General features: G+C 69.1%; 57 protein-coding genes (2 of these 57 cut by a window edge). 31 read left to right on the top strand and 26 right to left on the bottom strand.

The genetic code is table 11. From position 1 onward, the window contains the following. On the bottom strand, positions 1 to 1,094 hold the 5' portion of the coding sequence (gene dnaA / locus ABZ444_RS12985; protein ID WP_357995194.1) for a chromosomal replication initiator protein DnaA. The gene continues 487 nt to the left of window position 1, outside the view; only the first 1,094 of its 1,581 coding nucleotides appear in the window; the start codon lies at positions 1,092 to 1,094; the stop codon falls past the left edge of the window. Positions 1,095 to 1,542: 448 nt separating this feature from the next. Between dnaA and rpmH the strand changes: the two genes are divergently transcribed. The 8 genes from rpmH (at position 1,543) to ABZ444_RS12945 (ending at position 7,357) form a co-directional block, all read left to right on the top strand. Then, a complete protein-coding gene (rpmH, locus tag ABZ444_RS12980) occupies positions 1,543 to 1,680 on the top strand; it encodes a 50S ribosomal protein L34 (RefSeq protein WP_043614899.1) in 138 nt (45 codons plus the stop codon). A 62-nt stretch (positions 1,681 to 1,742) separates the two neighbouring features. Further along, positions 1,743 to 2,105: a ribonuclease P protein component gene (gene rnpA, locus ABZ444_RS12975; protein ID WP_357693308.1), complete on the top strand. Its 363-nt coding sequence runs from the start codon at positions 1,743 to 1,745 to the stop codon at positions 2,103 to 2,105. Between the two features lie 17 nt (positions 2,106 to 2,122). Next, on the top strand, positions 2,123 to 2,380 hold the full coding sequence (yidD, locus tag ABZ444_RS12970; protein WP_352322972.1) for a membrane protein insertion efficiency factor YidD: 258 nt from the start codon (positions 2,123 to 2,125) through the stop codon (positions 2,378 to 2,380). Positions 2,381 to 2,384: 4 nt separating this feature from the next. Then, on the top strand, positions 2,385 to 3,308 hold the full coding sequence (gene yidC / locus ABZ444_RS12965; RefSeq protein ID WP_357974047.1) for a membrane protein insertase YidC: 924 nt from the start codon (positions 2,385 to 2,387) through the stop codon (positions 3,306 to 3,308). 20 nt (positions 3,309 to 3,328) lie between these two features. Then, positions 3,329 to 3,817, top strand: coding sequence for a R3H domain-containing nucleic acid-binding protein (locus tag ABZ444_RS12960; protein ID WP_357974044.1), 489 nt, complete (start codon positions 3,329 to 3,331; stop codon positions 3,815 to 3,817). Between the two features lie 545 nt (positions 3,818 to 4,362). Further along, entirely contained in the window at positions 4,363 to 5,034 is a 672-nt protein-coding gene (gene rsmG / locus ABZ444_RS12955) for a 16S rRNA (guanine(527)-N(7))-methyltransferase RsmG (RefSeq protein ID WP_352322967.1), read from the top strand. A gap of 206 nt (positions 5,035 to 5,240) precedes the next feature. Further along, entirely contained in the window at positions 5,241 to 6,140 is a 900-nt protein-coding gene (locus ABZ444_RS12950) for a ParA family protein (protein WP_357995192.1), read from the top strand. A gap of 254 nt (positions 6,141 to 6,394) precedes the next feature. Then, complete coding sequence (locus tag ABZ444_RS12945) at positions 6,395 to 7,357, top strand: ParB/RepB/Spo0J family partition protein (protein ID WP_357995190.1); 963 nt, start codon at positions 6,395 to 6,397, stop codon at positions 7,355 to 7,357. Between the two features lie 582 nt (positions 7,358 to 7,939). Here the strand turns inward: ABZ444_RS12945 and ABZ444_RS12940 are convergent. The 3 genes from ABZ444_RS12940 to ABZ444_RS12930 form a co-directional block, all read right to left on the bottom strand. Beyond that, the gene (locus ABZ444_RS12940) at positions 7,940 to 8,986 is read right to left on the bottom strand and encodes an aminotransferase class V-fold PLP-dependent enzyme (RefSeq protein WP_357995189.1); all 1,047 of its coding nucleotides are present in this window, start codon (positions 8,984 to 8,986) and stop codon (positions 7,940 to 7,942) included. A gap of 2,104 nt (positions 8,987 to 11,090) precedes the next feature. Further along, a complete protein-coding gene (locus ABZ444_RS12935) occupies positions 11,091 to 12,047 on the bottom strand; it encodes a D-alanine--D-alanine ligase (RefSeq protein WP_357995187.1) in 957 nt (318 codons plus the stop codon). Between the two features lie 128 nt (positions 12,048 to 12,175). After that, positions 12,176 to 13,408 (bottom strand): PLP-dependent aminotransferase family protein, encoded by a 1,233-nt coding sequence (locus ABZ444_RS12930; protein ID WP_357995254.1) that lies wholly within the window; start codon positions 13,406 to 13,408, stop codon positions 12,176 to 12,178. Positions 13,409 to 13,679: 271 nt separating this feature from the next. On the opposite strand from ABZ444_RS12930, the gene ABZ444_RS12925 reads away from it, so the two are divergent. Then, positions 13,680 to 14,297: a GNAT family N-acetyltransferase gene (locus tag ABZ444_RS12925; RefSeq protein WP_357995185.1), complete on the top strand. Its 618-nt coding sequence runs from the start codon at positions 13,680 to 13,682 to the stop codon at positions 14,295 to 14,297. A 76-nt stretch (positions 14,298 to 14,373) separates the two neighbouring features. Here ABZ444_RS12925 and trxA read toward each other — a convergent pair whose 3' ends face one another. The 8 genes from trxA to ABZ444_RS12885 form a co-directional block, all read right to left on the bottom strand. Then, complete coding sequence (gene trxA / locus ABZ444_RS12920; RefSeq protein ID WP_357995183.1) at positions 14,374 to 14,688, bottom strand: thioredoxin; 315 nt, start codon at positions 14,686 to 14,688, stop codon at positions 14,374 to 14,376. A 10-nt stretch (positions 14,689 to 14,698) separates the two neighbouring features. After that, positions 14,699 to 15,631 (bottom strand): thioredoxin-disulfide reductase, encoded by a 933-nt coding sequence (gene trxB, locus ABZ444_RS12915; RefSeq protein WP_357995181.1) that lies wholly within the window; start codon positions 15,629 to 15,631, stop codon positions 14,699 to 14,701. 124 nt (positions 15,632 to 15,755) lie between these two features. Next, positions 15,756 to 16,628 (bottom strand): zf-HC2 domain-containing protein, encoded by an 873-nt coding sequence (locus tag ABZ444_RS12910; RefSeq protein WP_357995179.1) that lies wholly within the window; start codon positions 16,626 to 16,628, stop codon positions 15,756 to 15,758. After that, a complete protein-coding gene (gene sigM, locus ABZ444_RS12905; protein ID WP_352322958.1) occupies positions 16,618 to 17,253 on the bottom strand; it encodes an RNA polymerase sigma factor SigM in 636 nt (211 codons plus the stop codon). The genes ABZ444_RS12910 and sigM overlap by 11 nt, the downstream gene beginning before the upstream one ends. A 16-nt stretch (positions 17,254 to 17,269) precedes the next feature. Then, the gene (locus ABZ444_RS12900; protein WP_357995177.1) at positions 17,270 to 18,787 is read right to left on the bottom strand and encodes a protein kinase family protein; all 1,518 of its coding nucleotides are present in this window, start codon (positions 18,785 to 18,787) and stop codon (positions 17,270 to 17,272) included. Positions 18,788 to 19,017: 230 nt separating this feature from the next. Then, complete coding sequence (gene murJ / locus ABZ444_RS12895) at positions 19,018 to 20,622, bottom strand: murein biosynthesis integral membrane protein MurJ (protein WP_357974020.1); 1,605 nt, start codon at positions 20,620 to 20,622, stop codon at positions 19,018 to 19,020. Then, the gene (locus tag ABZ444_RS12890; RefSeq protein WP_357995175.1) at positions 20,619 to 22,715 is read right to left on the bottom strand and encodes a DUF6049 family protein; all 2,097 of its coding nucleotides are present in this window, start codon (positions 22,713 to 22,715) and stop codon (positions 20,619 to 20,621) included. The genes murJ and ABZ444_RS12890 overlap by 4 nt, the downstream gene beginning before the upstream one ends. Before the next feature lie 44 nt (positions 22,716 to 22,759). Further along, the gene (locus tag ABZ444_RS12885; RefSeq protein WP_357995173.1) at positions 22,760 to 23,314 is read right to left on the bottom strand and encodes a YbaK/EbsC family protein; all 555 of its coding nucleotides are present in this window, start codon (positions 23,312 to 23,314) and stop codon (positions 22,760 to 22,762) included. Between the two features lie 100 nt (positions 23,315 to 23,414). Here ABZ444_RS12885 and ABZ444_RS12880 point away from each other — a divergent pair, with 100 nt between their 5' ends. Further along, positions 23,415 to 24,839, top strand: coding sequence for a CCA tRNA nucleotidyltransferase (locus ABZ444_RS12880; RefSeq protein WP_357995171.1), 1,425 nt, complete (start codon positions 23,415 to 23,417; stop codon positions 24,837 to 24,839). Here the strand turns inward: ABZ444_RS12880 and ABZ444_RS12875 are convergent. Further along, complete coding sequence (locus tag ABZ444_RS12875; RefSeq protein ID WP_357995169.1) at positions 24,819 to 26,108, bottom strand: MFS transporter; 1,290 nt, start codon at positions 26,106 to 26,108, stop codon at positions 24,819 to 24,821. The two genes, ABZ444_RS12880 and ABZ444_RS12875, sit on opposite strands and share 21 nt — an antisense overlap. Before the next feature lie 95 nt (positions 26,109 to 26,203). On the opposite strand from ABZ444_RS12875, the gene idi reads away from it, so the two are divergent. Next, positions 26,204 to 26,788: an isopentenyl-diphosphate Delta-isomerase gene (gene idi / locus ABZ444_RS12870; RefSeq protein ID WP_357995167.1), complete on the top strand. Its 585-nt coding sequence runs from the start codon at positions 26,204 to 26,206 to the stop codon at positions 26,786 to 26,788. A gap of 25 nt (positions 26,789 to 26,813) precedes the next feature. Here the strand turns inward: idi and ABZ444_RS12865 are convergent, their stop codons facing one another. Continuing rightward, entirely contained in the window at positions 26,814 to 27,893 is a 1,080-nt protein-coding gene (locus tag ABZ444_RS12865) for an inositol-3-phosphate synthase (protein WP_357995166.1), read from the bottom strand. Positions 27,894 to 27,906: 13 nt separating this feature from the next. Further along, positions 27,907 to 28,491 carry a PadR family transcriptional regulator gene (locus ABZ444_RS12860; protein ID WP_352322949.1) on the bottom strand — a complete coding sequence of 195 codons (585 nt, stop codon included), beginning with the start codon at positions 28,489 to 28,491 and terminating at the stop codon, positions 27,907 to 27,909. 133 nt (positions 28,492 to 28,624) lie between these two features. Here ABZ444_RS12860 and ABZ444_RS12855 point away from each other — a divergent pair, with 133 nt between their 5' ends. The 4 genes from ABZ444_RS12855 to ABZ444_RS12840 all read left to right on the top strand — a co-directional run bounded on the left by ABZ444_RS12855 (position 28,625) and on the right by ABZ444_RS12840 (position 34,088). Then, positions 28,625 to 29,011, top strand: a complete 387-nt coding sequence (locus ABZ444_RS12855; RefSeq protein WP_357995163.1) for a DUF5318 family protein — start codon at positions 28,625 to 28,627, stop codon at positions 29,009 to 29,011. A 231-nt stretch (positions 29,012 to 29,242) separates the two neighbouring features. After that, a complete protein-coding gene (locus ABZ444_RS12850; RefSeq protein WP_357995161.1) occupies positions 29,243 to 31,714 on the top strand; it encodes a transglycosylase domain-containing protein in 2,472 nt (823 codons plus the stop codon). Then, positions 31,711 to 33,027: a glycosyltransferase 87 family protein gene (locus ABZ444_RS12845; RefSeq protein WP_357995159.1), complete on the top strand. Its 1,317-nt coding sequence runs from the start codon at positions 31,711 to 31,713 to the stop codon at positions 33,025 to 33,027. The genes ABZ444_RS12850 and ABZ444_RS12845 overlap by 4 nt, the downstream gene beginning before the upstream one ends. Next, positions 33,024 to 34,088, top strand: a complete 1,065-nt coding sequence (locus ABZ444_RS12840; protein ID WP_357995157.1) for a mannosyltransferase family protein — start codon at positions 33,024 to 33,026, stop codon at positions 34,086 to 34,088. Before ABZ444_RS12845 ends, ABZ444_RS12840 begins: the two co-directional genes overlap by 4 nt. A gap of 75 nt (positions 34,089 to 34,163) precedes the next feature. Here ABZ444_RS12840 and ABZ444_RS12835 read toward each other — a convergent pair whose 3' ends face one another. Continuing rightward, positions 34,164 to 34,907 (bottom strand): deoxyribonuclease IV, encoded by a 744-nt coding sequence (locus tag ABZ444_RS12835; protein ID WP_357995155.1) that lies wholly within the window; start codon positions 34,905 to 34,907, stop codon positions 34,164 to 34,166. A 76-nt stretch (positions 34,908 to 34,983) separates the two neighbouring features. Between ABZ444_RS12835 and ABZ444_RS12830 the strand changes: the two genes are divergently transcribed. Then, entirely contained in the window at positions 34,984 to 35,163 is a 180-nt protein-coding gene (locus ABZ444_RS12830; RefSeq protein WP_357973985.1) for a hypothetical protein, read from the top strand. Positions 35,164 to 35,218: 55 nt separating this feature from the next. Here ABZ444_RS12830 and ABZ444_RS12825 read toward each other — a convergent pair whose 3' ends face one another. Next, positions 35,219 to 35,536 (bottom strand): hypothetical protein, encoded by a 318-nt coding sequence (locus ABZ444_RS12825; RefSeq protein ID WP_357995153.1) that lies wholly within the window; start codon positions 35,534 to 35,536, stop codon positions 35,219 to 35,221. A 191-nt stretch (positions 35,537 to 35,727) separates the two neighbouring features. Here ABZ444_RS12825 and rpsF point away from each other — a divergent pair, with 191 nt between their 5' ends. From rpsF to ABZ444_RS12790, 7 genes are all read left to right on the top strand, one after another. After that, entirely contained in the window at positions 35,728 to 36,018 is a 291-nt protein-coding gene (gene rpsF, locus ABZ444_RS12820) for a 30S ribosomal protein S6 (RefSeq protein ID WP_026214314.1), read from the top strand. A 148-nt stretch (positions 36,019 to 36,166) separates the two neighbouring features. Beyond that, entirely contained in the window at positions 36,167 to 36,730 is a 564-nt protein-coding gene (locus ABZ444_RS12815; protein ID WP_357995151.1) for a single-stranded DNA-binding protein, read from the top strand. Positions 36,731 to 36,793: 63 nt separating this feature from the next. Further along, a complete protein-coding gene (gene rpsR, locus ABZ444_RS12810) occupies positions 36,794 to 37,030 on the top strand; it encodes a 30S ribosomal protein S18 (RefSeq protein ID WP_020543048.1) in 237 nt (78 codons plus the stop codon). Between the two features lie 14 nt (positions 37,031 to 37,044). Beyond that, positions 37,045 to 37,491, top strand: a complete 447-nt coding sequence (rplI, locus tag ABZ444_RS12805) for a 50S ribosomal protein L9 (protein ID WP_357995149.1) — start codon at positions 37,045 to 37,047, stop codon at positions 37,489 to 37,491. 248 nt (positions 37,492 to 37,739) lie between these two features. Then, positions 37,740 to 38,618 carry an ABC transporter substrate-binding protein gene (locus ABZ444_RS12800; protein ID WP_357995146.1) on the top strand — a complete coding sequence of 293 codons (879 nt, stop codon included), beginning with the start codon at positions 37,740 to 37,742 and terminating at the stop codon, positions 38,616 to 38,618. Between the two features lie 17 nt (positions 38,619 to 38,635). Beyond that, the gene (locus tag ABZ444_RS12795) at positions 38,636 to 39,475 is read left to right on the top strand and encodes an amino acid ABC transporter permease (protein ID WP_357995144.1); all 840 of its coding nucleotides are present in this window, start codon (positions 38,636 to 38,638) and stop codon (positions 39,473 to 39,475) included. Then, a complete protein-coding gene (locus ABZ444_RS12790) occupies positions 39,472 to 40,215 on the top strand; it encodes an amino acid ABC transporter ATP-binding protein (protein WP_357995142.1) in 744 nt (247 codons plus the stop codon). Before ABZ444_RS12795 ends, ABZ444_RS12790 begins: the two co-directional genes overlap by 4 nt. On the opposite strand, the gene ABZ444_RS12785 is transcribed toward ABZ444_RS12790, so the two are convergent. Together ABZ444_RS12785 and ABZ444_RS12780 are read right to left on the bottom strand one after the other, a co-directional pair. Then, the gene (locus tag ABZ444_RS12785; RefSeq protein ID WP_357995140.1) at positions 40,212 to 41,681 is read right to left on the bottom strand and encodes an amino acid permease; all 1,470 of its coding nucleotides are present in this window, start codon (positions 41,679 to 41,681) and stop codon (positions 40,212 to 40,214) included. The genes ABZ444_RS12790 and ABZ444_RS12785 overlap by 4 nt on opposite strands. Positions 41,682 to 41,803: 122 nt before the next feature. Further along, positions 41,804 to 43,105 carry an MATE family efflux transporter gene (locus ABZ444_RS12780; protein WP_357995138.1) on the bottom strand — a complete coding sequence of 434 codons (1,302 nt, stop codon included), beginning with the start codon at positions 43,103 to 43,105 and terminating at the stop codon, positions 41,804 to 41,806. A gap of 284 nt (positions 43,106 to 43,389) precedes the next feature. Here ABZ444_RS12780 and dnaB point away from each other — a divergent pair, with 284 nt between their 5' ends. Together dnaB and ABZ444_RS12770 are read left to right on the top strand one after the other, a co-directional pair. Then, positions 43,390 to 44,745 (top strand): replicative DNA helicase, encoded by a 1,356-nt coding sequence (gene dnaB, locus ABZ444_RS12775; protein ID WP_357973961.1) that lies wholly within the window; start codon positions 43,390 to 43,392, stop codon positions 44,743 to 44,745. Positions 44,746 to 44,847: 102 nt separating this feature from the next. Continuing rightward, complete coding sequence (locus ABZ444_RS12770; protein WP_357995136.1) at positions 44,848 to 45,303, top strand: universal stress protein; 456 nt, start codon at positions 44,848 to 44,850, stop codon at positions 45,301 to 45,303. Here the strand turns inward: ABZ444_RS12770 and soxR are convergent. Further along, positions 45,269 to 45,775: a redox-sensitive transcriptional activator SoxR gene (soxR, locus tag ABZ444_RS12765; RefSeq protein WP_352362238.1), complete on the bottom strand. Its 507-nt coding sequence runs from the start codon at positions 45,773 to 45,775 to the stop codon at positions 45,269 to 45,271. The genes ABZ444_RS12770 and soxR overlap by 35 nt on opposite strands. 9 nt (positions 45,776 to 45,784) lie before the next feature. Next, complete coding sequence (locus tag ABZ444_RS12760) at positions 45,785 to 46,216, bottom strand: Lrp/AsnC family transcriptional regulator (RefSeq protein ID WP_357995134.1); 432 nt, start codon at positions 46,214 to 46,216, stop codon at positions 45,785 to 45,787. A gap of 56 nt (positions 46,217 to 46,272) precedes the next feature. On the opposite strand from ABZ444_RS12760, the gene ABZ444_RS12755 reads away from it, so the two are divergent. After that, on the top strand, positions 46,273 to 47,184 hold the full coding sequence (locus ABZ444_RS12755; RefSeq protein ID WP_357995132.1) for an SMP-30/gluconolactonase/LRE family protein: 912 nt from the start codon (positions 46,273 to 46,275) through the stop codon (positions 47,182 to 47,184). Positions 47,185 to 47,189: 5 nt separating this feature from the next. Here the strand turns inward: ABZ444_RS12755 and ABZ444_RS12750 are convergent, their stop codons facing one another. Beyond that, the gene (locus ABZ444_RS12750; RefSeq protein ID WP_357995130.1) at positions 47,190 to 47,921 is read right to left on the bottom strand and encodes an ABC transporter permease; all 732 of its coding nucleotides are present in this window, start codon (positions 47,919 to 47,921) and stop codon (positions 47,190 to 47,192) included. Continuing rightward, the gene (locus tag ABZ444_RS12745; RefSeq protein ID WP_357995128.1) at positions 47,918 to 48,823 is read right to left on the bottom strand and encodes an ABC transporter ATP-binding protein; all 906 of its coding nucleotides are present in this window, start codon (positions 48,821 to 48,823) and stop codon (positions 47,918 to 47,920) included. Before ABZ444_RS12745 ends, ABZ444_RS12750 begins: the two co-directional genes overlap by 4 nt. A 109-nt stretch (positions 48,824 to 48,932) precedes the next feature. Between ABZ444_RS12745 and ABZ444_RS12740 the strand changes: the two genes are divergently transcribed. The 3 genes from ABZ444_RS12740 (at position 48,933) to dnaN (ending at position 52,226) form a co-directional block, all read left to right on the top strand. Beyond that, positions 48,933 to 50,351, top strand: coding sequence for a histidine kinase (locus ABZ444_RS12740; RefSeq protein ID WP_357995126.1), 1,419 nt, complete (start codon positions 48,933 to 48,935; stop codon positions 50,349 to 50,351). After that, positions 50,351 to 51,004 (top strand): response regulator transcription factor, encoded by a 654-nt coding sequence (locus ABZ444_RS12735; RefSeq protein ID WP_357973939.1) that lies wholly within the window; start codon positions 50,351 to 50,353, stop codon positions 51,002 to 51,004. The genes ABZ444_RS12740 and ABZ444_RS12735 overlap by 1 nt, the downstream gene beginning before the upstream one ends. 124 nt (positions 51,005 to 51,128) lie before the next feature. Beyond that, a complete protein-coding gene (gene dnaN, locus ABZ444_RS12730; RefSeq protein ID WP_357995124.1) occupies positions 51,129 to 52,226 on the top strand; it encodes a DNA polymerase III subunit beta in 1,098 nt (365 codons plus the stop codon). Between the two features lie 7 nt (positions 52,227 to 52,233). Here dnaN and ABZ444_RS12725 read toward each other — a convergent pair whose 3' ends face one another. Further along, positions 52,234 to 52,689: a helix-turn-helix domain-containing protein gene (locus ABZ444_RS12725; protein ID WP_357995122.1), complete on the bottom strand. Its 456-nt coding sequence runs from the start codon at positions 52,687 to 52,689 to the stop codon at positions 52,234 to 52,236. A 63-nt stretch (positions 52,690 to 52,752) separates the two neighbouring features. On the opposite strand from ABZ444_RS12725, the gene ABZ444_RS12720 reads away from it, so the two are divergent. Together ABZ444_RS12720 and ABZ444_RS12715 are read left to right on the top strand one after the other, a co-directional pair. Next, the gene (locus ABZ444_RS12720) at positions 52,753 to 53,040 is read left to right on the top strand and encodes an antibiotic biosynthesis monooxygenase (RefSeq protein ID WP_352318454.1); all 288 of its coding nucleotides are present in this window, start codon (positions 52,753 to 52,755) and stop codon (positions 53,038 to 53,040) included. Continuing rightward, positions 53,037 to 53,879, top strand: a complete 843-nt coding sequence (locus tag ABZ444_RS12715) for an SDR family oxidoreductase (RefSeq protein ID WP_357995120.1) — start codon at positions 53,037 to 53,039, stop codon at positions 53,877 to 53,879. The genes ABZ444_RS12720 and ABZ444_RS12715 overlap by 4 nt, the downstream gene beginning before the upstream one ends. Before the next feature lie 7 nt (positions 53,880 to 53,886). Here ABZ444_RS12715 and ABZ444_RS12710 read toward each other — a convergent pair whose 3' ends face one another. Together ABZ444_RS12710 and ABZ444_RS12705 are read right to left on the bottom strand one after the other, a co-directional pair. Continuing rightward, a complete protein-coding gene (locus ABZ444_RS12710; RefSeq protein WP_352318450.1) occupies positions 53,887 to 54,561 on the bottom strand; it encodes a FadR/GntR family transcriptional regulator in 675 nt (224 codons plus the stop codon). Positions 54,562 to 54,661: 100 nt separating this feature from the next. Next, positions 54,662 to 55,964, bottom strand: partial view of a helix-turn-helix transcriptional regulator gene (locus ABZ444_RS12705; protein ID WP_357995118.1) — the 3' portion only. 41 nt of this gene lie beyond the right edge of the window; only the last 1,303 of its 1,344 coding nucleotides appear in the window; its start codon lies beyond the right edge, outside the window; its stop codon occupies positions 54,662 to 54,664.

Raw genomic sequence — 55,964 nt, 5'->3', positions numbered from 1 at the left:
TGGATGGCCTTCTTCCGCAGGATCGCGATGCGGGTCTCCAGCTCGGGCGGCTGGACGTCGGTGATCAGGCCCCACTCGAACCGGTTGCGCAGCCGGTCCTCCAGCGTGATGAGCTGCTTGGGCGCGCGGTCGCTGGAGATGACGATCTGCTTGTTGGCGTTGTGCAGGGTGTTGAAGGTGTGGAAGAACTCCTCCTGCGTCTGCTCCTTGCCCTCCAGGAACTGGATGTCGTCCACAAGCAGGATGTCGATCGCCCGGTAGCGGCCGCGGAAGCCGTCGGCCTTGTGGTCGCGGATGCTGTTGATGAAGTCGTTGGTGAACTCCTCCGAGCTCACGTATCTCACCCGGGCGCCGTCGTACAGGCTCTGCGCGTAATGCCCGATCGCGTGCAGCAGGTGCGTCTTCCCCAGGCCGGAGTCGCCGTAAATGAAGAGCGGGTTGTACGCCTTCGCGGGGGATTCGGCCACCGCCACGGCCGCGGCGTGCGCGAACCGGTTGCTGGCACCGATGACGAATGTCTCAAATGTGTACTTCTGGTTGAGCCGGGCCGGCTCGCTCGGCTTGTTGCTCTTCGCTTCCCACCGATTCGGCGCCGGCTCCGGCGCTTTCTCCACAGGCGGTGTGTACGGCTGCACCTGTTCAAAAGAGAACGAAGGCTGTGGATATTCGGTGGACGCCGGAGGCTGCTCGGGCTGTGGAGAATAGAACTGCGGGGGCTCGGATGCCTGGTAGTGCTGGGGTTGCACCGGCTGTGTGTAACGCGGCTGGCTATCCACACTCTGGGGATAAGGCATATTCACAGGCTGTTGATGGGCGTCCGGCAAAGGCTGTTCGGGGGCCGTCGTGTCGATCATCACGGCCAGCCGCATCGTCATCCCGAGTTCCTGGGACAGCGCGTGGGCCACCAGCGGGCGCAACTTGCCCTCGATGAGGTCCTTGAGGAAGTCGTTGGGGACGCCGAGCACGATCGTGTCGTCCGCGAGAGCGATCGGACGGACCATCGACAGCCAGGTGCGCTGCTGGATGGGCACGTTCTCGTTGAGGAAGTTGCCCAGGGCCCTCGCCCATACCGTGCCGAGGTCGACACCACTCATGGTGCGGCTCCCCTCCTTCCTCTCGCGGCCCCCCGCGATCGTTTATCCACATGACCGTGGCCGCCCCGAGCGGTCGGCGACCCCTTCGTCCACAGCGTGGCGGCAGGGCTTCGTACCCAGGTCCTCCACAGGAGATCCACAGGCTGTGCACGGTGTTTCCGGTGGTCCAGAAGGGCCGACAGTATCCATGTGCACAGCTGTGTTCAAGACGTTGTCCACAGCGTAGTGGCACCTGGATGCACAAACTGTGGACGTGGGCCCGGCGGTGGAAAAGTCGCCTGTGGATCAGTGGATAACCCGTTCAGTTTGACCTGAGACGCCGTTGGCCCGTAACGTACGACGGTCGGCTTGCCACGCGACGGCTATTTCGCGTGCCCTCGCTCCCACGGCAGGCCAGCCATGTGTGTATAAGCGCCCCTGGGCGCACCTTCAAGCCTGGAGCCCACCCGTGAGCAAGCGTACTTTCCAGCCGAACAACCGTCGCCGCGCGAAGACCCACGGCTTCCGGCTGCGGATGCGCACCCGGGCCGGTCGCGCCATCCTCGCCGCTCGTCGCCGCAAGGGCCGCGAGAAGCTGTCGGCCTGATCGACCCGCGCCCTAAGTCCGGCCCGTCGGTGTACCTCGCCGACGGGCGTTAGGCGTATACGGTGCTGTCCCGTCAATCCCGCATGCGGCGCGGGGACGAGTTCGAAGCGGCGGTCCGGCGTGGCAAACGCGCCGGACGCCCCACTCTGGTGGTGCATCTCAACTTTTCTGGGGAAGAGACACCTCTGGTTGGTTTCGTGGTGAGCAAGGCCGTTGGTGGCGCGGTGACCCGGAACAAGGTCAAACGACGGCTCCGACACCTGATGCGCGACCGTCTCGACCGGCTGCCGCGAGGTAGCCTGCTGGTGGTACGCGCCAATCCACCGGCCGCGTCCGCGTGCGTCGAGCAACTGGCCGCCGAGCTCGACGCCGCGCTGGATCGTTTGCTCAGGCGGCGCGAGTCCTCGACGGGTGGACACAGATGACGGAGCAGCCGCAAGGGATGCCGGGCCTCGCCGCCCGGGCGCTGATCATCCCCATTCGGTTCTACCGGGCCTTCATCAGCCCGATGCTCGGTCCACGCTGCCGGTTCTACCCGTCGTGCAGCGCGTATGGGCTCGAGGCGATTGCCGTACATGGGGCATTGCGCGGCACATGGCTGACTGTCCGGCGCATCGGGCGGTGCCACCCATTCCATCCCGGAGGTATAGACCCGGTGCCCCCACGCCCGGTCCGGTCCCACGAAACGCAAGGGAGCTAGCTCGGTGGAGCTGTCCTGGCTCAATTGGCTGTATACGGCCGTCGCCCAAGTCATCACCTGGATCCACCAGGTCTACAGCACTTTCCTCGACCCCAACAGCGGGTTGACCTGGGCGCTGACCATCGTCACGCTGACCGTCTGCATGCGGATCCTCATCTTCCCGCTGTTCCTCAAGCAGATGCGGTCGTCGCGGAAGATGCAGGAGCTGGCACCGAAGGTCCAGGAGCTCCGTAAGCGCTACAAGAACGACAAGCAGCGCATGAACCAGGAGGTCATGGCGCTGTACCAGGGTGCGGGCGCCAACCCCCTCGGTGGCTGCCTCCCCGTCGTGGCGCAGTTCCCGATCTTCATCTCGATGTTCACCGTGCTGCGGGCCATCGCCGCCGACCAGGCCAAGTTCGGCATGTCGCAGGAGCTGGTCGACAGCGCCAAGCACGCGCTGATCATCAACGCTCCCCTGCCCGCCACGTTCTTCGAGGCCCCTGACATCGCCCAGAAGGTCGTCATCGGCTTCTTCGTGGCGATCAGCTCGCTGACCACGTTCCTCACCGTCCGGCAGAGCGTGACCCGCTCGATGGCGCAGATGCCGGACAACCCCATGGCGCAGCAGCAGAAGATCCTGATGTACATCTCGCCGCTGTTCGCCTTCTTCAGCCTCAACTTCCCGCTGGGCCTGATCCTCTACTGGGTCACCACCAACCTGTGGACGCTGGGCCAGCAGCACTGGTTCTACAGCCGGCACCCGATGCCGCAGTTCGACGCCAAGGGCAACGCCATCCCCGTGACGCCCAAGCCCGGCCTTGTGGCCAAGATGCGCAAGACCACTCCGGAAGAGGAAGCCCCTCCCGCCGCCCCGGAGCCTAAGATCATTAGGCAGCAGCCCAGCCGCCAGTCCCGCAGCAAGCGCACCGGCAGCAAGAAGTCTTGAACACGAAGGAGAGGCCGGCGATGACCGAGGCCGAGCAGGAGAAGGCTCCTGATCTCAACGCGCTTGAGCAGGAAGGCGAGATCGCTGCCGACTACGTCGAGGGCCTTCTCGACATCGCCGACATCGACGGCGACATCGACATGGACGTCGAGGGCGACCGCGCCATGGTCTCCGTCGTGGGGCTCAAGGGCAACGAGCTGGTAGGGCCCGCGGGAGAGGTCCTGGAGGCGCTGCAGGAGCTGACCCGGCTGGCCGTCCACCGGCAGACCGGGGAGCGTTCGCGGCTCATGCTCGACGTCGCCGGCTACCGCGAGCGGCGCCGGGCCGAGCTGAGCAAGCTCGGCACCGAGGTCGCCATCCAGGTCAAGGAGAAGGGTGAGCCGAAGGCGCTGCACCCGATGACGCCGTTCGAGCGGAAGATCGTCCACGACGCGGTGGCGGCCGCCGGGCTGCGCAGCGAGTCCGAGGGTGAGGAGCCGCAGCGGTACGTGGTGGTCCTTCCCGCCTGAAACGTGCATAGTGAGCCGGTTCGGCCGTCTGTCGGCGCTTGGGTGCGCTGATGGGCGGCCGTTTCCGTATCTATAGCTGTACGTGCGGGATGCGGGGCCTGTGTGAGCCACTAGGGGGTTTGCAGGCTCGCCTCCATGCTTGCGCGGATCGATCCCTGTTCCCTGTTGTTGGAGCGTTGTTCGGCGTCTTCGTGCGCTGGCGTTCGGGTTCGGCGCTGGTAGTGGGGGAGCGTGCGGTTTTGTGCGCTGGCCTTGGCATTCATACCGGAAAGCGGATCAGAGTGCTTCTTTCGGGCGATATGTGCTTTATGTCGTTTATTGGGGATTTGGTGTCGAGGGTGGATCGGGAGGGGTACGCGGCGGCGTGCTCGACCGTCACCCACATGCCAGCCCGCTAGTCTTCCAGTGTGATCTCGCATCTAGCCTTGGGTGGACACCGCCCCTAGAACGTCGAGACACCCACCGTCGAAAGCCCACCGGCATCACCGCCGAGCAGGCAACCTGAGTACGAACACCACCTGAGACCGAGAAAGGGCCAGCATCCAGTGAGCGAAGAGCTTCCGGCGCCGCCGGACATAGCGCGGGACGTCTTCGCCGGGGAGGCATGGGATCGCGCGAACGCGTTCGCCGCGCTGCTGGCGGGCCCGGGCGTCGTCCGGGGACTGCTGGGGCCGCGTGAGGTGCCGCGTATCTGGGATCGCCACCTGCTCAACTGCGCCGTGGTCGCCGAGGCCGTGCCGCCGGAGGTGCGGCTGGTGGACATCGGCTCCGGGGCGGGGCTGCCGGGGCTGGTTCTGGCCATCGTCCGCCAGGACATCGAGGTCACGCTGCTGGAGCCGTTGCTTCGCCGTACGGTGTTCCTGGAGGAGTGCGTCGAGGCGCTCAAGCTGGACAACGTCGAGGTGTTGCGCGGGCGGGCCGAGGACCTGGCGGGGGAGCGGGAGTTCGACGTCGCCAGTGCTCGGGCGGTCGCGCCGCTCGACCGGCTGCTGAAATGGGCCATGCCTCTTCTGCGTGAGGGCGGCGAGCTGATAGCCATGAAGGGGGAGCGAGCCGCCGGCGAGCTCGCCGAGGCGGAGTCCCAATTGCGGGCCTGCGGGGCCCGAACGGCCGAGCTTGTGACCGTCGGGCACGGTAAGGTCGAGCCGCCTGCAACATTGGTTCGGGTGGTAGCGGGTCGCGCGCCGGAGCGAGCCAGGCGGCGACGAAGGAGGTGACGGTTGTGCCAGTCGCGTCTTGCGGTCTTGGCTGGCCGGACAGCCGTCGGTCCGAGAGCCCAACCGGGGTTGGATGGCCCGAAATGGGCGTGTCGCAACAGCAAATTCCCGGCACCGGCACACCACTGGTTGAAAGGATGGCCAACGTGACCCAGACCCCCCTGAACCCCGGTGATTCGCCGTTGGTACGAGAGGCGCTCAGTTCAGTGGTTTCACGTGAAACACCTGCCGCCACCCAACCGGCCGCCACCCAGCCAGCCGCCGAGCAGCCGGCCGCCACCCAGAGGGGCGGCACCAGCGGCGACGGCGACAACTCCTGGCCGCGGCCGGCGAAGTGCAGAGTGATCGCGATAGCCAACCAGAAGGGCGGCGTCGGCAAGACCACCACTTCGGTGAACATTGCCGCGGCCCTGTCGATGCACGGCCAGCGCGTCCTCGTGGTGGATCTCGACCCGCAGGGCAACGCCTCGACGGCTCTGGCCACCGAGCATCGCGGTGACGTACCGGATGTCTATCAGGTGCTCGTCGACGATCTGCCCATGGTGGAGATCGTCAAGCAGGTCCCCGAGATGCCGAACCTCTACTGCGCGCCCGCCACGATCGACCTGGCCGGCGCGGAGATCGAGCTCGTCTCGCTGGTGGCGCGGGAGGCCCGGCTCCGGCGGGCGTTGGCGGCGTACGAGGCGGAGTTCGACTACATCGTCATCGACTGCCCGCCGTCCCTCGGCCTGCTGACGGTCAACGCCCTGGTCGCCGCGGAGGAGGTCATGATCCCGATCCAGTGCGAGTACTACGCGCTGGAGGGCCTGGGGCAGCTCCTCAGGAACGTCGACCTCATCAAGGCTCACCTCAACCCGGCCCTGCGGCTCTCCACGATCGTCCTGACGATGTACGACGGGCGTACCCGGCTGGCTTCGCAGGTCGCCGACGAGGTGCGGTCGCACTTCGGGGAGACGGTGCTGAAGACGGTCATCCCGCGCAGCGTCCGGCTGTCGGAGGCGCCCAGCTATGGGCAGTCGGTCATGACGTACGACCCGGGGTCGAGCGGGGCGATGGCGTACATGGACGCGGCCCGGGAGATCGCCCACCGCGCCACCGTGGCTTGATCCTGCTCGCTCTCGGGTCTTCTGGGCTTGGCTTGAGGGCGTAGTCCGCGCTCCGGTGTGCCTACGCCGGGTTGGACCTGGTGGACGTCGGCGGCGGGTGGTCTCGTTCGGCGTGAGTCGTGAGTTGGGCAGATTTGTAACCGTGTCGGCGTAAATCCCACAGGACTGTGTGTGGCGTGGGGGCACCCCGTTGGGCCCGCAACGGTAACCTCTCCTGGAGTGACCGGAATCGACCGGCTGGATGAGGAGACGCAGTGAGTCAGCAGCGGCGGGGATTGGGCAAGGGACTCGGGGCGCTCATCCCGACCGGACCCATTGTTGACGGGCCGGGTACGGCGCCCGCTCCCTCGAACGGTTCCACGGTCGAGGCAGGCCCGAAGCCGATCGCTGGAGCGTACTTCAGAGAGGTCGCGCTGACCGCGATCGTGCCCAACCCTCGTCAGCCGCGTGAGGTGTTCGACGACGAGCGCCTCCAGGAGCTCGCCGACTCCATCCGTGAGGTCGGCCTTCTGCAGCCGATCGTGGTGCGTTCCGTGGGCGGCGGCCAGTATGAGCTGATCATGGGGGAGCGGCGCTGGCGGGCTTGCCAGCAGGTCGGTCTCGACCCGGTCCCGGCGATCGTCCGGAACACCCAGGACACCGACCTCCTCCGGGACGCGCTCATCGAGAACCTCCAGCGCGAGCAGCTGAACGCTCTGGAAGAGGCGGCCGCCTACCAGCAGTTGCTGGACGACTTCCAGGCGACCCATGAGCAGCTGGCCAGCAAGGTGGGGCGCTCTCGATCCCACATCACCAACACGCTCCGGCTGCTCAACCTCCCGCCGGAGGTTCAGCTCCGCGTGGCCGCCGGCACCATCAGCGCCGGGCACGCTCGCGCCCTGCTCGGCCTGAGCAGCGCGGGGGAGCAGGTTGAGTTGGCCAAGCGCATCGTGGCGGAGCTGCTGTCCGTGAGGGCGGTGGAGGAGATCGTCGCCATGGGTAGCGCGAAGGCTGCCCAGAAGGCGCCGCGGGAGCGGCAGGTGCCCAAGCCTACGGCTCCTGGTCTGACCCATCTGGCGGACCGATTGTCCGACCACTTCGAGACGAAGGTCAAGGTCGACCTGGGGCGGCGTAAGGGGCGGATCGTGGTGGAGTTCGCGACGATCGACGACCTTGAGCGCATCATCGGGACGATGGCGCCTGAGGCGGCACGGGCGATGCGGGAGCGCGAGGACTGATCTTGCCTGTTTCACGTGAAACCACTCGCTCTTTCACGTGAAACCGCTTCCTTGACTCTCTCTCCTCCTCTCTTCTGTCCTTCTGCACCCGGTCTTGCTTCGTCTTGTGGGCGTGTCCGCAGTGTCGCGGTGGGCGTGTCCGCAGTGTCGCGTCGGGGGTGCGGCATGCGTGGCGAGCGCCTTGGCTGGCTGGGCTGCGGCCTTGAGCTTCTCTCCAGCTCTCTCCAACTCGCTCCAGTTCGACCGGCTCTCCGGCTTTCTAGCTCGCTCGGTGCCGCGCGGTGATTGCTCAGCCGCTTCGTTCTTCGCAGAGGAGCGTGGCTGTGGCCGCGCCTGGTGGATCTTGTTCAGCCTTGCCTCTTCTTGGGCTGGGCCTCGGGCGGTTCGGTTCTCCGTGCCCAACACTCCACGCTTCACGCCGCCATGCCTCACGCATCCGCTCCTGGCGGGACTTTCGGGCTTGCTCTACGTGAACGCAGCTCCTGGAGCGGCGGGCGGCCGTGTTTCACGTGAAACGCCTGCGGGACTCCAGCCGGAGGAGCGCGGCGGGAGGCGGTGTTTCACGTGAAACGGTGCCGGAGGTCAGTGGGCGGCTGCTTTGTGGAGAGCGGCCAGGAAGTCGTCCACGTGCTCTTCGGCGGTGTCGAAGGCGGTCATCCAGCGGACGGTGCCTGCGGTCTCGTCCCAGTAGTGGAAGAGGTAGTCCTGCAGGAGGGATTCTGAGGTGGCGTGGGGGAGGGTGGCGAAGACGGCGTTGGACTCCACGGGGTGGGTGAGGGTGACGCCCGGTACGTCAGCGAGCCCGTTCGCCAGGCGGAGTGCCATCTGGTTCGCGTGAGAGGCGTTGCGGCGCCACAGGTCGTCGGCCAGGAGAGCGGAGAGCTGGGCTGAGATGAAGCGCATCTTGGAGGCCAACTGGAGTGACTGGCGGCGGAGGTAGGGGACGGCGTCCGTCAGGGACGGGTCCAGGACGACCACCGCTTCCGCGGCCATGGCGCCGTTCTTGGTGCCGCCGAAGCTGAAGACGTCCACGCCTGCGTCCGTGGTGATGGCTTTCAGGGAGCAGTTCAGGTGGGCGGCGGCGTTGGCGAGACGGGCGCCGTCCACGTGGAGGCGTAGGCCGGAGGCGTGGGCCGCTTCGGCCAGGGCGGCGATCTCGGTGGGGGTGTAGCAGGTGCCCAACTCGGTCACCTGGGAGATGGAGACGACCGTCGGTTGGGGCTCGTGGTGCTGGCCGATGAGGTGGAGCTGGGCCTTGATGTCGTCCGGGTGGAGCTTGCCCTGAGGGGTGGGGATGGTTCGGAGCTTCACGCCCAGAAGGCGTTCCGTGGCGCCCGTTTCGTGGGTGGCGATGTGAGCGGTGTCGGCGCAGAGAATGGCGTCGTAGCGGCCGAGCATGAGGGCCAGGCCGACCATGTTGGCGCCGGCTCCGTTGAGTACGGCGAAGCCTTCCGCTGTGGGGCCGAACGTTTCCTTGATTCTGTGCTCGAAGGTTGAGGTCCAGGTGTCGTCGCCGTAGGCGGGGGCGTCTCCCTGATTGGCGGCGGTCATGGCGTTGAGGATGTCGGGGTGCACGCCTGCGTGGTTGTCGCTGGCGAAGCTCTTTGGGTGGGCGCGATTGATCGGCACACCGTAAGGCTATGCAAGGTGCTTGGACGGGAGGTTGGGAGGGGCGGGGCCGCCGAGGGTGGTTCTCGCGGTTGCCTCGCGGGCGTTGGCGGTGGTGCCTCCCGCCGACGTTGCGCTGACGCTTCAAGCGGTGGCCGTTGTCAGGGCTCTGGGACGGTGCGGTTGCGACCGGGTCGCCTGTGCGGCATGGCGACGGATGGCGGCGAGGTCGTCGACGAGGTCTGGTGGAAAGGCCCACGGCTGCTGTCCATGAGTTGAGCGACCGCAACCAGCCAAGGCATCGAAAGAAGGCGGGGCCACCCGTCGGGGGCCGGCCGGTGGCGAGGGGGAAGGGGCCGGTGATGCGGAGGCAGGCGGCTCCGGCACTGCAGAGCGTCAGGGAAGCAAGCCTTGGAAGAAGGCGCCGTCAGTTCGGCGCACGGGATGGCGGGCGCGACGGGAAACGCCGGCACATGAGCCGGAAGGCGTTGGTAGGAGACACGCGCTGAAGAGGCGTCGCCGATGGATGGCCGAGGAGAGTGTTCCTGAAGTGGACGCGCGGCGAGGTGTCGGGGAGAGCTGCTCAGTGACGGACGGCGGACGGGGGCGCTGATGAGCAGTGACCAGGAGCGAGGCGCGCTGGAGGAGAAGTGGCGGCGTGCTGCGGGCGGAGGTTTTGAGGGAGAGGCGCCGAAAGCGGTCAGTCATGGACGGCCAAGGAGAGGCGCTGATGAACGGCGTGGAGGAGATTTCCTGCGGCGGGAGATGCGGTGACGCGCGGTGGGAGACGTCCTGAGAGAGAAGTGCGCTGAAGGCGGTCAGTGACAGGCGGTCGAGGAGAGGCACGCTGAAGGAGATGCGGTGGGTGAGGCACTCAGCTGTGGACGGCTGGGGGAGCGGCGGAGAGCAGCGGTCAGGGGAGTGCGACGGGAGGCGGGGAGCGGGGGGCGAAGGAGGCGCGCGCGAGGAGGCGCGCGCGAGGAGGCGCGGCCAGGAGTGGCGCTGGTACCAGGGTTCTGACGGAGAGGCGGGTGACGCGCTGCGGGAGGCATCCCAGAAAGGGAAAGGAAAGAGCCCGACTTCGAAGGCGGGCGGGTGAGGAGACAGGAGCTCGTCTCAAGCGAGAGACGGAGGCAGGAGCGGCGAGGGGAGGAAACAGGGCCGGATACGGAGGGAGAGACGGGAGGGGAGAGGGTCCACGCGGGGGATGTGCAGGAGTTGCCGCGCGGAGGAATGGAGGAGCTGTCGCTGCAGAGGAAGAAGAGGGGGCTGGCTGCGTGGAAGAGGGAGCAGCAGCCGCGCGCTAGACAAGGGACAGCCGCGTGACAGACGAGAGCAGTCGCCGCCTGGCGGACGAGAGGGCTGTCGTGCGGTGGACGAGGGGAGTCGCCTCGCGGGGGACGAGAGGGCAGCACCGCGCGGAGCACGAGAGTGGTTGCGCCACGGAAGGGAGTGGTGGTCGCCTGGCGGACAAGAGGAGTCGCCGCGCGGGGGACAAGGGGGGGCAGGACGGGAGCGGTGGACGCTTGGCGGACGAGGGGCTGTCATGCGGCGGATGACGGGAGGCGCCGCACGAGGGAAGAGAGAGCAGCAGCCGCGCGGCGGGGCGGGAGTGGTGGTCGCCTGGTGGACGAGGGGTTGTCGTGCGGTGGACGTGGGGGATCGCCGCGCGGGGGACAGGGGCAGCACCACGCGGAGCGTGAGAGCGGTGCGCTGCGCTGCGGAAGAGAGCGGGTGGATGAGCGGGGTGTCGTGCGGCGGATGACGGGAGGCGTCGCACGAGGGAAGAGAGAGCAGCCACCGTGCGGTGGGGCGGGAGTGGTGGTCGCCTGGTGGACGAGGGGTTGTCGTGCGGTGGACAAGGGGAGGCGCCGCACGAGGGACAAGAGAGCAGTAGTCGCGTGAGGGACGAGAGCAGTCGTCGCCTGGCGGACAAGGGGGAGCTCTCGCGGGGGTGGGCAACGGGCGGCGCCGCGCGGTGAACAAGAGAGCAGCGCCGCCCGCGCGGCGGAAGAGAACAGTCGCCGCACGGGGGACGGGGGAGCTGGCGCGCGGCGGAGGCGAGAAGCCACCGCGGGGAAGAGGGGCGAGAAGCCGCCGCGGGAAGTAGGGGCGTGGGGAGGGGTTAGGGGCGGGGGCGGTGGGCGGCGTTTTGGAGGAGGGTGCGGCAGAGGTCGCCGAGGTCGCGTCCCGCTGCCTCCGCGGCCATCGGCAGCAGCGACGTCTCCGTCATCCCCGGCGCCACGTTCACCTCCAGGAAGTGCGGGTCGTCGGCCGCGTCCACGATCAGGTCGGTACGGGAGATGTCCCGCAGCCCCAACGCCGTGTGCGCCGTCACGGCCATCCGGGCGCAGGCTTCGGCGGCGGCCGCGGAGAGGCGGGCGGGGGCGAAGAACTCGGTGTGCCCGGCGGTGTAGCGGGCGGCGTAGTCGTAGACACCGGCGTCGGGGACGATCTCCACAGCCGGCAGCGCCACGGGCCCCTCACCGAGATCGACGACCGAGACCGACACCTCGACGCCCTCGACGTACCGCTCGATGAGGGCGGTGTCGCCATAGGCGAAGCAGCCGACCATGGCGGCGGGCAGCTCTTCGGCCGTACGGACGATGGACGCGCCGAGGGCCGAGCCACCGCGGGCGGGCTTGACGAACAGGGGGAGGCCGAGCCGGTCGATGATGCGGCCGAGCACGACGGTGGCACCGAGGTCGTGGAAGGTCTCCCTGGGGAGGGTGACGGACTCGGGGGTGCGCAGGCCGACCGAGCGTACGACGGCCTTGGCGGTGGGCTTGTCGAAGGCCACGCGGCAGGCGTCGGGGCCGGCGCCTACGTAGGGCACGTCGAGGAGTTCGAGCACGGAACGGATCGCGCCGTCCTCGCCCGCGCCGCCGTGGAGGGTGACGAACACCGCCTCGGGCGGGTCGGCGAGGATGGCGGGCACGAGGGAGGCGTCGGTGTCGCGGGCCTCCACGTCGATGCCCGCGGCGCGCAGCACCTCGCTCACCCGGCGGCCGGAGCGCAGGGACACCTCCCGCTCATAGGAGAGGCCCCCGGCCAGCACGAGCACGTGGCCCAGATCGCTCATCACATCTCCTCCGCTGATCGTACGCGTCCAACCGTACCGGCGGCTGGCGGCGAATGGTGTAGGTGAGGCCCGCACACGAGTACGGCCGGCGTCCCCGTCCCCGGGGAGCGCCGGCCGTACCGAGGAAGCTAGGCCAGTTCGGGCCCCGGAGTGTCGACGCCGGCCCGCTCGGGACCGGAGCCGGTGCCGAACATGTCCCGGAGCTGCATCTCCTGCTCGATCACTCCGGACAGGCGCCGGACGCCCTCGCGGATGCGATCGGGCTCGGGGAAGCAGTAGGACAGTCGCATGTGCCGGGCGCCGCTGCCGTCGGAGAAGAACCCGGTGCCGGGCACGAACGCCACCCGCTCGGCCACGGCCCGCGGCAGGATCGCCTTGGAGTCGAGCCCTTCGGGCAGGGTCGCCCAGACGAAGAAGCCGCCGGCCGGACGGGTCCAGGTGACCTCGGGCGGCATCAGGGCCTCCAGGGAGTCCAGCATGGAGTCGCGCCGCTCGCGGTAGAGCTCCTTGAAGGACTTGATCTGCTCCCGCCACGGCTGCGTGGCCAGGTATTGGCCCACGGCGAGCTGCGTGAACACCGAGTGCGACAGCACGGCCGACTCCATGGCCAGGATCAGCTTGTCGCGGATGGCGTGCGGCGCGAGCGCCCAGCCGACGCGGAAGCCGGGGGCGAGCGTCTTGGAGAACGACCCCAGGTAGACCACGCCGTCGGGGTTGTCGGCGCGCAGGGCGCGCATGGGCTCGCCGTCGAAGCCGAGCAGCCCGTACGGGTTGTCCTCGATGACGAGGATGCCGGCACGCTGGCAGATGTCGAGCACCTGCTGCCGCCTGGCCAGGTTGAGCGTGACGCCGGCCGGGTTCTGGAAGGTCGGGATCGTGTAGAGGAACTTGACGGGCGCTCCGGCGGTCTCCAGCGCGTAGATGGTCTGCGCCAGCGATTCGGGCACGATGCCCTGATCGTCCATGGCGATGTGGACCACTTTGGCCTGGTAGGCGGAGAACGTCCCCAGGGCCCCGACGTACGAGGGGCCTTCGGCGAGCACGACGTCGCCCGGGTCGATGAAGATCCGGGTGATCAGGTCGAGCGCCTGCTGTGAACCGACGGTGACGACGACGTCGTTCGCCCCGGCCTCGATCCCCTCCAGCCGCATGACCTCGCAGATCTGCTCGCGCAGGTGCGGGTCACCCTGGCCGGAACCGTACTGCAGCGCGACCGTGCCGCGCGTGGTGACCAGGTCGGAGACCAGCTCGCCGACCATGTCGAGGGGGAGCGCCGTGACGTACGGCATGCCGCCGGCGAGCGAGACCACCTCGGGTCTCGACGCGACGGCGAAGAGAGCTCGGATCTCGGAGGCGACCATCCCGGTAGCTCGCGCGGCGTACCGATCGACGTAGGCGTCGATGCGCGACCCTTGGGTCGCGGGTGTCTGACCGTGATCCTGCTCTTCCGTCACGGCCCACCTCCTAGGTGTGTCATATCGGACCGAAATACCAGATTACGCCAGTCGGACATGTCCTTCGTGACCGGGCTCGACCGTCGTGGTATCCGCTGGCTCCATCTTCACTGAGCTACCATGCCACCAACGGACGCGGTTTTCGCGCGCTTTTCTGGGTCGACGATAGGGGCCGTAGTTGTCGCGCCGGCTGGTCAACATAACCCTGGACAATCTCGAAGATCTGCCACGCCGCTGCCGGCGGTGCGTGTTCTGGGAGCTCGATCCCGTCAGCGGCGAGCGGGCCATACATGCCGGCGACTCCGGGCTGGAGAAGGAGGCCTGGATCTCGGGCACCCTGCTGGAATGGGGGAGCTGCGGGAAAATCGCCTACGTCGACGGGGTTCCGGCCGGGTTCGTCCTCTACAGCCCGCCGCTCTACAGCCCGCGTTCGCTGGCCTTCCCCACCTCGCCGGTGAGCGCCGACGCGGTGCTGCTGATGACGGCCCACATCATCCCCGAGTTCTCGGGCGGCGGGCTGGGCCGGATGCTGATTCAGGGCGTGGCGAAGGATCTGACCCGGCGCGGGGTGAAGGCCATTGAGGCGTTCGGCGACCTGAAGTGGGAAGAGGCGAGTTGTGTAGTTCCTGCTGAATACTTGCTTTCTGTGGGTTTTAAGACGGTTCGACCGCATTTGCGGTTTCCGCGCCTCCGTTTGGAGCTGAAGAGCGCCGTCTCGTGGCGTGAGGACGTCGAGGTGGCCCTCGAACGCCTTCTGGGCTCCATGAGTCCGGAGCGCGCCCTTCGTCCCGTCTGACGGCTCTTGGGGGCCGAAGAAGGGCAAACGAGAGCCCCCTGCGGCACCGCCGCAGGGGGCTTTCGCATGAGGGCGACTAGATGATGCCGTCGAGCTCGCGGAGCAGCATGGCCTTCGGCTTGGCGCCGATGATCTGCTTCACGACCTCGCCCCCCTTGTAGACGTTCATCGTGGGGATCTGGAGCACGCCGTACTGGCGGGGAACCTCGGGGTTCTCGTCGATGTTCAGCTTGACGATCTCAAGCTTGTCGCCGTGCTCGTTCTCGATCTCCTGGAGGATGGGCGCGACCTGACGGCACGGGCCGCACCACTCGGCCCAGAAGTCGACCAGCACGGGCTTGTCGCTCTTGAGGACCTCGGTCTCGAACGTGGCGTCGGTAACTGCCTTCACGGTGCGCTCCTTACTTCTCGTTGTTGGCGAGCCAGCGCTCGGAGTCGAGCGAGGCGGCACAGCCGGTGCCGGCCGCGGTGATGGCCTGGCGGTAGGTGTGGTCGACGACGTCGCCGGCCGCGAACACGCCGTCGATGTTGGTGGCGGTCGACGGCGAGGCGACCCTGATGTACCCGTTCTCGTCCAGCTCGACCTGGCCCTTGACCAGGTCGGTGCGCGGGTCGTGACCGATGGCCAGGAACAGCGCGTCGGTCGCCAGCTCGCACTCCTCGCCGGTCTTGACGTTGCGCAGCTTGACCGCCTCGACCTTGGTGTCGCCGAGCACGTCGACGACCTCGGAGTCCCAGACGAAACGGATCTTCTCGTTGGCGAACGCGCGCTCCTGCATGATCTTGCTGGCGCGCAGCTCGCCACGCCGGTGGACGACCGTCACCATGCGCCCGAACCGGGTCAGGAACGTCGCCTCCTCCATGGCGGTGTCGCCGCCGCCCACGACCACGATGTCCTTGTTGCGGAAGAAGAAGCCGTCGCAGGTGGCGCACCAGGACACGCCGTGGCCGGACAGGCGCTTCTCGTTCTCCAGGCCGAGCTCGCGGTAGCCCGAGCCCATGGTCAGGATCACCGACTTGGCGTAGTAGGTGTCGGTGTGGGTCTTGACGACCTTGGGGTTGGCCTCCAGGTCGACCTCGACCACGTCGTCGGCCACCAGCTCGGCGCCGAAGCGCTCGGCCTGCTTGCGCAGGTTGTCCATCAGGTCGGGACCCATGATGCCGTCGGGGAACCCGGGGAAGTTCTCCACGTCGGTGGTGTTCATGAGCGCACCGCCCGCCGTCACGGAGCCCTCGAAGACCAGCGGCTTGAGTTCGGCGCGCGCGGAGTAGACGGCCGCGGTGTAGCCCGCAGGGCCCGACCCAATGATGATCACGTTACGAACGTCGCTCAACGCTCCCACGCCTTCCTCGTCTGCTGTTTGCTTCGGGCTCAACAGATCCTAGGCCGCGCTGATTCCCGGCCCTGCCCGCAAAACGAAAGAGCCCGCCGAAGCGGGCTCTGACGTGGGCTTTCGATTACCAGCGGCCCAATGTGGGCTTGCGCAGGTTCTTGCAGTTGAACGGGTCGACGATGTCGATGCGCAGCTTCTTGGCGGCCTGGTCCTTCCAGGAGGCCACGATCAGCGCCTCCTGACCGTTGTACTGGCCCTGGTCGACCGCGAACGTCTTCAGCTTCGAACGGGCGGCCACCTTGCCGACGCATCGGTCGACCCTGGCGGTGTCCGTAGGGCCTTCGAGGGCCGGAGCGGCGCCGAAGTACCCGAGCAGCGGCTGGCGCAGCTCCCGGTCGCTGTAGTTGTAGTTGCTGTCGGTCAGCGCGTAGGCCCTGGCCCGCTGGTGAGGCTTCGACGGTGTCGCGGGCTGCGCCACCGTGGGCCCGGACGAACCGCCCGGCCCGCTCCCGCCGGCCAGCAACCCGCCCGAGACCGCCAACGTGCCGACCACCACCGCGGCCGCCGCCGACGCCGCCACGGCGGGCATGGCCCACCTGCGCCGCCGTACCGACCTGGTCCGGGCCGGGACGATGGTGCCGTCGTCGGAGACCACCCCGAGACGTACCGGCTCGGGGATCTCCGCCGCCGGCTGCTCCCACGGGGAGTCCCGCATGAGCCTGTCCCAGTCAGGTGCTTCCACGAGGTCGACACCCCCGCGGCGGGACTCCGCCTCGGCGGCCAGCGCCTTGTCGATGCGCAGTGCGACGCCCATCGGCATGGCCGGTGTTGGGGTCGCCGCGAGCACCTCGCGAACCGCCGCCAGATCTGCCAGAAGCTCCCCACAGGGGTCGCAGACCGCGAGATGCTCGCGGACCCGGCGTGCCGTCGCGGCGTCCAAGAGATCCTCTGCCAGCTCGGCGAGGACCTCAAGATCGTAGTGCGTATCACCCGTCACGAAGTTCTGCTCCCTTCGCGGATGAGACGCGATTGAGGTCCGAACGGTTCCGCAGATGCGAAAGAATTGGGGCAAGTTTCGCGCGACCCCGTGCGCATCTGCTCTTCACGGTGCCGCTCGGCACCTGTAGCACCTGAGCTGCGTCTTCGACCGAATAGCCCATCATGTCCACGAGCACGAGGGCCGCCCGCTGGTCGGCGGGCAGCAGTTTCAGAGCGGCCGAAACCTCCATCGAGACCTCGCGCTCGACGGTCTGGTCGGGGAGCGGGCTGTCCCGCTCGGCGGCCTCGATCAGTTCGTCGTCGGCCACCGGACGGACGGACTTGCGCCGCATCCGGTCGAGGCAGGCGTTGACGACGATGCGGTGGAGCCAGGTGGTGACGGCCGCCTCGCCACGGAACGAGGCGGCCTTGCGATATGCGGAGACGAACGCGTCCTGAACGGCGTCCGCCGCCTCGTCAGGGTCACCGAGAGTACGCAGCGCCACCGCCCACATGCGGTCACGGTGCCTTTTGACGATCTCGCTGAACGCGTGTGGATCCCCGTTGATGTGCGCGGTCAGCAGCTCGGCGTCTGTGATCGCCGGCCGCTCCGCTGGTGAGGGTGTCTCGGGTGGGGAGTTCACAAGAGAGATTCCTGATTTATGCCGATCCGGGAGAATGCACCACTACTTCATAGATGGTGCCACGAAACTGGCCCGCATCTGCCGGAACGCGCGTAAACCAGATCAAAACGTACCGACCGGTTGCCGGGTCCTCGGGGGTCAGGGTGGTTTTGCCCGAGGCGCTCTTCTGGGTCGCCACGGTCTTGAGCGAGCCGAGCTCGGGGGAGTCGCCGACCCTCAGCTCGACGCTCGCGCCGTCGGCCTTGGCCAGCGTGGCCACCACGTCGCTGATCTGCATGGACTTGCCCATGTCGAGGAGCAGGCCGACGCCCTTCTTGAGGTTCCCCAGCTCGGCGTTGCCGTAGCTCTGGGTCGTCCAAGACGTGCTGGGCTTGCCGTCGATGGCCAGCCCGGCGATGTCGGACTTCTCGTCGCCGTCGTCGCCGAGCGGGTCGAAGCCCTTGGCCTTGTCCGGCTTGACGGCCTGGGCCGAGGCCGAGGCGGAGGACTTGCCGGTGGTCGGGCTGACCGACGCCTCGGGGGTGGCGGGACTGCCGAGGCTGCGGCCGATCGTCCAGGCGCCGACGCCAACGGCGGCGATGACCAGCAGCACCACCAGCGTCATCAGCACCCGGTTGAGCACGCTGCCGCCGCCCTGGCTGGGCGGCCGGCGCGGCACGGGCGGCGGGGGCGGCATGGTGCGCTGCTGCCGGTGGGCGATGTCGAGGCCCTCGGTGTGGGAGGCGGAGGCGACCGCCGGCGTCGAGGGGTAGGAGATGGCGATCGGCATGGGCCTGGCCACGTCGGCCAGCGCCTCGGCGACCTCGGACGGGCTCACCAGCGCGCCCTGGCCCTTGCGCGACTCCGGAAGGCAGGCGCGGACGGTGACGGTGTCCAGGTAGTTGGGGACGCCGGCGGTGACCTGCCGCGGCGAGCAGAAGTGCCCATCGATCATGGGAGCGGCGGGCAGGCCGCCCTCCTCCTCGTCGCCGGGCCAGTGGCCGGTCAGGCCGGCGTACAGCAGCCTGCCCAGCCCCTCGGCGTCGTCGAGGGCGGGCTGGTCGGTGGTGAGCCCGGACAGCGCGGCGTCGACGGCCACGCCGAGCACCTTGACCGTGTTGCCCGTCGTCCAGACCAGGTGGGACGGTCGCAGGCACAGGTGGTAGAGCTTGGCCTCATGGGCGTGCGCCAGCGCCTCGGCGGCCTCGGCCACCAGGCCGGCCGCGCGTTCGGGCTCCAACGGGCCGGCGGCGAGCAGGTCGGTCAGCGTCTCGCCGGTGACCCACTCGCTGACCACGTAGGAGTGCTTGTCGTCCTCGCCGGCGTCGAACACCTGCGTCAGGCGCGGGTCGGTGAGCCGGCTCGCGGCACGGGCGGCGGTGACGACCTCGTGCACGCGCGGGAAGTCGGGGCCGAACGTGTGCACCGCCACCGGGCGCGCGAGGATCTCGTCGATCGCCTTCCACAGGGTCGCGCCGTCGGACTCGGTGACGCGGTCCTCCAGCCGGAAACGTTCGGCCAGTCGGGTGCCGGGTTCCACGGCCGACGTGCTCACAGGCTCTCTCCGCTAGGCCGATCGGGCGTGCTCATGACTCGACTCACCTGCGTGGTGGTGTCCCACGTAGGCACGCTATGCCGGGTGGATCCGCCCACGCCCCTCCTGCTTCCATTCGCGCGTGTCGGGCACCATGGTAGTGCCGAGTCGATTCCGCCCGCGTTCTTTGCCAACCGGAAACTCGTCAGCCGTCGTGGTCAAGTCCGTCCATATGCCGGATTTCCCAATTACTACCGGCCTACGCGTCTGGCGACCATACCAACGAGTGAGTTGACCTCCGCTATGCGCATCCTGTGGGCGACGGCGAGATAGAGCAACAGACCCAGACCACCACCCACGGCCAGGACTATCAGCGAGTTGACGAAACCCAGACCGCCGAACAGCTGAGTGACCACCCAGACCGTGAGCAGCCCCAGCACGGCCGTGGGCAGCGACGCCAGGTACATCCTGGTCAGCGCCGTGCCGATGGTCCAGCCGCCCAGGCCCTGGACGCGGCGGCTGGCCAGCGTCCAGGCCAGGACCGCGCCCAGCCCGTACGCGACGGCGTAGGCCAGCGCCAGGCCCATCACCGCGTAGCGGGCGGGCAGCAGCACGAAGAAGATCACCATGAGCAGCGCGTTGACCGCGGTCGTGCCGGCCCCCACGAACACCGGCGTACGGGTGTCGCCGAAGCTGTAGAACACCCGCAGCAGCAGCTGGAACACCGCGAACGGCACCAGCGCGAGGCCGTAGACCTGCAGCACGTTCCCGATGTAGACGGCGTCGGCGACGCTGTTGGCGCCGTGGCCGTAGATCGGCACGGTGATCGCCGGGCCGAGCACCATCAGCAACAGCGAGACCGGCACCATGAGCGAGCAGATGAGCCGCACGCTCGACCCGAACTCGGTGCGCACGTCGTCGAGCCGGCCCTCGCCCACCGCCCGGCTCATCCGGGGCAGCATCGCCGTGATCACCGACACCCCGATGATCCCGTACGGGAGCTGGAAGAGCTGGAACGCCAGCGTGTACGGGCTGATGCCGTGGCCGGCCACCTCGTTGCCCGCCGAGCTGGCCAGGTTGGTCGTCAGCATGAACCCGAGCTGGGTGACCACCACGTAGCCGATGGTCCAGACCCCGGCCCTGCCCATCTCGCCCAGCCGGGCGTTGCGCACGTCGAAACGCGGCACGAACGAGAACCCCACCCGCTTGAGCGCGACGATCAGCACCACCGCCTGGGCGACGATGCCCGCCGTGGTGCCGAGACCGAGCAGCGCGAGGTCGCCGGTGGTGACCGCCTCGATGTCGGACCCGCTGCCGACCACGGCGTAGGCCACGAACACGCAGATGACGACCAGGTTGTTGAGCACCGGCGCCCACATGGGAGCGCCGTAGCGGTCGCGGGTGTTCAGGATGGCGCCCGCCACCGCGCCGATCCCGAAGAAGGCGAGCTGCGGCAGGATGAACCGGGCCAGCATGACCCCGGTCTCGAACTTGATGCTGCCGCGGTCCCAGTCGGTGTAGAGGTCGATGAGCAGCGGCGCGCCCAGCACGGCGAGCACGGCCACCACGACCAGCACGGCGGTGGCCAGCGTCAGCAGGCGCTGCTCGTAGGCGCGGCCGCCGTCGGCGTCGTGCTGCTGCGCCCGGACGATCATCGGCACCACGACGCTGCTCAGCACGCCGAGCAGCAGCAGGTCGAGGATGCTGTACGGGATCGCGTACGCCGCGTTGTAGGAGTCGCCCAGCGCCGCGGTGCCGATGGCGTAGGCCAGCACCATCGTGCGGGCGAACCCGGTGACCCTGGACACCATCGTGCCCGCCGCCATGATGGCGCTGGCCCGCAGCATGCGGCTCATACGGTCTCACTCTCCCGGGATCTGCCCGCTCGCGCGAGCCGTCGCTCCGACCGGCGGCGCAGGATCCGCGTCACGACGGCGGCGAGCATCACCGTCAGCGCGGCGCCCACGATGACCAGGGCGATGCCGGTGTAGCCGGTGGTGTGGATGGTCAGCCGCTGCGGCTTGCCGTAGGGCAGGTTGTCGATCGTGCGCAGTTGCACGGTGATCGTGGCGTCGCCGCTGGTGGTGGCGTTCATCGTCACCTGGCGCGTGCCGCTCAGGTTGCCGCCGATCACCAGCGGCTCCGGCGGGAGCGGCTTGATCTGCAGCCGCCCGGGGTTGTTGGACTTGACGTCGATGTAGAGGGTGACCGGCTTGTCCAGCGAGTTCTTCACGCTGATGGGGACCACGCCGTCGCTGCCCGCGAGCGTGCGCGGCGCGTCGGTCACCTGGATCTTGTCGATGCGCTCGTCCACCGCCGCGCCGACCAGCTTGGTGATGGCACGGCCCGCGCGGGTGTTGTTGCGCCAGGCCGACGAGGTGAGCCTGAGCACCGCGGCGTCGAACGTCGAGGGCGCCTTGGTCCCGGTGACCGAGGCGGTGAGCTGCGCCTGGGTGGCGACCTCCTTGACGGGGGCCAGGTATTTGGCGTTCAGCTCCTCCTTGCGGTCCTGCTCGGTGTAGGTGAGCTCGGCCCGCGGTGTCGCCGTCTTGCCGGGCTTGATCGAGTCGAGGGTGGTCATCGAGAGCCACGGCAGCTTGTTCGCGGTCTTCAGCAGGCTGGTGACCAGCGTCGGGTTGGGGTCCCAGCGGCGTGACGGCGCGACGACCAGCGACCGCGGCTCGACCTGCCCGGCCTCGGCGGCGATCATCGCGGTCTCGGCGATGAAGCGCTGCGTGCTGAGCAGCACCGTCGTGGGCGCGGTCGGCTCGAACAGCCGGCTCAGCTCGGCGTCGGCGACCAGCGCCTTGACCGGGCCGGCGACGGTGTCGAGCGTGGCGGCGGCGTCGGGCGTGTGGGTGACGGGCGGCTGCGGCGGCAGGTTGGTGGAGTTGAGCAGGACGGTGGAGACCTTGCCGGGGCTGACCGAGAGCAGGTCGAGCGCGTCGGCGTCGAGCACGCCCGCGGGCGGCCAGTTGATCGAGGTCTGCGCGTTGCGGTTGAGCAGCGCCCTGGCGGTCTGGCCGCCGAGCTCGATCGCCCGGCCGGGCTGGGCGTCGAGCCCCTGATGGGCCAGGGCCGTCACGTCGGGGTCGCCGTAGGGGGTGGCGATGACGGGAGAGGCGGCCAGCGCCGTGCTCATGGTGGACAGCCAGGTGCCGGCGGTGTCGTTGGCCGGTTTGCCTTCTGTGCCGTCTTTGGTCTTGACGTGGTAGCCCTTGGTCATCGCCTTCAGGTCGTCGAGCAGCGACGGCTCGACGAACCAGGTGACGCTCTTCGGCGCCGTCTGGGCGATGCGGGCCAGGTCGGCCAGGCGGCCCTTGCCGCTGAGCGACTGGCTCAGCTTGTCGTCGACGAACAACGTCTCGTCGGAGCCCCGGTGGGGCTGGTCGATGACGGGCAGGGCGACGGCCAGCTTGTTGGTCGGCAGCTTCGGCGTGGTGGGCGGGGCATAGGTGAGGAACGTGCGCTGCGCCGTGATCGGCACTTCGTTCTGGGAGACGTCGACGGCGATCCGGTAGACGCCGAACGAGCGGTAGCCGAGCTGGATCGGGGTCGCCGTGAACGTCCAGGTGGCCTGTCCGCCGACGGCCAGGGCCGGGATGTCCATGGCCGAGGTGCGGGAGACGTTGCCGGGCAGCGTGGCGTTGTTCTGGTCGGTCTGGTACGCCGCCATGGAGGCGCGGTCGTAGAAACGTTCGCTCGTGTAGCGCAGGCGTACGCGGAGGGGGCCGAGCGCGGTCCCGGTGTCGTTGCGGACCGTGCCGGTGAACTTGATCTCGTCGGTCGGGCTGCTCGTCACCTGTGGCGTGATCGACGTGATGGAGACCGAGAGCGTCTCCCGCGCCGCCTCCACCGTGGCAGCAGAGTTCGGCGCCGCCGCCACCATGGGGGCGAGCGACGCGACGGACATCACGGCGAGCAGCGCGACCTTACGGATCACACGCATGCCAGAGCTGGGGTACGACGGCGCACGCCCGCAATGGTACGGGTTCAGTGCCGCGGCGCGACCGCCTCGCGTGTTCCCCGTGGTCGGGGCGTACGCAGGTCGACCGTCTTGCCGGTAAGGAGATTCAGCAGGTCGAGCGCACGAAGACAGAGCGCGGTGTGCCGTTCGCCGGTGGCCGTGAAGACCGCCATGTCGTCGGCGACGAGCCGGTCGTCGATGAGCACCGGCAGCGACTCCGGCAGCAGCAGCGGGCAGACGAGCCCGTCGGTGTAGTCGGTGGCCGAGTTGACCAGGAAGGCCGGGGCCGGCCGCACCTGGCGGGCGCCCAGCAGGCCCCCGACGACGCCGGGCTGGGGCGGGGCCGCCGCGGTGGACACGACGGCGACGACGACCTCGCTGCCGATCCTGGTGGCGACGTCGAACATGGTGACCACGACGCACCGCCCGGGCTCCGCGGAGACCGTCTCCGGCAGTTCCTCCGCGCAAGTCATGGGGCGCGGAAGGCGTACGATCTCATGATGGACCTGGTGTGCGAGGAGCCAGCGGTGGATCGCGAGGGCGTCCTTCATGAAGTCCTCCTCCGTCTCGCCCTGTTCCATGGCCCCCGACGGTCCCCAGACCGAAGGTAACCCGGACCTGATGTGGCTCGGGGGATATGTTCCGGAATCGAAGGACCGACAGGGTTTGTCCGACTCAACAATGACCGAAAGCCAGCAGCGGGCGATGCACGACCTGTTCCGCAAGATCGCACCGGTGGCCGACGAGCTCGGCCGCCTGTTCGCCGACCACGGCCACGAGCTGGCCCTCGTCGGCGGGCCCGTGCGCGACATCCTGCTGGGCCGCGTCGGCAACGACCTCGACCTGACCACCGACGCCAACCCCCACAGGGTGCTCGACGTCGTCAGGGACTGGGCCGACTCCGTGTGGACGATCGGCATCGACTTCGGCACCGTCGGCCTGCGCAAGGGCAACTGGCTGATCGAGATCACCACGTACCGGAGCGAGTCCTACGACCCCAAGTCGCGCAAGCCCGAGGTCGCCTACGGCGAGACGCTGGAGGCCGACCTGGAGCGGCGCGACTTCGCGGTCAACGCGATGGCGGTGCGCCTGCCCGGCCACGAGTTCGTCGACCCCTACGGCGGCCTCGACGACCTGCGCGCCAAGCGGCTGCGCACGCCCGGCACCCCCGAGCGCTCGTTCGCCGACGACCCGCTGCGCATGCTCAGGGCCGCCCGGTTCGCCTCCCAGCTCGGCTTCGACGTCGACCGGGCCGCCCTGGCGGCGATGACCGCGATGGCCGAGCGCATCGAGATCGTCTCGGCCGAGCGCATCCGCGACGAGCTCGACAAGCTGCTCTGCGGCGCCAACCCGCGCGAGGGCCTGCGCCTGCTGGTGGAGACCGGCCTGGCCGCGCACGTGCTGCCCGAGCTGCCCAAGCTGCGCCTGGAGATCGACGAGCACCACCGGCACAAAGACGTCTACGAGCACAGCCTGACCGTGCTCGACCAGGCCATCGCCCAGGAGGAGGACGGCAAGCCCGACCGGATCCTGCGCTGGGCCGCGATCATGCACGACATCGGCAAGCCCAAGACCCGGCGCCACGAGGCCGGTGGGCGGGTGTCGTTCCACCACCACGAGGTCGTCGGCGCGCAGATGACCAAGAAGCGCATGGCCGAGCTGAGGTTCCCCAAGGACGTCGTGGCCGACGTCTCCCAGCTGGTCGAGCTCCACCTGCGCTTCCACGGCTACGGCACGGGGGAGTGGACCGACAGCGCCGTGCGCCGCTACGTGCGCGACGCCGGCCACCTGCTCGGCCGCCTGCACAAGCTGACCAGGGCCGACTGCACCACCCGCAACAAGCGCAAGGCGGCGGCGCTGTCGCGCACCTACGACCAGCTCGAAGAGCGCATCGCCCGGCTCGCCGAGGAGGAGGAGCTGGCCAAGATGCGGCCCGAGCTCGACGGCAACGAGATCCAGGCCGTCCTCGGCGTGGGCCCGGGGCCCGTGGTGGGCCAGGCGTACAAGTTCCTGCTCGACCTCAGGCTGGACAAGGGCGTGCTCGGCAAGGAGGCGGCCACCCAGGCGTTGCTCGACTGGGCGAGGTCACACGGCCTGGGATCGTGACGACGACGTCGTGACCATCCGGTAGGCCAGCGCCGCCACGGGGTAGCCGACCGTGATGATCACGACGGCCGGGTACGACTTGCCGTTGGGCGGCAGGATCGCGGCCGAGAGCGCGGCGGCCAGCACGTACATGCCGTTGAAGAGCATGTCGTAGAGCGAGAAGGCGCGGCCTAGGTAGGCGTCCTCGACGTCGCGCTGGACGGTCGTGTCGGCGCAGATCTTGACGCTCTGCCCGGCCACGCCCAGCACGAAGCCGGCCACCGGCAGCCCCCACGTCTGGAACGGCAGGACGAGCGCGCCCGCCAGCACGCCGGCCGAGGACAGCGCGATGACCACCCAGGGGCCGATCCCGAACCGCTCGGTCGCGTACGGAGTGATGATCACCGCGAGGAAGTAGCCGAAGCCGGACGCGGCCACCACCAGGCCGATGCCGCGCAGGGCGGCGTCGGGGTCGCCGTCGGTGAAGTAGTAGCGGTAGAGGATGATGCCGAGGGCGGTGGCCATGCCGTACAGGAAGCGGTGCGCGGCCATCGCGCCCATGGTCGCGGCGGCTTCGCGGTGACTCGCCAGATGGCGGGCGCCGTCGACCAGGCCCACGACCACGTTGCGCAGGGCCTCGCGGGCCTGGGGCTGCTCGGGGTCGTAGGACGGGCCGAGCAGCGCGCGGTCCATCTTGCGGGCGACCAGGGCGCTCAGCCCGAACATCACGCCGGACACGACCAGCAGCAGCCCGATGCCCCGGTCGCTGTCGCCGAACACCTCGCGCAGCAGGAACCCGACGCCCACGCCGACGAACGTGACCACGGTGCCGCAGGTCGGCGTCACCGCGTTGGCCGCCATCAGCCGGTCGGACGGCACCACGTGCGGCAGCGAGGCGCCGAGCGCGGCCAGGAAGAACCGGTTGACCCCGAGCACGCCGAGCGCGGCCGCGTAGAAGACGGGGTCGGGCGCGTCGGAGGCGACCAGCGCCGCCGCGACCAGCAACAGCCCACCGCGCACGAACGGCGCGACGACCAGGATCTGCCGCCGCGACCACCGGTCGATGAACACCCCGACGAACGGCCCGAGCACGCTGTACGGCAGGAACAGCACGGCCAGGCCGGCGGCCACCGCCAGGGCGGTCGTCTGCTTCTCGGGGCTGAAGAAGGCGAAGTTCGTGACGCCGAACTGGAAGATCCCGTCGGAGAACTGGGAGACCAGCCGCGTGCTGAACAGCCGTCGGAAGTCACGGCCTTGGAGGACGACGCGGAGATCGGCGACGAATGACACTCCGTCAGCCTAGCCGGGCGCACCGCGACATAGGATGCGCCGGAGGTGGCCGGGCGGGTTCCGAACGCGCACGACGATCTCGTACGCTTCAAAGCGTGACCACTGAGGAACACGTTGTGCTGGTCGACCGCGAGGGGCACGCGCTCGGCACCGCGCCCAAGACGTCGGTGCACGGCCGGGAGACCCCGCTCCATCTAGCCTTCTCCAGCTACGTCTTCGACCCCGAAGGCCGCGTGCTGCTCACCAGGCGGGCCAGCCACAAGATCACCTGGCCCGGCGTCTGGACCAACAGCTGCTGCGGCCACCCGCTGCCGGGCGAGGCGCTCGGCCGGGCGGTCGTCCGCAGGCTCTCCTACGAGCTGGGCCTGCACGCCGGCGGCGCCGATCTCATGCTGCCCGGCTTCTCCTACCGCGCCGTCATGGGCAACGGCATCGTCGAGCACGAGCTGTGCCCGGTCTACCGCGTCACGGTCGACACCCCGGTGGCGCCCAACCCCGACGAGGTGGGCGAGGTGCGCTGGATGCCGTGGAAGGAGTTCGCCGAGGGCGTGCGCAGCGGCCTGCTGGCGATCTCGCCGTGGTGCAGGGAGCAGGTGCCGCTGCTCTGCGAGCTGGGCGCCGACCCGATGACCTGGCGTCCCGCCCCCGACGACGAACTGCCCCCCGCCGCGCGCGGCTGAGCCGCGGCCGCGAGGGGCCCACAGGTCAGCGCTCGACCTCACCCCTGATGAACTTCTCGACGTACTCGCGGGCCTCGTCGTCGGAGTACTGCTCCGGCGGCGACTTCATGAAGTACGACGACGCCGACAGGATCGGGCCGCCGATGCCCCGGTCGAGGGCGATCTTGGCCGCGCGCACGGCGTCGATGATGATGCCGGCCGAGTTGGGGGAGTCCCAGACCTCCAGCTTGTACTCCAGGTTCAGCGGGGTGTCGCCGAACGAGCGGCCCTCCAGGCGCACGTACGCCCACTTGCGGTCGTCCAGCCACGGCACGTGGTCCGACGGGCCGATGTGCACGTCGGCCTTGCCCATCTCGTGCGGGATCTGCGAGGTGACCGACTGCGTCTTGGAGATCTTCTTCGACTGGAGCCGGCTGCGCTCCAGCATGTTCATGAAGTCCATGTTGCCGCCGAAGTTGAGCTGGTACGTGCGCAGCAGCTCGACACCGCGGTCCTCGAACAGCTTGGCCAGCACGCGGTGCGTGATGGTGGCGCCGACCTGCGACTTGATGTCGTCGCCGACGATCGGCACCCCGGCCTCGGTGAACTTCTCCGCCCACTCGGGGTCGGAGGCGATGAAGACCGGCAGCGCGTTGACGAACGCCACCTTGGCGTCGATGGCGCACTGCGCGTAGAAGCGGTCGGCCTCCTCCGAGCCCACCGGCAGGTACGAAACCAGCACGTCGACCCGGTTGTCGCGGAGTACCTTGACCACGTCGACGGGTTCCTCGTCGGACTCCTCGATGATCTCGCGGTAGAACTCGCCCAGACCGTCGAAGGTGTGGCCGCGCAGCACGGTCACCCCTGTCGGCGGCACATCCGTGATCTTCACGGTGTTGTTCTCGCTGGCGACGATCGCCTCGGAAAGGTCACGGCCGACCTTCTTGGCGTCCACGTCGAAGGCGGCGACGAACTCGACGTCACCCACGTGGTACTCACCGAACTTCACGTGCATCAGGCCCGGCACTCGCGCGGCCGGGTCCGCATCCTTGTAGTAGTGGACGCCCTGGACCAGCGAAGACGCGCAGTTGCCGACACCGACAATGGCCACGCGAACCGAACCCATCGCACTCGCTCCCTTACTCATCAGTTGACGTGGTATCTCTCTCGGGCCCTTCCGAGGCCCGCCGCTCCGTGGCGATCAGCTCGTTCAGCCAACGCACCTCGCGTTCGACCGACTCGAGCCCATGGCGCTGCAGCTCGAGCGTGTAGCTGTCGAGCCTTTCCCTGGTACGGGCCAGCGCCGTGCGCACGCTGTCGAGGCGCTCCTCCAGGCGGCTGCGGCGGCCTTCGAGGATCCGCAGGCGCACCTCGGCCTCCGTGTGCCTGAAGAAGGCGAAGTGCACACCGAAGCTCTCGTCCTCCCAGGCTGACGGGCCGGCCTGGGTCAGCAGCTCCTGGAGGCGTTCCTTGCCCTCCGCGGTGAGCTTGTAGACGATTTTCGACCGGCCGCCGACGATCGTGGCGGGAGCGGGTTGCTCCTCCACGATGAGGCCCTGGGCCAGTAGTGATCGCAGACAGGGGTACAGCGATCCATAGGAGAACGCACGGAACATGCCCAACAGGGCGTTGAGCCGTTTGCGCAGCTCATAGCCGTGTAGCGGCTGTTCGTGCAGCGACCCGAGCACGGCTAGCTCCAGAACTCTGCCTTGTCCGCTGGCCACTGGAACCGCCCCCTCTCGCGTCGATGTATCGAGTCGATACATCCAGAGGATACGTCGATTCGCTATAAGGCCGCAATCAAAGGATTTGCCAAGCCGTTGGGATGATTCGGTAAAACGCCGTAGTCTGGCGCTCATGTGGTCACAACGGAGGGTGGTGGACTACGGCCTCGCCAAGCGGGCAGCGGTCTGTTCCCTGGAGGTGGGCCGTGCCTCGCGCGGGGACCTCTGTGACGCACAGCCGTACCTCCTTCGCGCGGCCCGCGTGTTCGGCGAACCGACCGAACGTCTCTGCCCGGTGTGCGAGAGGGAGAACGTCACCAACGTGACCTATGTCTTCGGCGATTCGCTCGGACGGCAGGCCGGTCAGGCAAAGGCCACGTCAGAGCTTGTCGAAATGGCCCATGATTACGATGAGTTCCGGGTGTACGTCGTCGAGGTCTGCCAAGGTTGTTCCTGGAACCACCTGACGGTCTCGTTCGTCCTCGGCAACGGACCGCCAGACCTCGTCGGCCAACCGTGAACACCGAGGGCGGCGAGTCACCTCACGCCCATACGCCGTTTTTATCCGACGACGATGCGAGGACGTGTGAGTAACAGCATGAATGAGGGGACGGCCCGCCCGGGAAGGCGCCGTCGCTCCAACTCATCCCGTTCTGTGCCCCCAGGTTCTCCTCCCCAAACCGGCGATTCCGATTGGGGTGCCTCGCAGCAACAGCGTCGTCCTGAAGCCGCGTACGAGCAGACGGGCGCGATGTCCGCGCAGCCGTACGGCGACCCCGCCGCCGGGCCGCAGCCCCAGCACGGGGCGCCCCAGGGGCGCGAGGAGCCGACGCCGCGCAGCCGCTCCCGGGCGCGGCAGGACACGCGTTCGATGAGCAACCAGGAGACGATGGTCAGCGACGCGCCGCCCAGGCGCTCGCGCAGGGCGAGCGGGCCGGGCGAGCCGCCCAAACCGCCCGGCCCGCCCGGCCCGCCGGACGGGAAGCGCACCGGCTGGCGCCGGTTCGTGCCGAGCTGGAAGATCGTCGTGGCCAGCGTGGTCGTGCTGGCGGCCGGCATCTTCGGCATGATCATGGTCGCGTACAACCTCACGCCGGTGCCCAAGGCGCCCCAGGCGTCGGCGATCGCGCAGCAGAGCACGCTCTACTACCGCAACGGCAAGGTCCTCGCCAAGCTCGGCGTGCCCCGGCAGACCGTCGAATTCAAGGACATGGCCGACACCCTCAAGGACGCCACGGTCGCCATCGAGAACAAGACGTTCTACGAGGACTCCGGCATCTCCCTCTCCGGCATGGCGCGTTCGGTGTGGATGACCGCGACCGGCCAGCAGCTCCAGGGCGCCTCGACCATCACCCAGCAGATGGCCCGCGGCTACTACGACGGCCTCAGCCAGGAGGTCTCCGTCAAGCGCAAGCTCAAGGAGATCTTCGTCGCGGTCAAGCTCAACCAGGAGCTGACCAAGGAAGACATCCTCGCCCGCTACCTCAACACCGTGAACTTCGGCCTCGCCTACGGCGTCGAGGCCGCCTCGCAGGCGTACTTCGGCAAGAGCGTCCACGCCAAGGACCTGACCCCCGAGCAGGGCGCCTACCTGGCCGCGCGCATCCAGCGCCCGAGCTGGGGTCCCGACGACCCCGGCCTGCGCGAACGCTGGAGCACGACCATCAAGTACATGGCCGAGCAGTGGCCCCAGAAGTACGGCGGCCTGCCGGCGAAGGCGAAGTTCCCGAAGGTCTACAAAGGCGACCCCAAGGAGGTCTACGCGGGCCTGCGCGGCTACATGATCACGCAGGTGCTGGAGGAGCTGAAGCAGCGCAAGCTCACCCCTGACATGGTCAGGAGCGGCGGCTACCAGATCACCTCGACCTTCGACGAGAAGCTCATGAAGGCCGCCAAGACGGCGGTCGAGGCCACGACGGCGAACATGTCGAAGGAGTTCCACGCCGGTCTGGCCGCCGTCGACCCGAGGAACGGCCGCGTCCTGGCCTTCTACGGCGGCTCCAACTTCCTCACCGATCCGTTCAACGAGCCCTTCGACGCCAACAAGCAGGCCGCGTCGGCGTTCAAGCCGTACGTGCTGGCGGCCTGGCTGCAGGCCGGTTACTCGCTCAAGAGCTACGTGCCGGGCAACCAGACCGTGCCGAAGGTCATCCCGGGCGAGCAGAAGGGCGGCTTCCGCAACAGCCACAACGTCGGCCAGGCCGTCGACGTGGTCAAGGCCACGGCGCAGTCCGTCAACACCGCGTACGTGTCGATGGCGTTCAAGCTGCCCAGGCAGCTCGACGACGTCAAGGAGCTCGTGGAGAACGCCGGGTTCGACAAGGGACGCATGGACCAGGACGTCAAGGATCACCAGTTCCAGTTCGCCATCGGCAGCGCCCTGGTGAAGCCGGTCGAGCAGGCCGCCGGGTATGCGATCTTCGCCAACGGCGGCAAGTACACCAAGTACCACGTGGTGCAGGACGTCAAGCTCAACGGCCAGGTCGTCTACCCCGAGCAGCGGACCTCGACCAGGGTCATCGACGCGGAGGTGGCCGCCGACTCGACGACCGCCATGCAGGAGGTGCTGAGGAGCGGCACCGCAGCGGGCCAGGGGCTCGGCAACCGGCCCGCGGCCGGCAAGACCGGCACCAACAACAACGAGAAGGAAGCCTGGTTCGTCGGCTACACGCCGCAGATCTCCACGGCTGTCGGGTTCTACCGCGAGCGGTGCGTGACCAAGTCGGGCAAGACCGTTCAGCCCCGGCACTCGAACTGTCCCATCGTCCCCAACGAGAAGAAACCGGGCAAGTACGGCCCGAACAACCCGTACACCACGGCCGTGGAGTCCCCGCTCGGGTTCGAGGGCGCCGGCCCGCCCACCGCGACCTGGCGGCGGTTCATGCTCGCCGCGCACGAGGGCAGGCCGATCGAGCAGTTCCCGCAGAAGGCCGACATCGGCCTGCCGGAGAACATCGTGCCGCGCCCGGTGCCGACGCCGACCCCGACCGCCGAGAACCCGTTCGACGACGGCGGCGACAACCCCTTCGACGACGGCAGCGAGCAGAACTGCCTGGTCGCGCCGTGCAACGACGACAGCGGTGACGTCACCGACGACTCGCAGGACACCGGCATCCCCGAGGCCGACGACCACGGCATCCTGAGCGGCGGCGGAGGCGGCAAGGTGCCCGACTCCCGGCCGACGGGAACCTCGCAGATGAGCGCCCGACACGAGGAGTGGTGACCACGACCGAGGCACGCGTCCCTCTGGCGGCGCGTGCCGTGCCGTACCTGCCCCTGGGGCTGATCGCCGCCCTGGGGGCCGTGCTCGGCTACGTGGTGCGGCTGCCGTGCCGCACCGGCGGATGGAACGACCAGGTCCAGACGTACACGAACTTCTGTTACACCGACATCTACCCGCTGTACTTCGACCGGCAGCTCGCGACTCAGAACCCGTACTTCGCCGACGTGCCGTTCGACAAGCAGGTCGAGTACCCCGTGGTGCTCGGCGAGGTGATGCAGGTCATCGCCTGGATCTCGCGGAAGCTGGAGCTCGACCAGGTCGCGCAGGCCGTCCGGTTCTACGACCTGACGGTCCTGCTGCTCGGCATCTGCCTGGTGGCCGGCGTTCTGCTGATGGCGGCGGTGGCCGGGCCCACCCGCCGGTGGGACGCCCTGTGGTACGCGATCTCGCCCGCCGTGATCCTGGCCGCGTACATCAACTGGGACCTGGTCGCCGGCGCGCTGTCGATGGGCATGCTGCTGGCCTGGGCGCGCAGGCGGCAGGTGCTCGCGGGCGTGCTGCTCGGGCTGGCGATCGCGACCAAGTTCTACCCGCTGATGTTCCTCGGGGCGCTGTTCCTGCTCACGCTGCGGACCGCGCGCTGGCGGCCGTTCCTGGTGACGCTGGGGTCGGCCGCCGGGGCCTGGCTCGTGGTGAACGTGCCCTTCATGGTCTTCGCCTGGGACGGCTGGCGCCGGTTCTACGTCTTCTCCCAGGAACGCGGGATCGACTGGGGCTCGCCGTGGCTGTTCTTCCAGCGCAAGGGCTGGGGGATCCTGGGCGAGGCCGACGTCAGCACGCTCGGCATGGTGACGCTCGCCGTGCTCTGCCTGGGCATCGCCGTGCTCGTGCTCACCGCGCCGCGCCGGCCCCGGCTGGCGCAGCTCTGCTTCCTCGCGCTGGCCGCGTTCATGATGACGAACAAGGTGTGGTCGCCGCAGTTCGTGTTGTGGCTGGTGCCGTTCGCGGTGCTGGCCAGGCCCAGGTGGAAGCCGCTGGCGTTGTGGCAGCTCGCCGAGGTCTGGTACTTCGCGGCGATCTGGCTCTACCTGCTCGCCCAGTCCCCGCTCAGCAGGGACGACCTGGGCATCGGGGACGACACCTACTTCACCGCCGTCTGGGGACGGGTCATCACCATCGGCATCATGATGGCGTTCGTCGTCCGTGACATCCTGCGCCCGGAACGGGACGTGGTGCGCCAGACCGGCGTCGACGACCAGGCGGGCGGGGTGTTCGACGACGCCCCCGACCGGTTCGTGCTGAAGACGAGATGATCACCCGCTCGGCCGCTCGGGACGCGCTGCTGCTGTGGCTCGGATCGCGGGCCGGGCTCCTGCTGTCGACGCTGCTCGGCCTGACCCTGGCCGAGTACGCCGGCAAGTGGCGTCAATGGGACGCCGGCCTGTTCGTCACGATCGCCCAGTACGGGTACGACGGCGAACCGGGCAAACCGCGCGACGACGGCCTGCCCGCGTTCTTCCCCGGCCTGCCGGTCGCGCTGCGGGCGCTGCATCTCGTGGTGCCCGACTGGGCGATCTGCGGATTGCTGATCTCGCTGGCCGCCGGGGCGGTGGCCGTGGTCGCGCTGGCCAGGCTGGCCGAGTTCGAGGGCGCGACCGGCTGGATGGCGGTGCTGGCGCTGCTGCTGTTCCCGATGGCCGTGTTCCTGGCGGCGGGCTACAGCGAGTCGCTGTTCCTGGCCTTCGCGATCCCCGCGTGGCTGGCCGCCCGGCTCGGACGCTGGCCGCAGGCCGTCCTGCTGGCGGCGGGGGCGTCGTGCGTGCGGATCACCGGCTTGTTCCTGGCGGTCGCGCTGGTGGTGGAGTTCGTCAGGAGCAGGGAGTCGTGGCGGCAGGCCGGGTGGCTGGCGGTGCCCTTCCTTCCGCTGGCGGCGTACTCGTTCTACCACTACCGGCGGTCGGGCGACTGGCTGGCGTGGAAGCACGCGCAGGAGGCCGGCTGGGGACGCGACTTCGTCTGGCCCTGGGAGGCGTGGCGCACGACGTGGAACTCGGCCATGGGCACCGACGACTTCGCGGTGGCCTTCCGCATGGAGATCGCCGGGGCCGTGCTGGCGGTGGGCGTGCTGGTGTGGCTGCTGGCGCTGCGCAGGTGGAGCGAGGCCGTCTACTGCGGGTTGCCGGCGGCGGCGCTGATGACCTCGGCGTACTACCTGTCGATCCCGCGCTCGCTGCTGCTGTGGTTCCCGCTGTGGGTCCTGGTCGCCAAGGTGGCGACCAGGAAGCCCTGGGTGATCGTGCTGTACGCGATGATCTGCGGGCCGCTCATGTACCTGAACACGGTCCGCTTCCTCACGGGCGCCTGGGCGGGCTGAAGTCTCTACCCGTTTCTTCGCCTCGGTAATCCAGGGAAGTTATCCACAGGCTGTGTGTTTTCGGTCCGGAGACGTTCAGAGGTTCTTGCGCAGGAACGCGATGTCGTCGGCCTGGCCCTCGCCCGGCGTCTCCACCACGACCGGGGCGCCCGCCGCGCGGCAGACCGCCAGGATCAGCTCAGGGTCGATCTTCCCCTGACCCAGGTTGGCGTGCCGGTCGGCGCCGGAGTCGAAGTCGTCGCGCGAGTCGTTGCAGTGGACGAGGTCGATGCGGCCGGTGATCGCCTTGACCCGCTCGACCAGGTCGACCAGTTCCTCGCCGCCCGCGTGCGCGTGACAGGTGTCGAGGCAGAAGCCCACGTCGAAGCCGTCGAGCGCGTCCCACAGACGGGCGATGCGCTCCAGCCTGCGGGCCATGGCGTTGCCGCCGCCCGCGGTGTTCTCGATGAGCACGGGGATCGGGCACTCCATGCGCTCGAACACCTTGCGCCAGTTGTCGAAGCCCACCTGCGGGTCGTCGCTCTTGTTGACGTGGCCGCCGTGCACGACCAGGCCCTTGGCGCCGAGCCCCGCGGCCGCCTTGAGGTGCTGTTCGAGCAGCTTGCGGCTGGGGATCCTGATGCGGTTGTTCGTCGTGGCGACGTTGATCAGGTAGGGGGCGTGGATGTAGATGTCGACACCCTCGACCGGCTTGTCCGGCAGCACCGGCTTGGCGTAGCCCTGCGGGTCGCCGAGGAACAACTGCACGACCTCCGCCCCGACCCGTTCGGCGTGAGCGGCGGGGTCGTCCTGGTCGACGTGAGCTCCGATACGCACCATGTCAAGGAGCTTATCCGTTTGGCGCAACCGCCTCCGGGAAGACGCCCGGCACCCCCTACCCCCGAGGAGAGCGCACATGACACGCTGGCGGCTGCGGGCGCTGATCTTATTGGTCTACGTGATCGTCGGAATCTACGTCGCCTGGATCTACGACTACATCACCCCGGGTCTCCTCCGGGACGTCGCCGAGGCTCTGCTCGCGGTGTTCCTCTGGTTCCTGGTGCTGCTCGGCATCGACCTGCACATCGGCAGGTGAGTCACATACCCGACGGCCCCGGCGTCACCGGGGCCGTTCGCCGTGTGCGGGCCCGTCACGGATGGGGCAGGAAGCCGCCGTGGGCGATGCCGAGCACGGCCCCCACGAACGAGGCCACCAGGCCCACGATGTTGACCGAACGCTGCGGCGTGGTCACCGAGATGTACTGCGAGTAGAGGCCGGTCCCGAAACCGAGCGTGCCGATCCAGGACGAGATCACGTGGGCGGCGGGGAAGAACGTGGCGACGAATGCCACGAGCCCGCACACCAGTGTCGCGACCGCCAGGCCGTTCTCCACCGGGTGAGAGCGTCCGTCGGTGTTGAGCGTGAGCTTGAACCGCTCCCTCTCGGAGGGATGAAGCACATGTGGCACAGCCGCCACCCCCTTGGTTTCCTACAGGCCTTCCCACCTACTCGTGGCTGGTAACCTGGGCAGCGCTGCGTTGTGATGGGTGTCCCATCGCCCCGGGGCGCCGAAATGGGGCGCCGCGGCCTGACGTCAGCGTCCTCCTGTCACGGCAGAGTGTCGTGACCGCAAAAGTCCAGAGGAGGTTGGAGTCCCGCATGCGTCGTTACGAAGTAATGGTCATTCTGGACCCTTCGCTCGATGAGCGCACTGTCGCGCCGTCCCTCGACCAGTTCCTCACCGTGGTCCGCAACGACGGCGGCACCGTGGAGAAGGTCGACGTCTGGGGCCGTCGCCGTCTCGCCTACGACATCGACAAGAAGTCGGAAGGCATCTACGCCGTCATCGACCTGTCCGCGGAGCCCGCGACGGTCAAGGAGCTCGACCGCCAGATGAACCTCAACGAGGGCATCCTGCGCACCAAGGTCCTGCGCCCGGACGTGCACTAGCCACAAGAAGGCCGCGAAGCGGGCCGTCCCTCCGGGAGGCGGCTCAACGAGCGGGTTTCTTGTTGACGACCACCGGCTTTTTGTCGGAGAGCACCCGTACTCTGAGCCGTAACCCAAGCGAAGGCGTGCAGGAAGGCGAGCGCTAGCCATGGCAGCAGGCGACACCGTAATCACCATCGTCGGCAACCTTGTCGACGACCCGGAGCTGCGCTTCACCCCGACGGGTCAAGCGGTGGCTCGATTCCGCATCGCGTCCACTCCGCGGTTCATGGATCGCCAGACCAACGAGTGGAAGGATGGCGAAAGCCTCTTCCTGACCTGCAACGTGTGGCGGCAGGCGGCTGAGAACGCCGCCGAGAGCCTCCAGCGCGGCATGCGGGTCATCGTGCAGGGGCGGCTCAAGCAACGGTCTTACGAGACCAAGGAAGGCGAGAAGCGCACGGTCTATGAGGTCGAGGTCGACGAGGTCGGCCCGTCCCTGCGCAACGCCACGGCCAAGGTCAACCGCACCACCCGTCAGGGTGGCGGCGGTGGCGGCGGCGGCTTCGGCGGCGGTCCCGCCGACGACCCGTGGGCCTCTGCCTCGCCCGCCCCGCCCCAGGGCGGCGGCTACCAGGGTGGCGGCGGTGGTGGCGGCTTCGGCGGCGGCGGCGGCAACCAGGGCGGCGGCTTCGGCGGCGGCAACGACTTCAGCGACGAACCGCCTTTCTAACACCTGTCCACAAGCCCGAGTCCATTCCCGCCCGAAAGGCGGGGCTCTGAGAGGAGCACCACGATGGCTAAGCCGGCACTGCGCAAGCCCAAGAAGAAGGTTTGCCTGTTCTGCCACGACAAGATCTCATACGTCGACTACAAGGACACGGCGCTGCTGCGGAAGTTCATCTCCGACCGCGGCAAGATCCGTGCGCGCCGGGTGACGGGCAACTGCACCCAGCACCAGCGCGACGTGGCGACCGCGATCAAGAACGCCCGTGAGGTGGCTCTGCTGCCTTACACGAGCACCGCGCGCTAAGGAGGTCTGTCGACATGAAGCTCATCCTCACCAACGAGGTCTCCGGCCTCGGCGCCCCTGGCGACGTCGTCGAGGTCAAGGACGGCTACGGCCGTAACTACCTCATCCCGCGCGGCTACGCCATGCGCTGGACGCGTGGCGCCGAGCGCCAGATCGAGACCATCAAGAAGGCTCGCGACGCTCGCGAGATCCGCGACCTCGGCACCGCCAAGGAGGTCGCCGGCCAGCTCGGCGCCCTGCGCGTGCGGCTGTCCACCCGCGCGGGCGAGGCGGGCCGGCTGTTCGGCTCGATCACCACGGGCGACATCGCCGACGCCGTCAAGGCGGCCGGTGGCCCGATCCTCGACCGCCGTCGCATCGAGATCCGCAACCCGATCAAGAGCGTCGGGTCGCACAAGATCACCGTCAAGCTCCACCCCGAGGTGTCGGCGTCCGTCGACGTCGACGTCGTGGCCGGCTGACGAACGCTGATCAAGCCCCTCTCCGCCAGGAGGGGGGCTTTTTCGCGTTCCGGGGCCCGTTGTCCGGCCGGTGTCCCGGCCTCTCACGGCTGTGGCCGGTTCGGGGGCCGGTGCGCCTTCACCGGTGTGCCGCCGTGACCCGCGCCGGCGCGGGACCGGATGGCCTGGTGACCTGCGCACTTGATTCCTATGGGGGCCGCGTAGAATGCCTGCGTTCTTTGTGTGTGTTTCCCCCTGGAGGCTCTGCCATGGCCCGTTCCACGATGCTGCTCGCGATCGGTGTGCTCGCGGTGGGGGCCGTCGCATGTGCCCCGGCCGACCAACCGGCCGCCACGGCGACCGGTTCCGCTGCGACCGGTTCCGCTGCGGCCGACGCCTGTGCCAAGGACCAGCTCAAGCTCGTCAACGGCGGCAAGCTGACCGTCGGCACCGACAAGCCGGCCTACGACCCGTGGTTCAAGAACGACGACCCGAGCAACGGCCAGGGGTTCGAGAGCGCGGTGGCGTTCGCGGTGGCCGGTGAGCTCGGCTTCGACCGGACCGAGGTGGAGTGGAGCACGGTCAAGTTCGACTCCGCGTTCGCGCCCGGGGCCAAGCAGTTCGACTTCGACGTCAACCAGGTCTCGATCAACCCCGACCGCGCCAAGGCGGTCGACTTCAGCAAGGGCTACTACACGGTCAAGCAGGCCGTCGTGGCGATCAAGGGCAGCAAGTTCGCCGAGGCCAAGAGCCTGGCCGAGCTCAAGGACGCCAAGTTCGGCGTCCAGGTGGGCACGACGTCGCTGGCCGGCGTCAAGGACGTCGTCAAGCCGACCGCCGAGCCCAACGTCTACAACGACCAGGTCGACGCCGTGAACGCGCTGAAGAACAAGCAGGTGGACGCGATCGTCGTCGACCTGCCCACCGCGTTCTACGTGACGGCCGCCCAGGTGGAGAACTCCAAGATCGTCGGCCAGTTCAGCTCGACCGGCGGTACGCCGGAGGAGTTCGGGCTGGTCATGGAGAAGGGCAGCGCGCTCAAGCCCTGCGTCGACAAGGCCGTCGACGCGCTGAAGTCGAAGGGTGAGCTGGCCAAGATCGAGCAGGAGTGGCTGGGCTCGGCGGCGGGCGCGCCCGAACTGTCGTGAGCCCGACCAGTAAGCCCGTGAGCGAGCACGTCCCCTCGCAACGGCAGCTTGAGCGCGAGCGTGTCCGCAGGTCGCGGGCGCGCCGCTCGGCCTCGATCGCGACGGCCTCGACGATCGTGTTCATCGTCCTGGTCGCCGTCCTGGCCACGAACTCGCCCGGCTGGCCCCGGGTGCGGGAGTCGTTCTTCTCGCCCGAGTGGTTCATCAAGGCGCTGCCCGAGGTGCTGGAAGGGTTCCTGCTCAACATCAAGATATTTCTGATCGCCGAGCCGCTGATCCTGATCGTCGGGCTGCTGGTGGCGCTGGCCAGGGGCATCACCGCGCCCGCGTTCTTCCCGATCAGGGCCCTGGCCACGCTCTACACCGACGTCTTCCGCGGCGTGCCGACGCTCCTGGTCATCTTCCTCGTCGGGTTCGGGCTGCCCGCGCTGCGGTTGCAGGGCATCCCGACGGACCTGGCGACGCTGGGCGTGATCGCGCTGACGCTGTCGTACGGCGCGTACGTGGCCGAGGTGTTCCGCTCCGGCATCGAGTCGGTGCACCCGAGCCAGGTGGCCGCCGCCCGCTCGCTGGGCCTGAGCCACGTCAAGGCCATGCGGTTCGTGGTGCTCCCGCAGGCCACCCGCCGGGTCGTGCCGCCGCTGCTCAACGACTTCGTCTCGCTGCAGAAGGACACCGCGCTGGTGGCCACCATCGGGCCGCTGGAGGCGCTCAGGCAGGCCCAGATCATCGCCCTCAGCAAGTTCAACTACACCCCCTACCTGGTCGCCTCGTTGGTGTTCATCCTGCTCACGATCCCGATGGCCAGGTTCACCGACTACCTGGCCGCCCGTACGCGCAGGAGGCGTGGCGCATGAGCCTGCTGACCATCGAAGGGGTGTGGAAGAACTTCCACGGTCACAGCGTGCTGCGCGGCATCGACCTGGAGGTGCGCGCGCACGAGGTCGTCAGCCTGATCGGCGCGTCCGGGTCGGGCAAGTCCACCCTCCTGCGCTGCGTGAACCTGCTGGAGACCGTGGACGACGGCGCCATCCACCTCGACGGCCAGGAGATCACCGACCCCCGCGTGGACGTCGACGACGTGCGCAGGCGGCTCGGCATCGTGTTCCAGGCGTTCAACCTGTTCCCGCACATGAGCGTGCTCGACAACATCACGCTCGCGCCCCGGCGGGTGCTCAGGACGTCCAAGGAGCAGGCCGAGGAGCAGGCGCACGAGCTGCTGACCAGATTCGGGCTGGCGGCCAAGGCCGGCGCGTACCCCGACCAGCTCTCGGGCGGGCAGCAGCAGCGGGTGGCGGTCATCCGGGCGCTGGCCATGCAGCCGAGGCTGATGTTGCTGGACGAGGTCACCTCGGCGCTCGACCCCCAGCTGGTGGTGGAGGTGCTGGGGATCATCAAGGAGCTCAAGGAGACGGGCATGACGATGATCCTCACGACTCACGAGATGAGCTTCTGCCGCGACATCTCCGACACCGTGTGCTTCCTCGACGGCGGGGTGCTGGTGGAGAAGGGCCCGCCGGAGAAGATCTTCGCCTCGCCGGAGCAGCCGCGGACCAGGGAGTTCCTGCGCAGCGTGCTCGAATCCGGACGCCTCTAGCGGCGGTGGCGGCCCCGGCCGGGTTCGGCCGGGGCCGCCCGCGGGGTGGCGAGCAGGCTGTGGCGGCGGCCGTACAGAAGGTAGACCAGCAGCCCGAAAGCCATCCACAGGACGAACCACGCCCAGGTGAGCAGCCGCAGGTTGAGCATCAGCCACAGCGTGGCGACCAGCGATAGCGCGGGCAGCAGCGGCGAGAGCGGCACGCGGAAGCCGCGTTCCAGGTGCGGCATGCGCCGCCGCATCACGATCACCCCCGCCGCCACGAACAGGAACGCGAACAGCGTCCCGATGACGACCAGTTCCTGCATGGTGAGCACCGGGACGAACTCGGCCAGCACGATCGCGATGAACCCGATCACCAGCGTCACCCGCGACGGGGTGTGGTACTTGCGGCTGACCGTGGCCAGGCCGCGCGGGATCAGCCCGTCGCGGGCCATCGAGAACAACACCCGCGTCTGACCCACGATCAGCACCAGGATCACGGTCGTCAGCCCGAGCACCGCCCCCGCGTCGATGACGTGCACCATCCAGTCCACGCCCACGGCACGGAACGCGCTGGACAGCGGCGCGTCCCCGCTGATCTTCGTGTACGACACCATGCCCACCATGACCAGCGCGACCGCCAGATAGATGACCGTGGCGATCACCAGGCTGCGGATCATGCCCTTGGGCACGGACTTCGGCGCGTTCACGCTCTCCTCGGCCGAGGTCGCGACGATGTCGAAGCCGATGTAGGCGAACGCGATCGCCGAGGCCGCGGCGAAGACGCCGAACCAGCCGAAGGCCATGCCGTGCCCGGCGAAGAGCTCGATGATGGTCTGCGGGCGGACGGGCAGGGTCTTGGGCTCGACGTAGAAGTCGCCGTAGTTGGCCACGTCGATGTGGGTCAGGCCCACGACGATGACCGCCCCGATGGCCAGCAGCTTGGCCGACACCATGATCCACAGCGCCCGGAGCCCCACCCGCGCGCCGACGGCCACGATGCCCGTGAGCAGCACCAGGATGACCAGGACGAGCACGTCGTCCACGCCTTGCGGCACCCGTACGCCGAAGTCGGCGACCGCCTTGACCGCGATGGACGCCCACGCCCTGGCCACCACCGCGGCGGCGAACTGCAGCTCCAGGATCAGCGCCCAGCCGATGATCCACGCCCAGACCTCGCCGAAGATGACGTACGTGAAGGTGTAGGCGCTGCCCGAGGTCGGCATCGTGGACGACAGCTCGGCGTAGCACAGACAGGCGAGCAGGCACGCGATACCGGCGATCATGAACGAGAGGATCACGCCGGGACCGGCCATGGTGTGGGCCTGCTCGCCGGCGATGCTGAAGATGCCGGCGCCGATGATCACGCCGAGCCCGAGAACGACGAGGTCGGCCGGGCGGTAGACCTCGGACAGGCTGTGCCGGGCGCCGGTGCGTAACCCGGTCGCCTCTGACGGTGGCAGTCGTCGAAGAATCGTGGACACGGAACACCCCGCTCAGGGAACTCGCCCACTCTGTCTCACCACTTGGACAACGGCAAGCACAGGACGATTACGGTGACCCGGCCTGCGGACGTCCGAAGCGGTGACGCGGCTGGTCGGATCGGCTACGCGCCGGTCACCAGCCAGGCCGAGCCGGCCGCGCGCCGCCCGAGGGTGATCAACCGGGCGATCATCCACACCCCGAGCGCGCACCAGAGCGCGACCACGCCGAACCCGGCGGCCAGGAACGCCGCGGGCAGGTACGCCAGCGTCGTCCACACCCCGGCCCAGGCCAGGTAGCGCTGGTCGCCCGCGCCGATCAGCACGCCGTCGAGCACGAACACCACCCCGCAGATCGGCTGGAACAGCGCGACCGGCCACAACACGGCCAGAAGCTCGCCGGTCACGGCGGGGTCGGCGCCGAACAGGCCGGGCAGCAGCGGCCTGGCCGCCACGACCGCCACGCCGAGCGCCAGGCCCGACCACAGGCCCCACTGCGTCATCCGCCTGGTCGCGGCCCTGGCGGCGACCGTGTCCCCGGCGCCCAGCGAGCGTCCGGTGATGGCCTGGCCGGCGATCGCGATCGCGTCCAGGGCGAAGGCCATCAGGTTCCACACCTGACCGGCGATGGCGTACGCGGCCAGTTGGGCCTGGCCCATCCTGGTGGCGACCACCGTGCCCACGATGAGCACGATCCGCAGGCACACCGTACGGACGAGCAGGGCGAGACCGGCCGTACCGGCCTGCCGGACGCCCGCCAGGTCGGGCATGAGCGGCGTGCCGAGCCGTCGCGCGCCCCTGACCACCACGACCAGGTAGACGGCGGCACCCAGCGTCTGGGCCAGCGTGGTGCCCCAGGCGGACCCGGCGATGCCCCAATGCAGCCCCAGCACGAACCAGGCGTTCAGCGCCGCGTTCAGCGCGAACGAGCCCACGGCCACCACCAGCGGCGTGACGGTGTCCTGAAGGCCGCGCAGCACCCCGGTGCCCGCCAGCACGACCAGCATGCCGGGCGCGCCGAGCAGGCTGATCCGCAGGTACGTCACGGCCAGCGCGGCCTGGTCGGGGCTGGCTCCGAACAGGTCCACCATGGCCGGCGCGAGCGGCCAGCCCAGGGCGATGAGCACGACGCCGATGGACAGGGCGAGCCAGATGCCGTCCACGCCGTTGCGCATGGCCCGCGCGTGGTTGCCGGCGCCGCTCTGCCGCGCCACGGACGCCGTCGTACCGTACGCCAGGAAGACGCAGAGGTTCACCAGCGTCGCCAGGACGGCCCCCGCAACGCCCAGCGCGCCCACGGCCGTGGTGCCGAGGCCGTGGCCGACGATGGCGTAGTCGGCGAGCAGGAAGAGCGGCTCGGCGACCAGCGCGCCGAACGCCGGCAGCGCGAGCCGCAGAATCTCCCGGTCCTGGGGTGTAATGGGCATTTGTCTATTATGGCCATTACACGGCGTGTCGGGCCAACTTTCTTTCCTCCACAGTCGGTGGACACTGTTTGCCCAGGTCAGACGATGATCGGTGCATATCCGAAAGAGTTATCCCCAGGCTCGTCCACAGAGCTTTCACACCCTGGGCGCGATAGTGCACAGCTCACCCACAGCGTTGTCCACAGGCCGCGTTGCCCTCACGCGCCGAACCAGCGAAACTGTCACACCGGTCGGCTACAAGTGGGGGTGGTGCGACCGCCTGCAAGGTTGTTCGAGGGGGCGCGGTGAGCATTGACGAAGAGGGCGGCGGAGGCCCCGGTTTCGAGCGCACCCCGCCGCACAACATCGAGGCGGAGCAGTCGGTGCTCGGCGGCATGCTGCTGTCGAAGGACGCCATCGCCGACGTCGTGGAGATCCTGCGCTCCGACGACTTCTACCGGCCCGCCCACCAGATGGTCTACGACGTCATCACCGACCTCTACGGCCGCGGCGAGCCCGCCGACGCCGTCACCGTCTTCGACGAGCTGCAGAAACGCGGCGAGATGGCCCGGGTGGGCGGCGCCGCCTACCTCCACACGCTCACGGCGGTCGTCCCCACGGCCGCCAACGCCGGCTACTACGCCAAGATCGTGCGCGAGCAGGCGATCCTGCGCCGCCTCATCGAGGCCGGCACCCGCATCGTCTCCTTCGGCTACGGCGGCCAGAACGAAGAGGTCGACGACCTCGTCGACCGCGCCCAGGCGGAGATCTACAAGGTCACCGAGCGCCGCACGTCGGAAGACTACGCGCCGCTGGCCGACATCATGCCGGGCGCCCTCGACGAGCTGGAGGCCATCGGCAGCCGCGGCGGCCAGATGGTCGGCGTCCCGACCGGCTTCCAGGACCTCGACCAGCTCACCAACGGCCTCCACCCGGGCCAGATGATCGTCGTGGCCGCCCGCCCGGCCATCGGCAAAAGCACCCTTGGTCTAGATTTCGCACGGTCTGCGGCGATTAAGCATGGAATGACCACCGTCATCTTCTCGCTGGAGATGTCCCGCAACGAGATCACCATGCGTCTGCTGTCCGCCGAGGCCAGGGTCGCCCTGCACGCGATGCGCTCGGGCATGATGGGCGACGACGACTGGACCCGCCTCGCGCGCAGGATGAGCGAGGTGGCCGAGGCGCCGCTGTTCATCGACGACTCGCCCAACATGTCGATGATGGAGATCCGGGCCAAGTGCCGGCGGCTCAAGCAGCGCAACGACCTGCGCTTCGTGGTCATCGACTACCTCCAGCTCATGAGCTCGCCGAAGAAGACCGAGAGCCGCCAGAACGAGGTCTCGGAGATCTCCCGTGCGATCAAGCTGCTGGCCAAGGAGCTGGAGGTGCCGGTCATCGCCATCTCCCAGCTCAACCGAGGCCCCGAACAGCGTACGGACAAGCGCCCCGCGGTCAGCGACCTTCGCGAATCGGGATCTATCGAACAAGATGCCGACATGGTCATCCTGTTGCATCGCGAGGACGCCTACGAGCGGGAGTCCCCCCGGGCCGGTGAGGCCGACCTGATCGTGGCCAAGCACCGTAACGGCCCCACCGCCACGGTGACCGTGGCCTTCCAGGGGCACTACAGCCGTTTCGTGGACATGGCCCAGCACTGAAGCCCCGACCGGTCAAGGTGTGACAAACCAGACAGCTTGGAAGGGATGGCGATCGATCATCGGGGCGCTTTACCCGATGACTGAAGCAAAGGGGAGAACGCCATGACCATCCTGATCGCCTACGACGGCTCGGCCGACTCGCGCAGCGCCATCGAGTTCGCCGCCAAGCATCTGGCCGCCCAGCCGACCGTCGTCGTCACCGTGTGGGAGCCGCTGCTCGTGCAGATCAGGAAGCACCCGCTGGCGGCGGGGGCGATCTCCCCCGAGACCGAGACCGAGGGGCAGGCCCAGGCCGAGTACTACGCCAAGGAAGGCGCTGAGCTGGCCACGGCCGCCGGGCTGCCCGAGGTGAGCTACCGTGCGGTCGCCGACAACGAGTCGATCTGGAAGACGATCGTCGACGTGGCCGACGAGGTGGACGCCTCACTCATCGTGACCGGTTCGCGTGGTCTGGCGGGGGTCAGGTCGGTGCTGCTCGGCAGCGTGTCCAACCATGTGCTGCACCACGCCCACCGGCCGACGCTCATCGTTCCGCCGGTTGCGCAGCCGAAGGGGTGACGCAGCAGACCTTGGGCGGGGACAGCCGGGTGTCCATGCGACGGGCGCCCGGTCCCTCCTCGCCGAGCCGGTCGCGGGGGTTGGCCACCGGGCACCGGTCGAGTGACAGGCAGCCGCAGCCGATGCAGTCGGTGAGGTCGTCGCGCAGCCGCTGAAGCTGCTCGATGCGGTCGTCGAGCTCGCCGCGCCAGGCGGCCGACAGCCTGGCCCAGTCCTCCCGGTTGGGGGTGCGCCCGTCGGGCAGCTCGGACAGCGCGTCCTTGATGGTCGCAAGCGGGATGCCGAGGCGTTGCGAGAGCCGGATGAAGGCGACCCTGCGCAGCGTGTCGCGGTGGTAGCGGCGCTGGTTGCCGGCCGTGCGGCGGCTGGCGATGAGCCCCTTGGTCTCGTAGAAGTGCAGCGCGGAGACGGCCACGCCGCTGCGCTCGGCGAGCTGTCCGACCGTCAGTTCTCTGCTGTTCCAGGCGACCATACCTGAAGCTTACTTGAGGCTTCGTTCGAAGAACGTCTCCAGCACGACGACCGTCTGGGTGCCGGTCACGCCGTCCACCTCGAAGATCTGGCGCAGGACGTCCTGGAGCTCTTTGGTGCTGGACGTGCGCACCTTGAGCAGCAGCGACGCGGGCCCGGCGATGACGTGGGCCTCCTCGACGGCGGGGATCCGCGCCAGCAGGCCGGCGCTGTCGCCCATCCAGCTCGCGCCGTCCACCAGCACGTACGCGGTCACCGTGCGGCCGAGCGCGTCCTGGTCCACCTCGATGGTGGTGCGCCTGATCACGCCGCGCTCGCGCAGCTTGCGTACGCGTTCGTGCGCGGCCCCGCTGGACAGCCCCACCGCCTTGCCGAGCGCGGCGTACGACTGCGTCGCGTCCTCCAGCAGCAGCCCGATCAATGTCCTGTCGATCTCATCCACAACCGAATGCTATCTGGTGAAATGTGGAGATGGTCGAATGCCGTATGGTGACCGCCATGGATACGATCCCCACCGAGTTCGAGGTGCTGGACGAGCGTTTCGCCACGATCGGCGGCGACGACCGGATCGAACGCCTCTACACGGGCACCCGTTGGGCCGAGGGCCCGGTCTACTTCCCGGCCGGTCGCTTCCTGGTCTGGAGCGACATCCCCAACGAGCGCATGCTGCGCTGGGACGAGATGAGCGGCGCCGTCGGCCCGTTCCGGCAGCCGTCCGGCTACACCAACGGCAACACCCTCGATCGCGAGGGCCGGCTGATCTCGTGCGAGCAGGGCAACCGCCGCGTGACCCGCACCGAGGCCGACGGCTCGATCACCGTCATCGCCGACCGCTGGCAGGGCAAGCGCCTCAACAGCCCCAACGACGCGGTCGTGCGCTCCGACGGCTCCGTCTGGTTCACCGACCCCCCGTACGGCATCACCAGCAACTACGAGGGCGTCGTGGCCGAGCAGGAGATCGACGGCTGCCACGTCTACCGCGCCGACCCGGTGACCGGCGAGGTGCGCGTGGTGGCCGACGACTTCGTCCGCCCCAACGGCCTGGCCTTCTCCCTCGACGAGAAGCTCCTGTACGTCGCCGACACCAGGGCCAGGCACCTGCGCGTCTTCGAGGTGCGCGAGGACGGCACGCTGTCGGGCGGCAGGGTCTTCGCCGAGGGCACCCAGGCCGACAACTTCGACGGCATGCGCCTCGACGACACCGGCCGGGTCTGGGCCGCGGCGGGCAAGGCGCTGCTCTGCTTTGACCCCGACGGCACCCTGATCGGCCGGCTCAAGCTGCCGGAGTTCACGGCGAACCTGGTGTTCGGCGGGCTGAAGAGGAATCGGCTGTTCATCGCCTCCTCCTCTTCGCTCTACTCCCTGATGACCAACGTCACCGGCGCCCGCCCGGTCTGGGCCCGCCGCTGAGGTCCCTACTCCCACCGGAACAGCCGCACGGCCAGGCCCCCGAACACCGCCAGCCCCGCGGCCATCACCACCAGGTGCAGGAGCTGGGGGCTCTGCCCCGCCCAGGTGTCCTTGAGCGCCTGGGCGAACGGCCCGGCCACGGAGAAGTCGCTGACCTTGCGCAGGGCGTCCGGCATCATCTCGCGCGGCAGCCACATGCCACCGACGAACATCAGCGGGAACATCACCGCCGACCCGACCCCCGAGGCCGCCTTCCCGTTGGGCGCCAGTGCCGCGATCACCAGGCCGATGGCCATCAGCGCGGCGGTGCCGAGCAGGAAGACCAGTACGAACCCGAGCCACTGCCTGGGCGCCGACGTCCCGAACGCCGCCATCCCGGCCACGATCAGCACGACCGTGGACACGGTCCCGACGGTCAGGTTGACCAGGAGCTGGACGGTCAGCAGCCGTCCCGGATGCACCGGAGTGGTGGACATGCGCCTGAGCACGCCCTGCTCCCGGTAGCCGGCCAGCACGGTGGGCAGCACGCTGCAGGCCAGCGTCAGCAGCGCGAGCAGGGTCATCATGGCCGGCATGTGGGCGTCCACCGACCGCAGCCCGGAGGCGTCGGGCTTGGTCATGTCCGGCACGCTGAGCCCCAGCACCAGCAGCAGGCCGACCGGCAACCCGATGGTGAAGATCATGAATGGCCAGTCGCGCAGGTGCAGCTTGGCCTCCACGAGCAGGATCTTCGTCATGACAACTTCCTTCCGGTGAGCGCGAGGAACGCGTCGTCCAGGGTCGCCTGCTCGATGCGCAGGTCGGCGGGGATGATCTGGTGCTGTGCCAGGGCCAGCGTGACCACGTGGGCGAGGTTGCCGGTGCCGGACACCGAGACCTGCCCGCCGTGCCGGACGACCTCGCGCACCTCGGGCAGCGCCAGCAGCACGGCGTCGTCCAGCGGGCCGGAGGGGCGGAACCGTACGTGCTGCTCGGCGCCCACCTGGGCGATCAGCCCCGTGGGGGTGTCGGTGGCCACCACCTTGCCCGCGTCGATGAGCGCGAGCCGGTCGCAGAGCCGTTCGGCCTCCTCCATGAAGTGGGTGACCAGCACGATCGTCACGCCCGATTCGCGTACCTGCTCGATCAGCTCCCAGGTGTCCCTGCGGGCCTGCGGGTCGAGGCCGGTGGTCAGCTCGTCGAGCACCGCCACCCGGGGCCGGCCCACCAGCGCCAGCGCGACCGACAGCCGCTGCCGCTGGCCGCCGGAGAGGCTCTTGAAGGAGGCGTCCCGCTTGTGCGCCAGGCCGACGTGTTCGAGCAGTTCCCGCCAGTCGGCCGGGTCGGGGTAGAAGGAGGCGTACAGGTCCAGGGCCTCCCACACCTTGATCTTCTCCGGCAGCGCGGCGCTCTGCAGCTGCATGCCGAGCACCTTGCGCAGCTCGTCCCGGTCGCGCCGCGGGTCCAGGCCCGCCACGCGTACGGTGCCGCCGTCCGCGGCGCGCATGCCCGCCACGCACTCCACGGTCGTGGTCTTGCCGGCGCCGTTGGGGCCGAGGATGCCGAAGATCTCGCCCTCGGCGACTTCGAAAGACACGTCGTCCACCGCGAGGTGGTTCGGATACTGCTTGCGCAGGTTCCGCACTTCGATCACCTTCATGGCATCGACGCTAGGAGCTGCGGGTTTTCCGGGGAATCTCGGTAGATGCCGGGCAAGGGTGTATCTAGGTGCAATGTCGCCGCCGGCGATGTTGGCGCAGACTGGGAGCATGCTTCAACGGTTCGGGCAGGTCGCGGTCTTGTTCGCGCTGCTGCTGGTCGAGGTGGCGCTGATCCCCTTGGCCGGCGCCATGATCACGCTGTCGTTCGCGCTGGGGATGGTCTTCTTCTTCCCGTGGCAGGCCAGGCTGGTCAGGCGGACGGCCGAGCGCCACCGCCACCTGCTGCGCGCCTGGACCGGCGTCGAGATCGAGGCCCCCTACCTGCCCGAGCCGCCGCCGCCGGTCCCCATGGCCGACGGCCTCTACCGCGTCGACCGCACGCTGTACAAGTCGCCGCGCATGCCGGCCTGGAACGACCGGTTCAAGTGGCTGCTCACCGACCCGGCGACCTGGCGCGACACGCTCTGGCTGACGCTCGACCCGATCGTCAAGATCGGCCTGCTGCCGCTGTTCGTCCTGCTCCCGGCGCGCGGCCTGCGGCTGTACGCCCTCATGGTCCGCCTCCTGCTCGGCGCCACCTCCGCCAGCCGCCTGGCCTTCCAGGTCACCCATCTCAGGCAGGTGCGCAACCTGGCCGCCGACTCCCAGGCCGCCGAGATGCGCAGGATCGAACGCGACCTGCACGACGGCACCCAGGCCCGGCTGGTGGCCATCGGCATGACGCTGGGCGCGGTCGAGCAGCTCATCGACGACAACCCGGCCGCCGCCAAGGCCCTGCTGGCCAAGACCAGGGACGCCTCCGCCGAGACCCTGACCGAGCTGCGTACCGTCATCCGCGGCATCCACCCGCCGGTGCTGGCCGAACGCGGCCTCGCCGACGCCGTACGCGCCCTGGCCATGGACAGCCCGCTGCGCGTCAAGGTGGACGTCGAGCTGCCCCACCGCCTGGAACCCCCGGTGGAGGCGGCCGCCTACTTCGCGATCAGCGAACTGCTCGCCAACGCCGCCCGGCACAGCGGCGCCGAGTCGGTGGCCATCGACATCAGCGTCAACGGCGCGGCCCTGCGCGTCACCGTCAGCGACGACGGCATGGGCGGCGCCGATCCGGCCAGGGGCAGCGGCCTGACCGGCATCGAACGCCGCCTGGCCGCCTTCGACGGCGTGCTGGCCCTGCACAGCCCGCCGGGCGGCCCCACCACCGTCGTCCTGGACATCCCGCACGTCCTCCCCGACCAGGCGGACCAGGCCAAGCTGCCCCCCAAGAAGGCCGCCACGATCGCCGTCCTGTACGGCACGGCCTGGTGCCCGCTCTTCCCGCAGGGCCTCGTCACGGCCATCTTCAAGGCGTTCCACATCGACGAGCGGAGCTGGTTCCTCGCTCTCTACCTGCCCGAACCCCTGCAGTGGCCGATGATCGTGGCCAACATCGTCCTCGGGACCCTCATGTACATTGCGGCCATGCGCATCCGGCTCGTCCACAACAGAAGCCTCGTGCTCGGCCGCGTCGGCGGTCTGGGGTCGTGCTGATGAAGCGGGTGCTCGTCGCCGAAGACCTCTACCTGCTCAGAGACGGCCTGGTCCATCTGCTGCAGGCGCACGGCTTCACGGTCGTCGCCGCCGTGGAGAGCGGCCCGGAGCTGCTCAAGGGCCTGCTGGAGCTGCGTCCCGACGTCTCGGTGGTCGACGTACGGCTGCCGCCCACGTTCACCGACGAGGGCCTCCAGGCCGCGCTGGCCGCCCGCGCGCAGCTGCCGGGGCTGCCCGTCCTCGTGCTGTCGCAGCACGTCGAGCAGCTCTACGCCCGCGAGCTGCTGGCCGACGGCTCGGGCGGCATCGGCTACCTGCTGAAGGACCGGGTGTTCAACGCGGAGCAGTTCGTCGACGCCGTGCGCAGGGTGGCGGAAGGCGGCACCGCGATGGACCCCGAGGTGATCGCCAAGCTGCTGGCCAGCAACGCCAGGAACGAGCCGCTGGCCGCGCTCACGCCCCGCGAGCGCGAGGTGCTGGAGGCCATGGCGGAGGGCCGCTCCAACGCCGCGATCTCCCAGCGGCTCTTCCTCAGCGAGAGCGCCGTCGCCAAGCACACGGCCGGCATCTTCGCCAAGCTCGGACTGGCCCCCTCCGACGACGACAACCGCCGCGTCCTCGCCGTGCTCGCCTACCTGAACAGCCGCGCCTGACCGCCCTTCGGTCCCACCAGGCCCATCGTGCACAGGGTGCCCAGCCGTGCCCGGACACAGCCGGAGTTGTCGGTGGGAGCGGCTATTTTCATAGAGGCACGGCGCGACGAAAGGGTGGATCCTCGTGAAGATCCGGGTTAACCGCGATGTACTGGCAGATGCGGTGGCATGGGCCGCCAGAGTCCTGCCCAGCCGCCCGGTGGTGCCCGTACTTTCCGGGTTGCTGCTGGAGGCGGGCGACGAGCTGAGCCTGTCCGCCTTCGACTACGACGTCTCCGCGCGCGCCCTGGTCGACGCCGACGTGGCCGAGTCCGGGAGCGTGCTCATCCCCGGCCGCCTGCTCGCCGAGATCAGCCGCAGCCTGCCGGCCGAAGACGTCGAGATCGTCACCGCAGGCGCCGAGGCCGTGCTGACCTGCGGAAGCGCCGAGTTCGGGCTGATCACGATGCCGGTCGAGGACTTCCCGGCCCTGCCGACGATGCCCCCGAGCATCGGCGCGATCGGCGGCGGCGTGTTCGCCTCGGCGGTGAGCCAGGTCGCGCCCGCCGCCAGCCGCGACGACACGCTGCCGATGCTCACCGGCATCCGGGTCGACATCGAGGGCGAGTCCGTGGCGATGGCCTCCACCGACCGCTACCGCATCGCCGCCCGCGACTTCACCTGGCGTCCGGCCGCGCCCGACGTCGCCGTCTCGGCCATGGTGCCGGCCAAGGTGCTGGTCGAGGTGGCCAAGTCGCTGCGCGGCGGCGAGGTGTCGGTCGCGATGGGCGACGGCGTGGCCGGGTTCGAGAGCGTCGGCCGCAGCACCACCGTGCGCCTGCTCGACGAGCAGTTCATCGACTACCGGGCCAGGCTGACCTCCGACTGGTCGATCAGGGCCGACGTCGCGGTGACGCCGTTCGTCAACGCGATCAAGCGGGTGGCCCTGGTGGCCGAGCGCAACACCGCGATCCGGCTGTCGTTCTCGCAGGGCCAGGTGCTGATCCAGGCGGGCGGCGGCGACATCGGGCGCGGCACCGAGGTGGTCCCCTGCGAGCTGCGCGGCGACGACATCCAGATCGCCTTCCAGTCGCAGTTCCTGCTCGACGGCCTGACCGGCATCGAGAGCGAGCTGGCCAGGATCAACATGGAGTCGCCGACCAGGCCCGCCCTCATCCAGGACGTGCCGGGCGACGCCCAGCCCGCCTTCCGTTACCTGGTCATGTCGCTGCGCCTGACCTGAGCGGCCGTCACTCCGCCGTGCCCGTCTGCCGCTCGGCGACCAGCTTGAAGACCCTCTTGAACTCCGCGTACGCCTGCTCGCCCACGGCCCGTGCGTGCGCGGCCTCCATCTCGGCGATGATCGCGTCCGACCTCGCCATGTGGTCCAGCGCCTTGTCCGTCGGCACGATCAGCTTGGCCCGCCGGTCCGCGGGGTCGGGCTGCCGCTCCACGTAGCCGAGCGCGACCAGCTCGTCCACCAGCGTGCCGATCACCTGCTTGTGCTGCCCCGACTGCGCGGCCAGGTCGGTCGCCCTGCTGCCCTCCTCGTCCAGGTAGGCCAGCACGGCGCCGTGCCGTGGCCGCAGCCCCGGATGCCCCTGCTCGGCCAGCTTGGCGAACAGGTCGCGCTGCAGGGCGAAGAGCGTGCGCCCCGCCAGGACCCCGAGATCTGGTTCGTCCTGCTTGCGATGACTCCTGCGCACGTGTCGGCCCTCCAATTAGTCACTGATTTTGACTGTCACTGATTCTTACTATATTGTCGTGCCATGACCACGACGGTGGAACTCACCAGATTCAGAGTGTCCCCGGAACGCGCCGGCCAGTTGCTGGCGGCCCGTCCGGGCATGCTCGCCGACTTCGCGGCCGACCGCGCCGGCTTCCTCGGCGCCCGGCTGGTCCGCCTGTCCGACGACGAATGGCTGGACATCGTCGACTGGCGCTCGGGCGACGACTTCGCCGCCTCCCGTGCCAAGGGCGCGAACCTGCCCGGCATCCAGAAGTTCTTCGACCTGATCGACGAGTTGATCTCCGCAGAAGAAGGGACATTGCGATGACCATCCTGATCACCGGTGCCACCGGCACCGTCTCCGGGGCCGTGCTGAAGTCGCTGGGCGACCTGAGCGACGTGCGCGTCCTGGTGCGCGACGCGGCCAAGGCCCCCGAGGGCGTCGAGGTGGCCGTCGGCGACCTCGACCAGCCCGCCACGCTCGACGCCGCCTTCGAGGGGGTCGACACCCTGTGGCTGCTGACCGCCATGGGCCCCCAGGCGCCCCATGCGAGCATGAACGCCCTCTGGGCGGCCAGGAAGGCGGGGGTGCGGCACGTCGTGCGCCTGTCGGCCATCGGAGCCGCCCACGACGCCCCCACCCGCAACGGCCGCCTGCACGCCCTGTCGGACGTCGAGCTGGCCGCCTCGGGCCTCGACTGGACCGTCATCCGTCCGGCCTTCTTCATGCAGAACCTGCTCGGCTCGGTCGCCGGCGACACCCTCTACGGCGGCACGGGCCAGGGCCGGATCGGGCTGATCGACGTCCGCGACATCGGCGACTTCGCCGCCGCGGTGCTGCGCGACCCGGGGTCCCACAAGGGGCGCACCTACACGCTCACGGGCCCGGCCAGTATCTCGCTGGGGGAGGCGGCCACCGCCCTGACCGACGTCTACGGCACGCCGATCGCCTACCAGCCCGTCGCCCCCGACGACGCCTACCGCTCGATGCTCGACGCCGGCATACGCGAATGGGACGCGGCCGTCACCAGGGAATACCTCAAGGCGTACGCGGCGGGCTGGGGCGACCGTACGACGACGGCCTTCACCGACGTGACCGGGCGCCCGGGCCGCACCTTCACCGAGTTCGCCAAGGACCATGCGGCCGAGCTGCGCCCCGCCGCCTGAGGGCCGGTCAGGAGTCGGTGAGGGCGATGAGGATGTGCTCCATGCAGGCGTGCCCGGCCCGCTCGGCCGCGGTGGCGTCGCCGGCGGCGATGGCGCGGGCGATGGCGTCGTGCGGGATATAGCTCTTGTTGAACGACGTGCCCGCGGCCGTGATGCTGGCCCGCAGGGCCGCCGAGAAGTCCTCGTAGAGGTCGATGAGCACGAGGTTGTGGGTGGCGTGCGCGACCGCCATGTGGAAGGCGAGGTCGGCCTCGACGAAGAAGTCGGGGTCGTCCAGCTCCCAGGCGCGGTCGCGTTCGGCCAGCGCGGCCTCGATGCGGCGGATGTCCTCGTCGGTGCGGCGGGTCGCGGCCAGTCGAGCGGACTCGACCTCCAGCGCGCGCCGCACCTCAAGGATCTCCAGCTGCTCGGCCTGGCGCAGCCGGCGCAGCATCGCCCCGGACAGCTCACTGGTCGCCCGGACGTAAGTGCCGTCCCCCTGACGGCACTCGAGCAGCCCGGCGTGCGTCAACGCGCGCACGGCCTCGCGAACGGTGTTGCGTCCCACCCCGAGCTGCTCGGCGAGCACGGTCTCGGTGGGGATCTTGCCGTTCATCTGCCACGACCCTGAGGTGATCTGCTCCTTGAGCTGATCGATCACCTGGTCGACGAGCGAAGCCCGCTGCGCCGTACGCAGACTCACAGTCCGCCTCCTCCGGGGAAACCAATCATCCTATGAGTCAATGACTGGTCGACCCTAATTATTCCAGACTCAAAAGTCCAAATCTGGAGCTCCCGGAGGTTCAGTGCGCGACCGTGGCCTCGACCGTCACCCCTGCCAACGCGGAGCGAACTCCGGCAGCTTCAAGGGCTTTACGATATGCGGCGGTCTGCTGTGCTCTTGCGCCGACCCTCCCGTAGAGGTCGCCCAGCTCGCGCCAGCAGCGGGCGGCCTGCCTGTCGGACCCGAACACCGGACGGTCGAGCGAGTCGAGCATCTCGTGCGCGGTACGCAACTGCGTCGTGGCACTGCCGTCGAGGTCGAGCGCGACGGTGGCGAGCACGAGGTTCGCCTCGGCCGGCGTGGTGCCCGAACCGTCGTGGGTCAGCCCCAGCGCCGTGGTGGCCAGCTCGGCGGCACCCGCCTGGTCACCCGCCCGCAGCCGCACCCGAGCGTGCGCGACCAGGCTCTCGCCGTGCTCGCGGACACTGCCGGGGGAGGACGCGAAGGCGCGCGACGCGGCGGCGGCCAGCCGCTCGGCCTCGTCGAGCGGCGCGGTGACCAGCCTGGACCAGTGCATGGCCGCCCGCGCGAGCTGCAGCGCGAGCCGGGACTGACGGCCCGCCATGATGGCGTCGTCGGCCAGGCGCACGGCCAGCGCGGAGTCCTCGCCGGCGGCGGCGGCGGAACTCGCCTGCCACAGGGCGTGGATCTCCTCGGAACGGTCCATAACTTCAGGAACGCCGCTGTTGTCCAGCACCCGCTTGACGTACTCGAGCTCGGGGGAGTCGCCCTGACGCTCGCTGCGCGCCTCGACCAGAGCGGTGGCCAGGTCGACCGCGATCTCGCCCTGCGAGATGGACAGCCGCTCGGCCTGCTCCAGCGCGGACGCGGCCAGGTCACGGGCCCTCAGCCGGTCGCCGGCCCGCTGGTAGCAGCGGCTCAGCGCGATCGTGAGCGGCAGGTCGGCCAGGCGCTCGGGATGCGCGGCGGCCTCCCTGCGCAGCCGTTCGAACGCCTCGACGGCCTGACCGAGACGCCCCTGGACCTCCAGCGCACGGGCCCGGCCGAAGCGGGCGTGCGCGGTGAGCATGGCGTTCTCCTCGTCGGCCGCCTTCACGATCTCCGTGAAGCGGTCGGCCGCCACCGCGGGGTCGCCGTGCTGCAGCTCCAGCTCGGCATGGCGAAGACCCAGCTCGGTGTCGATGCGCTGCCGTGGCTCGATGCCGTGCAGGAGGAACTCGGTGGTGCATCCCAGCCGCTCGGCGAGGAGGCGGGCCACGACAGGAGTCGGCGTACGCTTGCCCGACTCAATGAGCGAGACATAACTGTCAGACAGGTCGGGTCCGGCCAACTGGGCCTGGGACATCCGCCTGTTCAGCCGC

Source organism: Nonomuraea sp. NPDC005730 (assembly GCF_040630865.1).
Taxonomy (GTDB): domain Bacteria; phylum Actinomycetota; class Actinomycetes; order Streptosporangiales; family Streptosporangiaceae; genus Nonomuraea.
The sequence above is the reverse complement of the archived record's forward strand: the minus strand, read 5'-3'. Positions and strand labels throughout refer to the sequence as shown.

Excerpts from the sequence above, each read along its gene's own strand:
- yidD (WP_352322972.1), top strand. The coding sequence starts at position 2,123 with ATGCCGGGCCTCGCCGCCCGGGCGCTGATCATCCCCATTCGGTTCTAC.
- ABZ444_RS12960 (WP_357974044.1), top strand. The coding sequence starts at position 3,329 with ATGACCGAGGCCGAGCAGGAGAAGGCTCCTGATCTCAACGCGCTTGAG.
- ABZ444_RS12935 (WP_357995187.1), bottom strand. The coding sequence starts at position 12,047 with ATGAGCGATCTGGGCCACGTGCTCGTGCTGGCCGGGGGCCTCTCCTAT.
- ABZ444_RS12930 (WP_357995254.1), bottom strand. The coding sequence starts at position 13,408 with ATGGTCGCCTCCGAGATCCGAGCTCTCTTCGCCGTCGCGTCGAGACCC.
- murJ (WP_357974020.1), bottom strand. The coding sequence starts at position 20,622 with ATGAGCCGCATGCTGCGGGCCAGCGCCATCATGGCGGCGGGCACGATG.
- ABZ444_RS12890 (WP_357995175.1), bottom strand. The coding sequence starts at position 22,715 with ATGCGTGTGATCCGTAAGGTCGCGCTGCTCGCCGTGATGTCCGTCGCG.
- ABZ444_RS12885 (WP_357995173.1), bottom strand. The coding sequence starts at position 23,314 with ATGGAACAGGGCGAGACGGAGGAGGACTTCATGAAGGACGCCCTCGCG.
- ABZ444_RS12880 (WP_357995171.1), top strand. The coding sequence starts at position 23,415 with ATGACCGAAAGCCAGCAGCGGGCGATGCACGACCTGTTCCGCAAGATC.
- ABZ444_RS12865 (WP_357995166.1), bottom strand. The coding sequence starts at position 27,893 with ATGGGTTCGGTTCGCGTGGCCATTGTCGGTGTCGGCAACTGCGCGTCT.
- ABZ444_RS12855 (WP_357995163.1), top strand. The coding sequence starts at position 28,625 with ATGTGGTCACAACGGAGGGTGGTGGACTACGGCCTCGCCAAGCGGGCA.
- ABZ444_RS12850 (WP_357995161.1), top strand. The coding sequence starts at position 29,243 with ATGTCCGCGCAGCCGTACGGCGACCCCGCCGCCGGGCCGCAGCCCCAG.
- ABZ444_RS12840 (WP_357995157.1), top strand. The coding sequence starts at position 33,024 with ATGATCACCCGCTCGGCCGCTCGGGACGCGCTGCTGCTGTGGCTCGGA.
- ABZ444_RS12835 (WP_357995155.1), bottom strand. The coding sequence starts at position 34,907 with ATGGTGCGTATCGGAGCTCACGTCGACCAGGACGACCCCGCCGCTCAC.
- ABZ444_RS12830 (WP_357973985.1), top strand. The coding sequence starts at position 34,984 with ATGACACGCTGGCGGCTGCGGGCGCTGATCTTATTGGTCTACGTGATC.
- rpsF (WP_026214314.1), top strand. The coding sequence starts at position 35,728 with ATGCGTCGTTACGAAGTAATGGTCATTCTGGACCCTTCGCTCGATGAG.
- ABZ444_RS12815 (WP_357995151.1), top strand. The coding sequence starts at position 36,167 with ATGGCAGCAGGCGACACCGTAATCACCATCGTCGGCAACCTTGTCGAC.
- rpsR (WP_020543048.1), top strand. The coding sequence starts at position 36,794 with ATGGCTAAGCCGGCACTGCGCAAGCCCAAGAAGAAGGTTTGCCTGTTC.
- rplI (WP_357995149.1), top strand. The coding sequence starts at position 37,045 with ATGAAGCTCATCCTCACCAACGAGGTCTCCGGCCTCGGCGCCCCTGGC.
- ABZ444_RS12800 (WP_357995146.1), top strand. The coding sequence starts at position 37,740 with ATGGCCCGTTCCACGATGCTGCTCGCGATCGGTGTGCTCGCGGTGGGG.
- ABZ444_RS12790 (WP_357995142.1), top strand. The coding sequence starts at position 39,472 with ATGAGCCTGCTGACCATCGAAGGGGTGTGGAAGAACTTCCACGGTCAC.
- ABZ444_RS12780 (WP_357995138.1), bottom strand. The coding sequence starts at position 43,105 with ATGCCCATTACACCCCAGGACCGGGAGATTCTGCGGCTCGCGCTGCCG.
- ABZ444_RS12770 (WP_357995136.1), top strand. The coding sequence starts at position 44,848 with ATGACCATCCTGATCGCCTACGACGGCTCGGCCGACTCGCGCAGCGCC.
- soxR (WP_352362238.1), bottom strand. The coding sequence starts at position 45,775 with ATGGTCGCCTGGAACAGCAGAGAACTGACGGTCGGACAGCTCGCCGAG.
- ABZ444_RS12755 (WP_357995132.1), top strand. The coding sequence starts at position 46,273 with ATGGATACGATCCCCACCGAGTTCGAGGTGCTGGACGAGCGTTTCGCC.
- ABZ444_RS12750 (WP_357995130.1), bottom strand. The coding sequence starts at position 47,921 with ATGACGAAGATCCTGCTCGTGGAGGCCAAGCTGCACCTGCGCGACTGG.
- ABZ444_RS12745 (WP_357995128.1), bottom strand. The coding sequence starts at position 48,823 with ATGAAGGTGATCGAAGTGCGGAACCTGCGCAAGCAGTATCCGAACCAC.
- ABZ444_RS12740 (WP_357995126.1), top strand. The coding sequence starts at position 48,933 with ATGCTTCAACGGTTCGGGCAGGTCGCGGTCTTGTTCGCGCTGCTGCTG.
- ABZ444_RS12735 (WP_357973939.1), top strand. The coding sequence starts at position 50,351 with ATGAAGCGGGTGCTCGTCGCCGAAGACCTCTACCTGCTCAGAGACGGC.
- ABZ444_RS12720 (WP_352318454.1), top strand. The coding sequence starts at position 52,753 with ATGACCACGACGGTGGAACTCACCAGATTCAGAGTGTCCCCGGAACGC.
- ABZ444_RS12715 (WP_357995120.1), top strand. The coding sequence starts at position 53,037 with ATGACCATCCTGATCACCGGTGCCACCGGCACCGTCTCCGGGGCCGTG.